The organism is Methylosinus sporium (assembly GCF_003113265.1).
GTDB classification, from domain to species: domain Bacteria; phylum Pseudomonadota; class Alphaproteobacteria; order Rhizobiales; family Beijerinckiaceae; genus Methylosinus; species Methylosinus sporium.
The window spans coordinates 226322-282100 of the sequence record NZ_PUIV01000001.1 but is presented as its reverse complement, the minus strand read 5'-3'; the positions used below and the strand labels follow the sequence as shown (position 1 = coordinate 282100).

At 66.9% G+C, this 55779-nt stretch carries 51 protein-coding genes and 1 tRNA gene (2 of these 52 only partly in view); 26 read left to right on the top strand and 26 right to left on the bottom strand.

Annotation, left to right across the window (positions count from 1 at the left end; all coding sequences use genetic code 11):
• Positions 1-1082, bottom strand: the 5' portion of a protein-coding gene (locus C5689_RS01310; protein WP_108915618.1) for a cobalt-precorrin-5B (C(1))-methyltransferase. 49 nt of this gene lie to the left of the window's left edge; the window shows 1082 of its 1131 coding nt (coding positions 1-1082); it begins with the start codon at positions 1080-1082; its stop codon lies beyond the left edge, outside the window.
• A 95-nt stretch (positions 1083-1177) separates the two neighbouring features.
• On the opposite strand from C5689_RS01310, the gene C5689_RS01305 reads away from it, so the two are divergent.
• From C5689_RS01305 to C5689_RS01295, 3 genes are all read left to right on the top strand, one after another.
• A complete protein-coding gene (locus C5689_RS01305) occupies positions 1178-1729 on the top strand; it encodes a YbhB/YbcL family Raf kinase inhibitor-like protein (RefSeq protein ID WP_174800227.1) in 552 nt (183 codons plus the stop codon).
• Positions 1730-1732: 3 nt separating this feature from the next.
• Positions 1733-2710, top strand: coding sequence for an adenosylcobinamide-phosphate synthase CbiB (cbiB, locus tag C5689_RS01300; protein WP_108915443.1), 978 nt, complete (start codon positions 1733-1735; stop codon positions 2708-2710).
• Between the two features lie 168 nt (positions 2711-2878).
• Positions 2879-4141 (top strand): polyhydroxyalkanoate depolymerase, encoded by a 1263-nt coding sequence (locus tag C5689_RS01295; RefSeq protein ID WP_108915442.1) that lies wholly within the window; start codon positions 2879-2881, stop codon positions 4139-4141.
• Between the two features lie 182 nt (positions 4142-4323).
• Here the strand turns inward: C5689_RS01295 and C5689_RS01290 are convergent, their stop codons facing one another.
• Positions 4324-5373, bottom strand: coding sequence for a WcbI family polysaccharide biosynthesis putative acetyltransferase (locus C5689_RS01290; RefSeq protein WP_108915441.1), 1050 nt, complete (start codon positions 5371-5373; stop codon positions 4324-4326).
• A gap of 217 nt (positions 5374-5590) precedes the next feature.
• On the opposite strand from C5689_RS01290, the gene C5689_RS01285 reads away from it, so the two are divergent.
• The 3 genes from C5689_RS01285 (at position 5591) to C5689_RS01275 (ending at position 7700) form a co-directional block, all read left to right on the top strand.
• Complete coding sequence (locus tag C5689_RS01285; RefSeq protein ID WP_108915440.1) at positions 5591-6652, top strand: GSCFA domain-containing protein; 1062 nt, start codon at positions 5591-5593, stop codon at positions 6650-6652.
• A 72-nt stretch (positions 6653-6724) separates the two neighbouring features.
• Positions 6725-7153, top strand: coding sequence for a DUF1772 domain-containing protein (locus tag C5689_RS01280; RefSeq protein ID WP_108915439.1), 429 nt, complete (start codon positions 6725-6727; stop codon positions 7151-7153).
• Between the two features lie 100 nt (positions 7154-7253).
• The gene (locus C5689_RS01275) at positions 7254-7700 is read left to right on the top strand and encodes a DUF2147 domain-containing protein (protein ID WP_108915438.1); all 447 of its coding nucleotides are present in this window, start codon (positions 7254-7256) and stop codon (positions 7698-7700) included.
• Between the two features lie 180 nt (positions 7701-7880).
• On the opposite strand, the gene C5689_RS01270 is transcribed toward C5689_RS01275, so the two are convergent.
• Both C5689_RS01270 and C5689_RS01265 read right to left on the bottom strand, forming a co-directional pair.
• Positions 7881-8759 carry an anti-sigma factor family protein gene (locus C5689_RS01270; protein ID WP_108915437.1) on the bottom strand — a complete coding sequence of 293 codons (879 nt, stop codon included), beginning with the start codon at positions 8757-8759 and terminating at the stop codon, positions 7881-7883.
• Between the two features lie 10 nt (positions 8760-8769).
• Positions 8770-9270, bottom strand: a complete 501-nt coding sequence (locus tag C5689_RS01265; RefSeq protein ID WP_108915436.1) for an RNA polymerase subunit sigma-24 — start codon at positions 9268-9270, stop codon at positions 8770-8772.
• Between the two features lie 300 nt (positions 9271-9570).
• On the opposite strand from C5689_RS01265, the gene fabI reads away from it, so the two are divergent.
• Together fabI and C5689_RS18750 are read left to right on the top strand one after the other, a co-directional pair.
• Positions 9571-10449 (top strand): enoyl-ACP reductase FabI, encoded by an 879-nt coding sequence (fabI, locus tag C5689_RS01260; RefSeq protein ID WP_108915435.1) that lies wholly within the window; start codon positions 9571-9573, stop codon positions 10447-10449.
• Between the two features lie 254 nt (positions 10450-10703).
• Positions 10704-10901, top strand: coding sequence for a type II toxin-antitoxin system RelE/ParE family toxin (locus C5689_RS18750; RefSeq protein WP_244594526.1), 198 nt, complete (start codon positions 10704-10706; stop codon positions 10899-10901).
• 69 nt (positions 10902-10970) lie between these two features.
• Here C5689_RS18750 and C5689_RS01250 read toward each other — a convergent pair whose 3' ends face one another.
• The gene (locus C5689_RS01250) at positions 10971-12563 is read right to left on the bottom strand and encodes a L,D-transpeptidase family protein (protein ID WP_108915434.1); all 1593 of its coding nucleotides are present in this window, start codon (positions 12561-12563) and stop codon (positions 10971-10973) included.
• 265 nt (positions 12564-12828) lie between these two features.
• On the opposite strand from C5689_RS01250, the gene C5689_RS01245 reads away from it, so the two are divergent.
• The 5 genes from C5689_RS01245 to C5689_RS01225 all read left to right on the top strand — a co-directional run bounded on the left by C5689_RS01245 (position 12829) and on the right by C5689_RS01225 (position 16640).
• Positions 12829-13932: a choloylglycine hydrolase family protein gene (locus tag C5689_RS01245; protein ID WP_108915433.1), complete on the top strand. Its 1104-nt coding sequence runs from the start codon at positions 12829-12831 to the stop codon at positions 13930-13932.
• A gap of 147 nt (positions 13933-14079) precedes the next feature.
• Positions 14080-14164: transfer RNA gene (locus tag C5689_RS01240), tRNA-Leu, on the top strand.
• A 209-nt stretch (positions 14165-14373) separates the two neighbouring features.
• Positions 14374-15198, top strand: coding sequence for a class I SAM-dependent methyltransferase (locus tag C5689_RS01235; RefSeq protein WP_108915432.1), 825 nt, complete (start codon positions 14374-14376; stop codon positions 15196-15198).
• A gap of 36 nt (positions 15199-15234) precedes the next feature.
• The gene (locus C5689_RS01230) at positions 15235-16314 is read left to right on the top strand and encodes an SGNH/GDSL hydrolase family protein (protein ID WP_108915431.1); all 1080 of its coding nucleotides are present in this window, start codon (positions 15235-15237) and stop codon (positions 16312-16314) included.
• A gap of 98 nt (positions 16315-16412) precedes the next feature.
• Positions 16413-16640: a hypothetical protein gene (locus C5689_RS01225; protein WP_108915616.1), complete on the top strand. Its 228-nt coding sequence runs from the start codon at positions 16413-16415 to the stop codon at positions 16638-16640.
• Positions 16641-16645: 5 nt separating this feature from the next.
• Here the strand turns inward: C5689_RS01225 and C5689_RS01220 are convergent, their stop codons facing one another.
• Positions 16646-16987 carry an Hpt domain-containing protein gene (locus C5689_RS01220; protein WP_108915430.1) on the bottom strand — a complete coding sequence of 114 codons (342 nt, stop codon included), beginning with the start codon at positions 16985-16987 and terminating at the stop codon, positions 16646-16648.
• A gap of 374 nt (positions 16988-17361) precedes the next feature.
• Between C5689_RS01220 and C5689_RS01215 the strand changes: the two genes are divergently transcribed.
• On the top strand, positions 17362-24723 hold the full coding sequence (locus tag C5689_RS01215; protein ID WP_108915429.1) for an apolipoprotein A-IV repeat region-like domain-containing protein: 7362 nt from the start codon (positions 17362-17364) through the stop codon (positions 24721-24723).
• A 311-nt stretch (positions 24724-25034) separates the two neighbouring features.
• A complete protein-coding gene (locus C5689_RS01210; protein WP_108915428.1) occupies positions 25035-26039 on the top strand; it encodes a TorF family putative porin in 1005 nt (334 codons plus the stop codon).
• Between the two features lie 114 nt (positions 26040-26153).
• Here the strand turns inward: C5689_RS01210 and C5689_RS01205 are convergent, their stop codons facing one another.
• From C5689_RS01205 to C5689_RS01195, 3 genes are all read right to left on the bottom strand, one after another.
• Positions 26154-27098, bottom strand: coding sequence for a hypothetical protein (locus C5689_RS01205; RefSeq protein WP_108915615.1), 945 nt, complete (start codon positions 27096-27098; stop codon positions 26154-26156).
• 70 nt (positions 27099-27168) lie between these two features.
• Complete coding sequence (locus C5689_RS01200; protein ID WP_108915614.1) at positions 27169-29634, bottom strand: YfhO family protein; 2466 nt, start codon at positions 29632-29634, stop codon at positions 27169-27171.
• A 182-nt stretch (positions 29635-29816) separates the two neighbouring features.
• Positions 29817-30551 (bottom strand): aldolase/citrate lyase family protein, encoded by a 735-nt coding sequence (locus C5689_RS01195; protein ID WP_244594525.1) that lies wholly within the window; start codon positions 30549-30551, stop codon positions 29817-29819.
• Positions 30552-30700: 149 nt separating this feature from the next.
• Between C5689_RS01195 and C5689_RS01190 the strand changes: the two genes are divergently transcribed.
• Entirely contained in the window at positions 30701-31897 is a 1197-nt protein-coding gene (locus tag C5689_RS01190; protein WP_108915426.1) for a DUF2336 domain-containing protein, read from the top strand.
• Between the two features lie 32 nt (positions 31898-31929).
• Here C5689_RS01190 and C5689_RS01185 read toward each other — a convergent pair whose 3' ends face one another.
• On the bottom strand, positions 31930-32721 hold the full coding sequence (locus tag C5689_RS01185) for an NAD kinase (protein WP_108915425.1): 792 nt from the start codon (positions 32719-32721) through the stop codon (positions 31930-31932).
• Between the two features lie 108 nt (positions 32722-32829).
• On the bottom strand, positions 32830-33144 hold the full coding sequence (locus C5689_RS01180) for a hypothetical protein (protein ID WP_108915613.1): 315 nt from the start codon (positions 33142-33144) through the stop codon (positions 32830-32832).
• A gap of 163 nt (positions 33145-33307) precedes the next feature.
• Between C5689_RS01180 and C5689_RS18450 the strand changes: the two genes are divergently transcribed.
• Positions 33308-33475, top strand: coding sequence for a hypothetical protein (locus tag C5689_RS18450; RefSeq protein WP_166141340.1), 168 nt, complete (start codon positions 33308-33310; stop codon positions 33473-33475).
• Between the two features lies 1 nt (position 33476).
• Here the strand turns inward: C5689_RS18450 and C5689_RS01175 are convergent, their stop codons facing one another.
• Entirely contained in the window at positions 33477-34682 is a 1206-nt protein-coding gene (locus C5689_RS01175; RefSeq protein WP_108915424.1) for a GNAT family N-acetyltransferase, read from the bottom strand.
• Between the two features lie 163 nt (positions 34683-34845).
• Here C5689_RS01175 and C5689_RS01170 point away from each other — a divergent pair, with 163 nt between their 5' ends.
• The 3 genes from C5689_RS01170 to C5689_RS01160 all read left to right on the top strand — a co-directional run bounded on the left by C5689_RS01170 (position 34846) and on the right by C5689_RS01160 (position 36672).
• Positions 34846-35085 carry an FmdB family zinc ribbon protein gene (locus C5689_RS01170; RefSeq protein ID WP_108915423.1) on the top strand — a complete coding sequence of 80 codons (240 nt, stop codon included), beginning with the start codon at positions 34846-34848 and terminating at the stop codon, positions 35083-35085.
• Positions 35086-35164: 79 nt separating this feature from the next.
• The gene (locus C5689_RS01165; protein WP_108915422.1) at positions 35165-36112 is read left to right on the top strand and encodes a 50S ribosomal protein L11 methyltransferase; all 948 of its coding nucleotides are present in this window, start codon (positions 35165-35167) and stop codon (positions 36110-36112) included.
• A gap of 326 nt (positions 36113-36438) precedes the next feature.
• Positions 36439-36672, top strand: coding sequence for a hypothetical protein (locus C5689_RS01160; RefSeq protein WP_108915421.1), 234 nt, complete (start codon positions 36439-36441; stop codon positions 36670-36672).
• 14 nt (positions 36673-36686) lie between these two features.
• On the opposite strand, the gene C5689_RS01155 is transcribed toward C5689_RS01160, so the two are convergent.
• The 4 genes from C5689_RS01155 to C5689_RS01140 all read right to left on the bottom strand — a co-directional run bounded on the left by C5689_RS01155 (position 36687) and on the right by C5689_RS01140 (position 39645).
• Positions 36687-37796, bottom strand: coding sequence for a M48 family metallopeptidase (locus tag C5689_RS01155; RefSeq protein ID WP_108915420.1), 1110 nt, complete (start codon positions 37794-37796; stop codon positions 36687-36689).
• Positions 37797-37819: 23 nt separating this feature from the next.
• Positions 37820-38380, bottom strand: coding sequence for a LemA family protein (locus C5689_RS01150; protein WP_108915612.1), 561 nt, complete (start codon positions 38378-38380; stop codon positions 37820-37822).
• Positions 38381-38515: 135 nt separating this feature from the next.
• Positions 38516-38935, bottom strand: coding sequence for a PIN-like domain-containing protein (locus C5689_RS01145; RefSeq protein ID WP_108915419.1), 420 nt, complete (start codon positions 38933-38935; stop codon positions 38516-38518).
• Positions 38932-39645 carry a hypothetical protein gene (locus C5689_RS01140; RefSeq protein ID WP_244594524.1) on the bottom strand — a complete coding sequence of 238 codons (714 nt, stop codon included), beginning with the start codon at positions 39643-39645 and terminating at the stop codon, positions 38932-38934. The genes C5689_RS01145 and C5689_RS01140 overlap by 4 nt, the downstream gene beginning before the upstream one ends.
• Positions 39646-39975: 330 nt before the next feature.
• Here C5689_RS01140 and def point away from each other — a divergent pair, with 330 nt between their 5' ends.
• From def to truA, 3 genes are read left to right on the top strand one after another with little or no spacing between them, the layout of a single operon-like run.
• Positions 39976-40521, top strand: a complete 546-nt coding sequence (gene def / locus C5689_RS01135) for a peptide deformylase (protein ID WP_108915418.1) — start codon at positions 39976-39978, stop codon at positions 40519-40521.
• A 7-nt stretch (positions 40522-40528) separates the two neighbouring features.
• Positions 40529-41458: a methionyl-tRNA formyltransferase gene (fmt, locus tag C5689_RS01130; RefSeq protein ID WP_108915417.1), complete on the top strand. Its 930-nt coding sequence runs from the start codon at positions 40529-40531 to the stop codon at positions 41456-41458.
• Between the two features lie 2 nt (positions 41459-41460).
• Complete coding sequence (gene truA, locus C5689_RS01125; protein ID WP_244594523.1) at positions 41461-42261, top strand: tRNA pseudouridine(38-40) synthase TruA; 801 nt, start codon at positions 41461-41463, stop codon at positions 42259-42261.
• A 10-nt stretch (positions 42262-42271) separates the two neighbouring features.
• On the opposite strand, the gene C5689_RS01120 is transcribed toward truA, so the two are convergent.
• The 4 genes from C5689_RS01120 to C5689_RS01105 all read right to left on the bottom strand — a co-directional run bounded on the left by C5689_RS01120 (position 42272) and on the right by C5689_RS01105 (position 46747).
• Positions 42272-44086, bottom strand: a complete 1815-nt coding sequence (locus tag C5689_RS01120) for an aminopeptidase P family protein (RefSeq protein WP_108915416.1) — start codon at positions 44084-44086, stop codon at positions 42272-42274.
• Positions 44087-44130: 44 nt separating this feature from the next.
• Entirely contained in the window at positions 44131-44628 is a 498-nt protein-coding gene (locus C5689_RS01115) for a GNAT family N-acetyltransferase (protein ID WP_167398670.1), read from the bottom strand.
• 325 nt (positions 44629-44953) lie between these two features.
• The gene (locus C5689_RS01110; protein WP_206605348.1) at positions 44954-45898 is read right to left on the bottom strand and encodes a peptidoglycan-binding domain-containing protein; all 945 of its coding nucleotides are present in this window, start codon (positions 45896-45898) and stop codon (positions 44954-44956) included.
• A gap of 141 nt (positions 45899-46039) precedes the next feature.
• Positions 46040-46747 (bottom strand): SOS response-associated peptidase, encoded by a 708-nt coding sequence (locus C5689_RS01105; protein ID WP_108915415.1) that lies wholly within the window; start codon positions 46745-46747, stop codon positions 46040-46042.
• A 138-nt stretch (positions 46748-46885) separates the two neighbouring features.
• On the opposite strand from C5689_RS01105, the gene C5689_RS01100 reads away from it, so the two are divergent.
• On the top strand, positions 46886-47380 hold the full coding sequence (locus C5689_RS01100; protein ID WP_108915414.1) for a hypothetical protein: 495 nt from the start codon (positions 46886-46888) through the stop codon (positions 47378-47380).
• 62 nt (positions 47381-47442) lie between these two features.
• On the opposite strand, the gene C5689_RS01095 is transcribed toward C5689_RS01100, so the two are convergent.
• Together C5689_RS01095 and C5689_RS01090 are read right to left on the bottom strand one after the other, a co-directional pair.
• Positions 47443-48204, bottom strand: a complete 762-nt coding sequence (locus C5689_RS01095; RefSeq protein ID WP_167398669.1) for an enoyl-CoA hydratase-related protein — start codon at positions 48202-48204, stop codon at positions 47443-47445.
• Between the two features lie 16 nt (positions 48205-48220).
• The gene (locus C5689_RS01090) at positions 48221-49996 is read right to left on the bottom strand and encodes an acyl-CoA dehydrogenase family protein (RefSeq protein ID WP_108915413.1); all 1776 of its coding nucleotides are present in this window, start codon (positions 49994-49996) and stop codon (positions 48221-48223) included.
• Between the two features lie 200 nt (positions 49997-50196).
• On the opposite strand from C5689_RS01090, the gene C5689_RS01085 reads away from it, so the two are divergent.
• On the top strand, positions 50197-50472 hold the full coding sequence (locus C5689_RS01085; protein ID WP_108915412.1) for a TonB-dependent receptor plug domain-containing protein: 276 nt from the start codon (positions 50197-50199) through the stop codon (positions 50470-50472).
• A gap of 115 nt (positions 50473-50587) precedes the next feature.
• Positions 50588-50884 carry a hypothetical protein gene (locus C5689_RS01080; protein WP_146188293.1) on the top strand — a complete coding sequence of 99 codons (297 nt, stop codon included), beginning with the start codon at positions 50588-50590 and terminating at the stop codon, positions 50882-50884.
• Positions 50885-50887: 3 nt separating this feature from the next.
• On the opposite strand, the gene mutS is transcribed toward C5689_RS01080, so the two are convergent.
• From mutS to C5689_RS01060, 4 genes are all read right to left on the bottom strand, one after another.
• Positions 50888-53560: a DNA mismatch repair protein MutS gene (gene mutS, locus C5689_RS01075; RefSeq protein WP_108915606.1), complete on the bottom strand. Its 2673-nt coding sequence runs from the start codon at positions 53558-53560 to the stop codon at positions 50888-50890.
• A 143-nt stretch (positions 53561-53703) separates the two neighbouring features.
• The gene (gene hisS, locus C5689_RS01070) at positions 53704-55194 is read right to left on the bottom strand and encodes a histidine--tRNA ligase (RefSeq protein WP_108915410.1); all 1491 of its coding nucleotides are present in this window, start codon (positions 55192-55194) and stop codon (positions 53704-53706) included.
• 28 nt (positions 55195-55222) lie between these two features.
• A complete protein-coding gene (locus C5689_RS01065; RefSeq protein ID WP_108915409.1) occupies positions 55223-55726 on the bottom strand; it encodes a GIY-YIG nuclease family protein in 504 nt (167 codons plus the stop codon).
• A protein-coding gene (locus C5689_RS01060) for a DUF4274 domain-containing protein (protein ID WP_158271724.1) crosses the window boundary here: on the bottom strand, positions 55677-55779 show its final stretch. The gene runs 443 nt beyond the window's last position; only the last 103 of its 546 coding nucleotides appear in the window; its start codon lies beyond the right edge, outside the window; its stop codon occupies positions 55677-55679. Before C5689_RS01060 ends, C5689_RS01065 begins: the two co-directional genes overlap by 50 nt.

Sequence of the window (55779 nt, the reverse complement as noted above, 5' to 3'; positions counted from 1 at the left end):
GCGAGTATGGCGCCGTCGCGGCCGACGACGATGATCTCGAGCGCGGTCGCCGGATTTGCGAGCGCCGCGGCGGCCGTGTCCCATGCCCGATGCGCGATCGGCGCGGCGAGGTCCACGCCCGCCGCGCGGGCCGTCGCCTGCGCCTCCAGCGCGCTATTGGCCTTTTCGATCGCCGCGCAGAGCGCCTCGCCGGCGCCGGCCGCGCGGGCGGTCGCCGCGAGTTCGGCGAGATCGACCGAGGAGCGGCTGGAATGAAGGTCGAGCCGGCCCTGCGCCAGCTTCGTCAGCTTGGCGAAGCCGCCGGCGAGGGTCACGCGCGGGACCCTATGCTTGCGCAGATATTTCAGCAGGCCGCCGGCGAAGTCGCCCATTTCGATCAGCGCCTCCTCCGGCAGGCCATAGAGCTTGCGCACGGCGTCTTCCGAAGTGGAGCCGGTGGTCGCGGCGATATGGTCGAGGCCGCAGGCGAGGGCGACGTCGACGCCGCGATGGATGCTGTCGATCCAGGCGGAGCAGGAATAGGGCACGACGATTCCCGTCGTGCCGAGAATGGAGAGCCCGCCGATTATGCCGAGCCGTCCGTTGAGGGTCGAGCGGGCGAGCTCCTCGCCATTCTCGACGGAAATCTCGATTTGCGCGTCCGGCGCCGCGCCCAATTCCGCCGCGGCTTCCGTGATCGCCTGCCGCATCATGGCGCGGGGGACGGGATTGATGGCCGGCTCTCCGGGCGGCAGCGGCAGGCCGGGGCGCGTCACCACGCCGACGCCGGGGCCGGCCGCAAAGCTCACTCCCGCGCCCGCCGGCGCGCGCCGCACCTTCGCGCGGATCAGCGCGCCATGGGTGACGTCGGGATCGTCGCCGGCGTCCTTCACCACGCCGGCCTCGGCATAGTCCGCGCCGCGCGAGAATTGTGCGAGCGCGAAGGCGACGCGCCTCCCGCCCGGCAGGCCGATCTCCACCGGATCGGGCGGCTCGCGCCCGGAGATGAGCGCGCAAAAGGCCGCCCGCGCCGCCGCAGTGGCGCAGGCGCCGGTGGTCCAGCCGCGGCGCAGCGGGGGTTTTGTCGGGTCCGCGTCTGTCATGGGCGACACATAAACCGCATTCTCTCCGCGCGACACTGCGCGCGAGTTGGACTAGAAGAATGTCCTCGTCCAGAGCAGCGAGACAGGGGGCCGAAATGACGCGCAATCTCCTCGATTTCCATATTCTCCTCGCGCCGGCGGAGGCCGGAGGCGGCGGCTTCTCGCTCTCCAGCCCGGATATCGCCGAGGGCGCGACCATCGATCGCAAATTCGTTTTCGACGATTTCGGCGGGACGGGCGACAATGTCTCGCCACAGCTGAATTGGAGCGAGCCGCCGGCCGGAACCAAGAGCTTCGCGCTCTTCTGCCATGATCCGGACGCGCCGACCGGCGGCGCCGGCTTCTGGCACTGGCTCGTCGTCGATATTCCCGCCTCCGCGCGCGCGCTGGCGCAGGGCGCCGGAGCGGCGGGCGACGCTGGTCTCCCGGCGGGCGCGAAGCCTATTCGCAACGACTATGGCTTTTCCCATTGGGGCGGTCCTTGCCCGCCGGTCGGCGATCCGCCGCATCGCTATGTCTTCACCATCTATGCGCTGAGCATCGAGAAGGTGGAGGCGCCGGAGGGCGCGACGGCCTCGCTCGTCGGCTTCATCGTCAATCAGAATGTCCTCGCCAAGGCGAGCCTCACCGGCCTCTACGGCCGCTGAGCCTTGCTCGCTGCTCTCGCGGATAATTTGGCGCTCGCCGCGCTCGGTCTGTCGATCGAGGCGGCGATCGGCTATCCGCCTCGCCTCTTCGCCGCCATCGGCCACCCGGTCACTTGGATCGGCGCGTTGATCGCGGCGCTGGATCGCTCGCTCAATCACGATGGCGCGCCGCCTCTGCTGCGCCGTCTCGCTGGCGTCGTCGCGATCCTCGCTGTCGTCGCCATCGCCTTCGCCATCGGCTGGCTGCTGCAAGCAGCCTGTCTCGCGCTTCCGTTCGGAATCGTTCCGCTCGCCGTGCTGACGTCGAGCCTCTATGCGCAGCGCAGCCTCTATTCGCATGTGAAGGAGGTGGCCGACGAGCTCGATCATTCGCTCGAGCGCGGCCGCGCCAGCGTGGGAAAAATCGTCGGCCGCGACGTCGCGCGGCTGGACGAGGCGGGCGTGAGCCGGGCGGCGATCGAAAGTCTCGCCGAGAATTTCTCGGATGGGGTGATCGGCCCGGCGCTCGCGACCATCTTGTTCGGCCTGCCCGGCGCGCTCATATACAAGGCCTCCAATACGGCCGACAGCATGATAGGCCATAGGACCATGCGACATGAAGCGTTCGGTTGGGCGAGCGCCCGGCTGGACGATCTCCTCAATCTCCCGGCCGCGCGCCTCTCTGCGGCTCTCGTCGCCACAGGCGCGGCAATGACGGGAGCCTCCCCTCGGGCCGCAGTTTCGACCTGCCTCCGCGACTCGCGCGCGCACGCCTCGCCCAACGCCGGCTGGCCGGAGGCGGCGATGGCCGGCGCGCTGGATTTGCGGCTCGGCGGACCGCGCGCCTATGGCGCCCATGAGGTCCAAGGAGCCTGGCTCGGCTCGGGCCGTACGGCGGCGACGCCGACGGATATTCGCCGCGCCTTGCGGATTTTCAGATGCGCTGCGGCGACGGCGATCTGCGCTTTTGCAGGCGCCGCTCTGACGATGCTCAGTAATTGAGCAGATTAGCTGGTGCTTAGGCGGATGCAGTGAAAAATTTTTTGGCGCCTAGCGCAAAACATCACCAGATTTCATTTCAGGAGACCTTGACTATGCTATAATTTCTTTTTTGTGCGTCGCAGCACGGCTCGAAGAGCGGCCGCTGCGCATGAAGGGGAGCGTGGAGAGATGGACCGGATATCGTACCAGTTCTATGAGATGATGCATCTGGCTTTCGCCCCGGCGCGGGCGATGTCGGACGCGACTCTCACGACCTTCAAGAATCCGTTCAATCCCTTCGCGCATACGTCGGTAGGGCGCAGCGTCGCGGCGGCGGCCGAATTGTTCGAGCGCATGACGCGCCGCTACGGCAAGCCGGTCTTCGACCTTCCCGAGACGCTCATCGACGGCGTGGCGACGCCCATCGTCGAGGAGGTGGTGTGGGAGCGGCCTTTCTGTCGGCTGCTGCATTTCCAGCGCGTCTTCCAGGGCGAGGCGCCGCGCCAATCCAAGCTGCTGATCGTCGCGCCCATGTCCGGCCATTACGCCACTCTGCTGCGCGGCACGGTCGAGGCTTTTCTGCCGAGCCATGACGTCTACATCACCGACTGGTGCGACGCCCGCGCCGTGCCGAATGAGAAAGGCGTCTTCGGCCTCGACGATTATGTCGATTATCTCGTCGACATGCTGCGCCTCTTGTCGAAGCGCGACGATGGCGTTCCGCTGCATACGCTCGGCGTCTGCCAGGCGTCCGTGCCGCTCATCTGCGCCATTGCGGCGCTGGATGGCGAGGGCGGCGTCGATGCGCCCGAATCCATGGTGCTGATGGGCGGGCCGATCGATCCGCGCCGCAGCCCGACCGCGGTCAATCGTCTCGCCGTGGAGCGCGGCGTCGATTGGTTCCACCGCAATTGCATCCATTCCGTGCCCTTTCCCCATGCCGGGTTCGGGCGCAAGGTCTATCCGGGCTTTCTGCAGCTCTCCGGCTTCATGGCGATGAATCTCGAGAAGCATGTCGCCGCGCATTTCGACATGTTCAACCATCTCGTCGAGGGCGACGGCGATTCCGCCGAGAAGCATCGCGACTTCTACGACGAATATCTCGCCGTCATGGACCTCGCCGCCGAATTCTATCTCGAGACGGTCGAGAAAGTATTCATCCGCCACGAGATTCCGCAAGGCCTGCTGCGCCATCGCGGCGAGATCATCGATCTTTCGGCCATACAGCGCACCGCTCTGCTGACGGTGGAAGGCGAGAAGGACGACATCTCCGGCGTCGGACAGACCTACGCCGCGCAAGAGCTGTGCGCGAATATTCCGGACGTTCGCAAGCAGCATTATCTGCAAGAGGGCGTCGGCCATTACGGCGTCTTCAACGGCTCGCGCTTCCGCCGCGACATCGTTCCGCGCATCCGCGAGTTTTGCGCGCGGGTGGAAACGCCGCAGGCGTGAGCGAAGCGGCGCGCGATCTTCGAGATCGGCGGAAACTCCGCGCCGCGCCCGAAGGTCGTCCTGGTCGGAACTAGCCCGGCCAGGAGGTTGTGGGCGAGTTGGAAGATATGTGAATCTGTGAGCGGCTCGCGGGATGGGGCGCCTCGCGAAGCGATCCATCGCCGCGGTTCCGCGCCGCCGCCTCACGCAGGCAGCAGCCCCTTGCGCAGATTCTCCCCCGCCAGCGTGATGATGCGGCCGACCGCCGCAGGATCGGCGAGCCAAGCCTCTATGCGCGGATGGCTGAGCTGCGCTTGCGTGCAGCGGCGATAGACCTTGTAGCATTCGGCGAGATAATAGGGCAGCGACACGAATTCGCCGACCTCGCTCGAGAGATGATAATTCTCGAGCTTGAAGGTGTAGCTGCCCTGCACGCCGAAATATTCGCCGATCGGCGGATAGATGGGGAATATCTCCGCGCGGCCGAGATCGTCGATCGCGTAATAATCGCCATTGATCGGCGCCGGAGTCGGCAGGCCGGCATGAGCGAAAAATTTCTTGGCGAGATCGAACAGCACGAATGGCCGCGGATGCACCAGCGAATACATGAACACGCCGCGGCGCGACCAATTGGCGATCTCGCTGGAGAGATCCATGTCGAATTTGCGCTTGCCGGTCTCGACCAGCTCGTTCACGGCGTCGTTCCACACGTCGAAATAGCCGAGCGCCTCGAACACATTGCGATTGAACAGCGCATGAGCCTCCTCCACCGAGAGGCCGCGGCGGAAGGCGAAGACGGCGAGCGCCGAATGATAGGGGCCGACGGGGCCGATGGTCGGCGCATGGCCGCGCGTTTCGTCCAGCAGATAGACGAGATCGGGATGGAAGGCGGAAAAGGTGATCGAGGGAATCATGATCACTTTGTCCAGCAATTCGCACAGCTCCGCCGAGCCGCCGCCGCGCACATGCCCGTGCAGAAACTCGTGACAGAACACATAGTCATAGGTGGCGAGCGTCTTGGCGAGCAGCTTTATGTCGGCGAGCGTCTTGGCGATCGCCGAGAAATGCGAGACGCGCGCGGAAGGGTCGAGCAGCTTCATCGCATAGGCGAGACCGAAAGCCTGGCAATTGCCGATGACGGCGATGCGCGGCCCGGTGAGGCGCGGACCCTTGGAATGGAAGGGCGCGAGCCGCGGCTCGACGAGGTGAGTGTACCAGGAGCGGATGATCTGTCGGTCGATCTGTGACAACATGCGCGGGTAACGCCATTTCGTCGCGGCCCGAAATCGAAGTCGGCGCCGAAGGATGACAAGCGCCCGGTCGCCGTCTATGCTCCCGGCCGCATCGATGAGGCCGCCGCATTCATCCTGTTGCGCCGCGCCGTTTCGCCTTTGCGAGAGCGGACCGCGCGTCTTAGATGAACCCTGCTCGACGAGCCCTGCGGCCGGCGGCTTTCCAGGAGACCGACAATTGGCGGAACATCCCTATAGCTCCCTACCCGACCATCGCTTCTGGCGCAAGGCGGTGACGCAGACGCCGCCCTTCGCGATCGACCCCATTCTCTCCACGCCTTTCAAAATCTCGCTGCGCGACAAGGTGGCGACGGCCGGGAGTTGTTTCGCGCAAGAAATAGCTCAGAAACTGAAGGCGAGCGGCTACCATTATTATCTCGCCGAGCAGCCGCCGGAGGGCATGTCCGCAGCCGAGGCGGAGCGGCGCAATTATTCGATGTATTCCTGCCGCTACGGCAATCTCTACACGACGACGGCGCTGCTCCAGCTGTTCGACCGCGCCTATGGGAAGTTCCAGCCGGAGCTCGTGCATTGGGTGCGCCAGGAGGACGGCCGCATCGTCGATCCGTTCCGCCCGAGCATAGAGCCGGACGGCTACGACTCGATCGAGGACATGCTCGCCGAGCGCGAGCGGCATTTCGCCGCCGTGCGCAAAATGTTCGAGACGATGGACGTCTTCATTTTCACCTTCGGCCACACGGAGTCCTGGCGCTGCCATGATGGCGCGGTGCTGCAGCAGGCGCCGGGCGTCGCCGGCGGCGTCTGGAATCCTGCGGTTTTCGACTTCCACAATATGACCGTGTCGGAAGTGGTGCGCGACTTCCTCGCCTCGGTCGATCGCATCCGCTCGGTCAATCCGAATTCGCGCATCATTCTCAGCGTCTCGCCGGTCGGCATCATCGCCACTTACGAGAATCGCCATGTGCTCGAATCCAATTCGGCGATCAAGGCGATATTGCGCGCCGCGGCCGACGAGGTGGTGCGCTCGCGGCCCAATATCGCTTATTTCCCGTCCTACGACGTCGCGACGGCGCCGCCCAATGTCGCGCGCTTCTATCGGGACGACGTGCGGCGCATAAATTCCTTCGGCATCGGCCAGACGATGCGCCTGTTCTTCGACCATTTCACCGAGCGCGAGGCGCAGACGGCCAAGATCGAGCCGCTGAAATTCGACGTGGCGGCGGAGGCGGAGAGCAATTCCCGCATCGTCTGCGACGAAGAGGCGATCGAAACCGCGTGAGGCCGTGATCTACGTTTCGCGAAACTAGAGCTTATATATCCTCTGTCGCCGTTCGAACGGAGGATTCGCCTCATGGTCACGGGCTCGCTCGCTCTCGCTGTCGCCGGCGCTTTCACGGGGGCGTCTCTCTATGTCAATTTCGTCGAGCAGCCCGCGCGGCTGAAGCTCGACGACGCTGCGCTCATGAAGGAGTGGGAGACTTCCGATCATCGCGGTTTCGCGCTGCTCGCCGGGCTCTCGCTCCTCTCCGCGCTTCTCGGCTTCGTCGATTACAAGACCTCGGACGATGTGCGCTGGCTCGCGGGCGCGGCGGCGATCATCGCCGCCTGGCCTTTCATGTTCTATGCGGTGTCGCCGCTCGACAATCGCATTCTCGCCCTGATTTCCGCCGAGGACGGCGTCGACGCGCGCAAAGCGATCGTGCTGTGGGGTGAGCTCGAGTTCGCGCTCACCGCGCTCGGCGCATTGGCGACGGCGCTTTTCGTCTTTGCGAATGGCTGATGTGATTTTCCGGCCGAGTCGTTCCGCTTTGTTTCTCCCGGCCGAAGATTCGACACGATGCTCGTCGATCCTCCGTCTTCACAGCAGAAGGAGGATCGACATGACGCGCTCTTTCGCCCGCGAATTTCTGGCGCCTTCCGCGGGGGCGCTGCTCGCCGCCGCAATGGCCGCGAGCCCTGCGACAGGCGCCTCGTCCCATGATCCGCGCGGCGTCTGGCTGCGGCCGGAAGGCGGCGTGCAGTTCAGCTTCTATGATTGCGAGAACGGCAAGCTCTGCGCCAAGGTCGTAGCGGCGCAGAGCGCCGAGGACCGCTCCGCGATCGGCGCGGTGATCCTGCGCGGCGCCCGGCAGACGGGACCCAATGAATGGTCGGGCCGGCTGTTCAATGTCGACGACGGCAAGACCTATGATGGCTTCATCACTGTCGAGAGCGCGACGCGATTGACGCTGAAAGGGTGCCTCTGGGGCATGTTGTGCAGCGACGAGACATGGACGCGCGTCTCCGCGCCGCCGGCGGCGCACGCAATGGTCGACGATCTGCGATAGGTCTTCGATTCATCGGCGGATCGATTTGATCTCGAAGCGCGCCGGCAGCGCGCCTTTGTCGACGAGAAGATGCGCGGCGACGGAGAGGCGTCGGCGTCGCATCCAACACGAAATAGAAATAAATCTCGTAGTTCAGCGTCCAGCTCAGCTTGAAGAAGGGGCGTTGTAATTGGGAGATTTTTAGCGAATGGCTTGAGCGGCGGCGCTTTCGGAGGCGGCGCGGGCGACCTCGGCCGCGAGCGGGCCGATGAGGACGAAGGCGAAGCCCGCCGCGCGCCATTCCACCGCGGCGAGGCCGGGCGCCGTCTTGGGTGGGGCTGCCGGAGGACGCTCGCCGCCGGCGCGCTCGAAATAGAGCGCGGCCGGTCCGCTGGCGGCGGAACGGTAGATCAGCAGGCCGGCGGGCGCGAGCACGCCCGGCACGAGCCGTCCGCCGACGAGCTCGAGCCCGGCGGCGGAAAGATCGGGCAGACGGGCGAAGCCGACGCGCTCGCCGAGCCATGTCGAAAGCTCGGCCTTGTGATCCGCGCCGATCTCCACCGGGCGCATATCCTGCGCATAGGTTTGATAGGCGAGCTGGGCGTGGGCGAGGAGGCCGGGCGGCTCGATGACGACGCGCTGCGGGGCGGCGGGCGGCGAGGCCGGGCCGGTGAAGGCGAGCAGCGCCGCTCCCGCCACCACCGCGCCGGCGAGCAGCGTCACCAGCGACATGACGATGGCGGGCCGGCGCGGCGGCCTGCGGCTGGTGTCCGAACGCCGCATGGCCCGCAGCGAGGCGCCTTTGCTGGGGCTGAAGCGCGCCCAATTGACGCCGGAGCCGAAGCTGCGCGTCAGGCTCGTGACCGAGGCCGTGCGCAATCCTGAGGGCAGCGGCTCCTTCACTGTCTGGGCGAAGGCTGCGCGCAGCGCCGCATTCTGCCGGCGCCAGCCCTCCACCAGCGCGGCGTCCTCGGCGTGATTGTGAAGATGGTCCTCTATGCGACGGCGATTTTCTGCGTCGAGCTCGCCATCGACGAAACCATGCAGATCGGATTCGTCGACATGCTCCCCGGGGCTCATCGTCGGCTCGTTATTTCACGACGCGCAAATGCGGCCCGGATCGCCGGCCGGCGTCGGCGCCCGGCGACGGATGGCGATCCAGCGCCGTCAGCGCCGAGCGCGCGCGCATCAGCCGCATCAGCGCCACGGGCCGATCGGTGCGGGCGATGCGCGCCACTTCTTCGTAGGTGAAGCCCTCGAGCGCCACGAGCAGAAGCGTCTCCCGCTCCTCGAAGGGGAGATCGGCGAGTCGATGCATGATCGCGGGCTGGCGCAGCGACGGCCGATGCGGGGCGGCGGACCGCAGCCGCCGTTGCGCGGCATGGGTCAAGGATGCGTAGAGATCGACGCGAATGTCGAGAACGGCGCCGGGAGCATCGTGCCGCGCCTCGTCCGCCGTGGTCTGCAGTGCGGTCTGCACGAGCTCGTCGGCGAGGTCATTGGCCGCGCCGCAGAGCAGCGCGCGGGCATAGCGGCGCAGGCCCGGCGTGAGCCTCTCCAGAGTCTCCTCGAAATCCTCCGCCTGTCCCATCGCTCGGCCCGTTTCGCGCGGCCCACGACGCCTCGTCCGCGCGGCGCTGGTTCGGTTTGCTGGACACAGATATTATGCCAGTCCGGCGTGATTGACTATCTCCGCGCCCTGAGATTTATGTGTTTTTGTAAGGGGCCGGGGGACGCTTCCGGTGGGTCGGCCCGCGCCGATGTCCCGAGCCCGTGTCCCGAGCCCAAAGTCCCAAGCCCGCGCGCATCTCGCGTAGCCCTCCAACGGCGTTGCCGACAGGCGGCGGAACACCCCGCCTCTCGATCGCAGATTTATGGAAACTTTGCTCCCATGTCGCAACCGGAACCGACGTCGAACGGCAATATTTTCAGCGGCGTTCTCGCCGGCAAGCGTGGCCTCGTGCTCGGCGTCGCCAATAATAAATCGATCGCCTGGGGCATAGCCAAGGCCGCGGCCGACGCCGGCGCCGAGCTCGCCCTCACCTATCAGGTCGAGGCGTTGGAGAAGCGCGTGCGTCCGCTCGCGGCGGAGATCGGCGCGACCGTCGTCGGCCGCTGCGACGTCTCCGAGCCGGAGACGATCGACGCCGTCTTCGCCGAGGTCGAGAAGCTGTGGGGCAGAATCGATTTCGTCGTCCATTGTCTCGCCTTCTCGGACAAGGATCAGCTCGACGGCCGCTATGTCGACACGACGGCGGAGAATTTCACGCAGTCGCTGATGATCTCCTGCTTTTCCTTCACGGCCGTCGCGCAGCGCGCCGAGAAGCTGATGAAAGACGGCGGCTCGCTGCTCACCCTCACCTATTACGGCGCCGAGAAATGGATGCCGCACTACAATGTGATGGGCGTCGCCAAGGCTGCGCTGGAGGCCTCGGTGCGCTATCTCGCCGCCGATCTCGGCGAGAAGAACATTCGCGTCAACGCCATCTCCGCCGGGCCGATCAAGACTCTGGCGGCCTCCGGCATCGGCGACTTCCGCTATATTCTGCGCTGGAACGAATATAACGCCCCGCTGCGCCGCGTGGTGACGATCGAGGAAGTGGGCGAGACGGCGGTCTATCTGCTCTCGCCCATGGCGCGCGGCGTCACCGGCGAGGTGCTGCATGTCGACGCCGGCTATCATGTCGTCGGCATGATGAATCCGGGCGCCGCGCCGAAAATGGCCTCGCTGCTGGCCCTGCTGCCGCAGCATACGACCGAGGCGAAATAGTCTTCATTCGGTCACGGCCGTCATTCCCGTCGCGCGCGAAACGGCGTGATCGGGAATGCGCTCGCTAGCGTATCGCCCGGACTCGCCGCGGCCGTTTTGCGACTGCCGGCGAACTGTTTGCCGACCTTGAAAAAGCCCGCGGCGAGTAAGCGAGCGCAACTGCCTCGCGCCGCAGATTACGCAAAATCGTTCCTGAAAGACTGGGAACGACTGTCGCGTTCCGGTCGGTTCGACATGAACCGACTCAAAGAGCCATGTTGCTGCTCGTCGCCAACAGCGCCCCACTCCGACCGGAGTGGCGCGACCATCCGTTGAAAGGCGAATGGAATGGCTACCGAGAACGCCATTTCGGCGGCGATTTCCTGCTGGCCTATAAGGTAGACGACAGCGACGAGGCGGGCCTCGTCGTTTTCATTCGCGCTGGCGCTCACGCCGACCTTTTCGACGAGTAGGCGCAATTCTGGCGTCCATCGACGCTTCGTGGGCGTCGCGATAAACGCACCGGGAATGTAGCGACGCCTTCAGCGGAACTTCACCGTGAGATCCGTGCCGACGGCGCTGGTCTCCGAGCTCGGCCCCTGATCGGAAATGATCATCGAGCCGCCGAGCCAAAGGCGATCGGCGATTTTCTGGCGCACCTCGTCGGAGAGCTCGATGCGATCCAGAGCGTCGGCGGCGCTGGAGGCCGCGCCGAGTGGAGCTGCGCTGCGCTGCTCTTCCACCATGCCCCTTTTCTTATGCGAGGCGCGCGCCTCGGCGATGCGCGGCGGCATGGAGAGAACCGACCATTTCAGCGCGCCGTCGCCGCCGGCCGCGGTGGCGATATAAAGATGCGAGCCGAGCGGGCGCTCCGGCTCGCGGACAGTCGCCGGCGCCTCGAAGATCGGCGTCAGCCCTTGGCGCACGTAGATGCGCTGATTCTTCTTGCTCACCAGAATGGAGATCGGCGCGGTCCGCAATTGCGCGTCCTTCTCCGCCTTGGCGGCGGCGGCGGCGGCTTCGGCCGCCTCGCGCGAGCGGCGGACGGCCTCGACATGTTCCGCGTCGCTGGCGTTGTAGGCGGTCCTGGCGGCCTCGAGCCGCGTCCTGGCCTCGGCGAGGGTGGCGTCCGCCTTGGCCCTGGCCGCTTCGGCGGGGCTGGCGCCGTCGCTGGTGGACAGCTCCGGCTTGGCGGTCGCCACTTCCTGCCGCTTGGCGGCGACGCTGTCGGCGGCCTTGGCGGCGGCTTCGGCCTTGGCGCGGGCTGTGGCTTCGGCGGCTTCGGCGGCTTTCAGCTCCGCCGAGGCGCGCACGGCCTCCAGTCGCTTGGCGTTCAGCGCAGCGGCGGCTTCGGTCGCGGCCTTGGCGGCGGCGGCCGCCTCCGCCGCGGATTTTACTCTCAGCTGCTCGGCGTAGCGGCGCGGATCGATCAGCGCAGCGGCGCCGCCGTCGGCGAAGCCGTCGCGCAGACCGGCGTCGGCGAGCGCCGCGGCCGAGGCTTCCGTCGCCGAGCGCATTTTGGGCGTCGGCAGCGCCGGATGCGCGATTTCCGTCGGTGAAAGATCATAAGGAGCGATGACGACGCGCTCGCCGATGCGGGTCATGCCCCACAGCTTCTGCGCGAAGGCGCCCGGCAGGCGAATGCAGCCATGTGAGGCCGGGTGGCCGGTCACATGGCCCGTATGCATGGCGACGCCGGACCAGGTGATGCGCTGCATGAAGGGCATGGGCGCGCCGGCGTAGAGATTGGAGCGATGGAAACGCTCGCGCCCGAGAATGGTGAACATGCCTTCCGGCGTCGGATGGCCGGGCACGCCGGTGGAGATGACCGAGCGGTCGACGAGGCCATTGTGATTATAGATCGAAATATGCTGCCCGCCGAGCGACACGACCGCGAACAGCGGCCGCGCGAGGCTCACGGTCTCGGCGGCCGGCTTGGCTTCGGCGGATTTCGCGCGTTTGCCGCGCTTGCGCGGCGCCGGGGCCTCGGCGTCGGAATTGGCGGAATAGCCGATAGCGGCGGCGGGTCTCGCCTCGAGGGCGAGGACAGTGGCGGCGACGCTCGCGGCGCAGACCGCGGAAAAAGCGCGAGCGCAGACCCTGCGGCTGCGGGCGACAGCTGCGACTTCCGACATGACGCGAAAACTCCTGACACACACGAACACATTGCTCGAGCAAATAACGCTCTGTCTCGAAGTGGACAGAGCCTCGCCCTGCATTGCTCTTATTGGTTAACGATCGGCTGAAATCTATGCGCTCGCGCACTTTACGAAGAATTGCGGGGAATTTTCCTTTTCGCCGCCATAATGTCTCGAGGCCGTTCGCCGCTTTCCTCCGCCGCGCGCTCGGGAGCGTGAGGCGCGCGCCTTATCTGTCGCCGCAGAGACATCGGAGAGAAAAATGGCGGCGACCAAATTTCGAAATGCGCTGGAGCGGCTCGCGACGCTGCCGCTCGTTCTCGCTCTCTCGCTCGCGCCGGCTCGCGCCTGCACCAGCTTTCTGTTGAGAGCCGCGGATGGCTCGGCGGTCTATGGGCGGACGCTGGAATTCGGCTTTCCGCTCGAATCGGAGGCGATCGTCATTCCGCGCCATCACGCCGCGCGGGCGAGCGGGCCGGAGGGCAAGCAGACCTGGGGTTGGAAGTCCCGTTATGCGATCGCCGGGCTCAACGCCTTCGGCCTGCCGGTCGTCGTCGACGGGATGAACGAAAAGGGCCTCGCCGGCGGCATACTCTATTTTCCGGGCTTCGCCTCCTACGCCGACTCGAAGACCGCGGACCCCGGCCATGCGCTCGCCCCTTGGGATTTCCTCACCTGGGCGCTGGGCAATTTCGCCAGCGTCGCGGAGCTGCGCGAGGCGCTGGACACGATCGCCATCGTCGATGTCGTCCAGCCGACGCTCGGCATTGTGCCGCCTTTCCACTACACGCTGCACGACGCCGGCGGCGCCTCGCTGGTCGTCGAGCCGAGCGGCGGAAAGCTGAAAATCTATGAGAATCCGCTCGGCGTCGTCACCAACGCCCCGTCCTTCGACTGGCATCTCACCAATCTGCGCAATTATGTGAAGCTCTCGCCGGTCGATGCGCCGTCGCTGAAGATCGGCGACGAGAGCTTCGCCCCGCTCGGCGCCGGCTCCGGCCTGCTGGGCGTTCCGGGCGATCCGACGCCGCCGTCCCGATTCGTCCGCGCGGTGGGGCTCGTCCTCTCCGCCGAACCGCAGAAGGACGTCGCCGGCGAAGTGCGCCTCGCCGAGCACATCCTCAATAATTTCGACATTCCGATGGGGCTGGTGCGCGTGTCGCCCAAGGAGACGTCGCGCTTCGAATATACGCAATGGTCGTCGATCGCCGATCTCTCGGGGCGCGTCTATTATGTGAAGAGCTATGACAATCAGGCGCTGCGCAGCATAGATCTGACCAAATTGGAGCTCGAAGGGCGCAGCGTGCGGGCGGCCCCTCTGCGGCCCTCGCTGCGGGCGGCTCCGGTGGAATTCCCCAAGCGGTGACGCCTCCGGCCGGGCGCGGACGAAGGCCGGCCGGCAGCCCTTTTCTCGAAATCCCGCTCGCGATGTCGAGAACGCCTTGTCATGGGGGAGGCTTTTTGTTAGACGGGCCGCCTGCCGGCGCTTTGGTTTCGACCAAGGAGCCCCGGCGCGGTCGTGGCGGAATTGGTAGACGCGCTAGCTTGAGGTGCTAGTTGGGCAACCAGTGGAGGTTCGAGTCCTCTCGACCGCACCAAGCCTCTCGTTGCGGAGGCTTCTCATCGATCGGCTTTCGACGCGAGGCTCCGGCCGCGCATCGCCCTGGACCGAGCGAGAGCCTCCTTTTTCCAGAAAAAGACCGGCGCGCCATGGCGACGGGATAGACATGTCCGCGCGCTGCTGGAGCAGCGCCTGCGGCGCCGTTCGGCCGAAAGCGGCCTCGAAAAATCCGGTTGGGATCGAAAAATGTCGGGTCGCGTATTTGGTTTTGACAGATTGCTGAAAATTTTCGGCCGCAAGACGCAGACATTCGATCGTTATGTCGACGCGCTCCCGACGCATCAGAACGCCATAGACGCCATTCCGGGGTGGAGCACCGCTTTCCCCGAGGCTTTCGGCGTGACGGCGGGAATCGTGCCGACCTATTACGACCAGCGGATTTTCTGGGCGATCGACTGTTTCGGCGCGCTCGAGGGGCGCGAGGTGCTGGAGCTCGGTCCGCTCGAGGCCGGCCACACCTATATGTTGGAGAATGCGGGCGCGCATGTGGACGCCGTGGAGGCCAATCAGCTCGCCTTCATGCGCTGCCTCGTCGCCAAGGAGATTTTGGGCCTGCGGAAGGCGCGCTTCTGGCTCGGCGATTTCGTCAAATGGCTCGAGCAGACCGACAAGAGCTATGATCTCATCGTCGCCTCCGGCGTGCTCTATCATCAGCACGATCCGCTGCGGCTGCTGGAGCTGATCGCGCAGCGCGCCTCGGCGGTCTTCATCTGGACCCACGTCGTCTCGGAGGCGATGCCGGTCTCCGATCCGCGTCGCAGCGTGATGGCCGATGTCCCCGAGGAGCATTCCTTTCATGGCGTCACCGTGCGCGCCTATCCGCGAAGCTATGTGAAGACGCAGTCCAATCCGGCCTTTTGCGGCGGGATGCGCGACGATCATCGCTGGCTCGACAAGGACGATCTCATCGCCGCTCTGCGGGCGCTCGGCTTCGACGACATTCGCACCAACCACGATGATCCCGACCATGTCTACGGCCCGGCCATCTCGATCTTCGCGCGCAGGTCATAGTATGAGGCGGGCGGATCGGCGAGGCGGGATGGCGAGATGAGAGTGCTGCTGCTCGGCGGGTCCAACGCCGGCGTCTATTTCGGTTGGGCCGCCCAATTGCAGGGCCTCATGCCGGCACATGAGATCGTCAACCGCTTTCTCGGCGCCGTCGGCTCGCTCTATGGGCTCTCGCGTCTTCAGGACGCGGAGCGCCGCGGCGAGCCCGCGCCCGATCTCATCGTCTTCGAATATGCGCTCAACGACATGATCCTGCTGGATGCGGGCTTCGTCACCACGGCGCTGATTCACGACGCGCTCGCCGGCGTCGCGCAGTTTTGCGCGCTGCGCGGCGTGCCGCTGCTGTTCTTGTGCCTGCATCCGCGCCCGAGCGGACGCGCGCGCGTCGCGTCCAATGTTCGGCGCGTCGAGCGCATCTATCAGCGCGTCGCCGAGGCCCATGGCATGGCGCGCTGCCCGACGCTGGAGACGATCCTCGGGCGCGTGCGTCCCGAGGATTTCGTCGATCCGCATCATCTGACCGCGGAGGCGTCGCTGCGCTGCGCGAAAGTCGTGGCCGACGCCGTCTCCGGCGGCCGCATTCGCGTTCCACGCGCCAGCCGCCTTCATCCGCCCTCCTTCGATTACGTCCCGGCGAGCGCGGCCGAGTCCTCGGGCCGCTGCCGCCGCATCGAGATCGCATCGACGGTTTTCTCCGGGAGCTTTCTCGAGCTCGCCCGGCCCGGCGTGAGCCGCTGGCCCGGTCGCGGCCGGCTCGCCGGGCTGCTGCTGCGCTCCACGCAGGACAGCGGCGTCTATCGCGTCGCGGCCGGCGGGCGGGCCTATGCGCGGACCGCGCAATCGGACATGCGCGAAATCGTGCCCAATCTCATTCTTCTCCATTACTCCCGCCGACGCCCCTGGGCCGAAAGCGATCTCGAGGTCGCCATGCCCGACGACGAGAGCGCCCTCGCGGCTCTGCCCCAGGAACCGACGCTGCTGCCGGCGGAGCCGGGCGCGCCCTTCGGCGATCAGACGCTCCAGATCGCCGGAGCCGTTTTCTGGCGTCCGTCCTTCTGGCGGCGCTGGCTGGCTTTTCTCTTGCTCCGTCTGAGTTTTACAAAGCAAAGCTCAAGATAGGCCAGGTATTTCCGTCCTTCTCGGCCAAGCCGCGACCACAATTGGGCGGCAGTGTCCGCCGCGCCGATGCGACGAACCAGAGAGAGGCGCCGCCATTCATGTCCGACGAGACGAGTGACCATACTGTCGATCTGAGCGACCCTTCCGAATATGAGGATATCGTCTCTCAGCGCGCTATCGCCTTCTGCCACCTCGCCAAAGTCGCCGATTCCGTCCGCGACGAGCAGGTCAAGGAGCAATGCCTCATCATGCTGCGCAAGCTCAACGCCAGCATTAGGGCGCCCTCCACCGCCGAAGTGCGCGCCATCGACGGCGGCCAGTTCTGAACGCCTCAGCGCTTCAGGCGGGACGCGATCGCCTGCTGCGCCTCGGCGAGGCGCGCCTCCAACGCCCGCAGCCGCGGGGGCTCCGCAATGGCGGATTCATAGTCTTCCGCCGCATCGCCGAGCGGGAAGGCGCCGATGGCGCGCGACGCGCCTTTGAGCGTATGGGCGAGATCGAGCCGAGCCTTGTCGGAGGCGGCGGCGGCGAGCTTGCCGCTGAATTCGGCGGCCTGGGTCGCGAACAGCGCCAGCAACTCGGCTTCGAGCGCGACGTCGCCCATGGTCTGGCGGGAAAGATGCGCCCAGTCGATCGCCGCTCTCGAATTCTCCGGGCCGGCGCCATCCGTCATTCTACGTCTCCGATCGGTCTCTGCGGGAAAAGCCATGCTTTTCCTGTGGATTGCGCCGCGCCCGCGCAACGGGCCGCGGCGAATGCGCTCGCCGGGTCCGATGGGGCGTCGTATTCTCATACGAATCAATTCAATGTAAGCATTGCTTCGGTTTTCCGGCCAGGCTCCAGATCGCCGGTTGTGCTCCGCTCCAGGCCGGAGCCGAAGCATCTTCCTCCAATCGCGTTAACGACGATTTCGTTTGGCCGCCGGCGCCCGTTTCATTTGCGGGCTGACGGCGGTAATATTTGGTTAATCTTTTCTGCTCGATGTGAACGGCAAAGTAAGGTGAGCGGCGTCATAAAGCGGAACCATGACCGCTCGGAGAGGTGACGATGGCGAAATCGGGCAAGCCCCAGGACGCGGCTATCGCTGCGCTGTCGGCGGTCGAAGAGGCGTTGAATCTGGGCTTGGAGTCCAGCGCCGAGGCCGTGACGGAGGCGGGCGAGAAAGCCGCGTCGCAGGCCGACAAGGGCGCCGAGCCCGCGGACAAGGGCGTGGCGAAGGGCAAGGGCCAAAGCCAGGGCGAAGGCAAGACCGCGCCCGGCTTCAATTTCAGCTTGCCGTCGCGTCGCCAGGACGGGCGCGAGGCCGCGTCTCGCCCGGCGGAAGGCGCCGCGCCGGCGGCCGCTCGCGGCTCGGCCAAGCCTCCGGTCGCCCCGGCCGGCGCGCCGGCCAATGACGATCGCCAGACGATCGGCGAGCTGCGCGCCGCGTTGCAGGTCCGTCCCAACACCGCCATTCTGGGCTACACTTTCCTTTCCATCGCCGCCTGGGCGGCGCTGTGGACTCTCTTCGTCTATTTCAATCAGGGCGAGATTCTCGATCGCGAGAACGGCTCCTTCCTCGCGCCCAAGCCGGTGCTGACGCTGCTGGCGCTTCTGGCGCCGATCGTTTTCATCTTCGTGACCGGCGTGATGGCGCGCCGCGCCCATGAGATGAAGCAGGTCGCCAATTCCATGGCCGAGGTGGCGATTAGGCTGATCGAGCCGGAGACCATCGCCACCGAGCAGATGGTGACGCTCTCGCAGGCGATCCGCCGCGAAGCCGCCTCCATGGGCGACGGCATAGAGCGCGCGCTGGCGCGGGCCAGCGAGCTCGAGATCATCGTGCGCACCGAGGTGTCCAATCTCGAGCGCTCCTATTCCGAGAACGAGCGCCGCATTCGCGTGCTCATCGACGAGTTGACCCGCGAGCGCGAGGCGATTCTCGTCAACGCCGACAACGCCCGCACGGCCTTGCTCGGCGCGCGCGAATCGCTGTCGGCGGAGCTGCAATCGACCTCCTCCCATCTCGCCGAGACGGTGAGCGAGGCCGGCGGCCGCGTGACCGCCGCGCTCGGCTCCAAGGGCGAGGAGATTCGTCTGGCGCTGGAGCATGTCGGCGACGGCTTCAATTCCACGCTGTCGACGCGCGGCGAGGATATGGTTCTGCGTCTCTCCACCGCCGGGGAGACGATCGCCGCCAGCCTCAATCTGGCCTCCGAGGAGGTCACGCGGCGCTTCTCCGACGGCATAGCCGAGGCCGACCGCAAGCTCCAGGAGCGCGGCGAGGCGCTGGCGAGCGATTTCGAGAGCCGCGGCGCCTTCGTCGTCGAGCGGCTCGACTCCATCGGCGGCCATCTCGTGCAGGCGGTGGGCGAGCGCGGCGAGAGCTTCGTCGATCGTCTCGCCGAGACGAGCGGGCGCGTCGACGAGGCGATCGAGACGCATGGCGGCGCGATCGAGCGTTCGCTCGTCGCCGCCTCCGAAAATCTCGCCGCCCAGCTCGCCGATAAAGTGGCGGCGACGGAGACGGCGTTCAAGACCGCCGGCTACCGCCTCGCCGAATTGCTGGAGGAAACGCGCGAGCGCGCCAGTGGCGAGCTCGCGGCGCATGGGGCCGGCCTCAACGAGCGTTTCGCGCAGTCTCTGGCCGACAGCGCCGGCGCTTTCACCGAGCAGGCCGAGGCTTTGCACGAGCGTTTCGCCGCCGTGGCCGGAGAGGCGATCGCCGCCATCGCTTCGCATGGCGACCGCGTCACCGAGACTTTGGCCGATCGTCTCGGGGCCTTCGAGGAGAATGTCGTTGTCCAAGGCGGCGAGATCGCGACGCGCCTCGTTGAGCAGAGCGAGCGCATCGGCGCGGCGCTGACGCAGGGCGTCACGGAATTCGAGCAGAGCGTGGCGCTGCGCAGCGCCGAAGCGACGGCGCGTCTCGCCGAAGAAGGCGCGCGTCTCGGCCAGACGGTGGCGGAAGGCCTCGCCGTCTTCGAGGAGCGCGTCGCGGGCCAAAGCGAGGATGCCGTCTCGCGGCTCGCCGCCCATGGCGAGGTGATCGGCGCCGCAGTGGCGGAGGGCCTCGCGGCTTTCGAGGAGCGGGTCATCGGCCACAGCGAGGAAGTGGCGACGCGTCTTTCCACCCGGGGCGAGGAGATCGGCACGGCGGTCGCCGCCGGCCTCGCCGCTTTCGAGGAGCGCGTGGCGGGTCGCAGCGAGGAAGCGGCCGAGCGTCTTTCGACGCGGGGCGAGACCATCGGCGCCGCCGTCGCGGCGGGCGTCGCGGCCTTCGAGGAGCGCGTCACCGGCCACAGCGAGGATGTGGCGGCGCGGCTCGTTCTCCATGGCGACGCCGTCGGCGCCGCAGTGGCGGAAGGCCTCGCCGCTTTCGAGGAGCGCGTCGTCGGCCATAGCGAGGATGTCGCCAATCGTCTGGCGTCGCATGGCGATACGATCGGCGCCGCCGTCACCGAAGGTCTCGCGGCCTTCGAGGAGCGCGTCGCCGGCCAGAGCGAGGATGTCGCGGCGCGGCTCGCGGCCCATGCGGACGCCATAGGGACGGCCGTCACCGAGGGGCTCGCCGCTTTCGAGGAGCGCATTTCCGGCCAGAGCCTCTCGGCCGCCGAACGTCTCATCGAGGAAGGCGCGCGCATCGGCCTTTCGGTCTCGGAGGGGGTCGCGGCTTTCGAGGCGCGGGTCATCGGCCACAGCGAGGCGGTCGCCGATCGTCTCGTCGGCCATGGCGACGGCATCGTCGCGGCGGTGACGGAAGGTCTCGCGGCTTTCGAGGCGCGAGTCGTCGGCCAGAGCGCCGAAGCGACGGAACGTCTCGCCGCCCATGCGGAGGCGATCGGCTCGACCCTCTCCGAGAGCCTCGCCGTTTTCGAAGAGCGCGTCCTCGGCCAGAGCGAGCAGGCGGCCGAGCGCATCGTCGTCCAGGGTGAGGCGATCGGAGCCGCCGTCGCCGAAGGTCTCGCGGCCTTCGAGGCGCATATCGCCGGCCAGGGCGAGGATATCGCACAGCGTCTCGTCGCTCACGGCGATTCGATCGGCGGCATCGTCACCGAAGGGCTCGCCAAATTCGAGACGCGCGTGCTCGGCCAGAGCGAGGAGGCCGCGGCGCGGCTCACCGCTCATGGCGACGCCATCGGCCTCGCCGTGGCGGAAGGCATCGCCGCATTCGAGGATCGGCTCTCGCAGCAGCACGAGGCGACTCTCTCCACGCTCGAGGAGCAGAGCGAGCGCGCGACCGCCGCCGTCGCCGGCGGGCTCGAGGCCTTCCGCGATGCGGTCGTCCAGCAGAGCGAGGAGACCGCGACGCGCTTCCTCGATCAGGGCGAGAAGATCGGCCATGCCGTCGCCGAAGGGCTCGCCGCTTTCGAGGAGCGCATCGCCGGCCGCAGCGACGAGACCGTCTCCCGGCTGGTCGAGCGCGGCGACGAGATCGGCGCCTTTCTCTCCCAGGGCCTCGCCGCCTTCGAGGAGACGGTGGTGCGCCATGGCGACGAGGTCGCCGCCCGCGTCGCCGAAAATTCGGATCGCATCGCCACTGTCCTCTCCGAGCGGCTCACCGCTTTCGAGGACCAGGTCGTGCGGCAGAGCGGCGACGTCGTCGCCCGCGTCACCGAGCAGGCGGAATGGGTCGACGGCGTGCTGGTCGGACGGCTGGACGCGCTGGAGGAGGCGACCGCGCAGGTTTCGCGCACGCTGGACGAGACGCGGAGCCGCGCCGAGGCGGCCTTCGCCGATGGCGGCGCCGCGCTCGAGGCCGGCCTCGCCCAGGGCGTCGCCGATGTGGCGACGACGCTCGCCGAGCAATCGGCCGCGCTGCAGGAGCGTTTCGCCGCCACGGCGAGCGAGGCGGCTCTCGCCATCGCCACACAGGGCGAGCGCATAGAGGAAGCGCTGACCGCGCGCATCGCCGCTTTCGAGGCGATGGCGATCGATCAGGGCGGCGCGCTGGCCGCGGCTCTCGCGGCCGGCGGCGAAGGGCTCTCGCGCGATGTGGCCGAGCGCCTCGTCGCGCTCGACGAGACTTTGCGCGGCCATTCCGAGCGGCTGGCGGAGCAGATCGGCGAGCATTCCCAGCTTCTGGCGGCGGAGCTCACCGAGCGTCTCACTGCGGTCGATTCCACCATCGTCAACGAAGGCGCGGCGCTGGTGGCGGCCATCGCCGCCAATGGCGAGGGCTTCACCCGCGACGTCGGCGAGCAATTGGCCGCCTTCGACGAGGCGCTGCGCAATCGCGGCGGCGAGCTCAGCGCGCAGATCGGCGAGCATTCGCAGCTTCTGGCGGCGGAGCTCACCGAGCGTCTCACCGCGGTCGATTCCGCCATCGTCAACGAGGGCGCGGCGCTGGTGGCGGCCATCGCCGCCAATGGCGAGGGCTTCACCCGCGACGTCGGCGAGCAATTGGCCGCTTTCGACGAGGCGCTGCGCAATCGCGGCAATCTGTTGGCCGAGCAGATCGGCGAGCATTCCGATCAGCTCGCGGCGGCGCTGGCCGAGCGGCTGTCGGCGGTGGACACCACCATCATCGATCAAGGCGGCGCGCTGGTCGCGGCGTTGGCGGCGAGCGGCGACGGCGTCGCCCGCGGTGTGGAGGAACAGCTCGCGGCCTTCGACGAGCGGCTGCGCCATCAGGGCGGCGAGCTCGCCGCGCAAATCGGCGAGCGCTCGCAACAGCTCGCCTCGGCGCTGGCCGAAGGGCTTTCGGCGGTGGACACCACCATCGTCGATCGCGGCGGCGCGCTGGTCGCGGCGCTGGCGGCGAGCGGCGACGGCGTCACGCGCGGGGTGGAGGAGCAGCTCGCGGCTTTCGACGAGCGGCTGCGCCATCAGGGCGGCGAGATCGCGGCGCAGATCGGCGAGCATTCGCAGCAGCTCGCGGCGGCTCTGTCGGAGCGGCTGGCGGCGATCGACGCCGCCATCGTGCAGGAAGGCGGCGCGCTGGCCGATCGGCTGGCGGAACGCGCCGAAGAGATCGCGGCGCGCATCGGCGATCAGTCGCAGCGACTGTCGGAGGATGTCGGCCAGCGGCTCGCGGCCATAGACAAGACGATTTCCGGCGACGGCACGGCGCTGGTCGAATTGCTCGGCGCCCGCGCCGAGGAGATCGCCGCGGTCATGTCGTCGAAGATCGAGAGCTTCGAGACCGTCTCCAACTCCCGCACGCGGCAGGCCGCGGACCGCATAGACGCGCTGGTCGGGCGCGTCGATTCCGGCCTCGACTCGGCTGGCAAGGCCTTTCAGGAAACGCTCGCCCGTCACGCCGTCGAGGTGGCGCGCGCCATGGGCGAGGGCGGCCGCGAGGTCATTCGCTCGCTCGACGAGAAGGTCAAGGACATCGACGCGGTGCTGCTCGCCCGCTCGACCCAGCTCACCGAGACGCTCTCCTCCAAGGCGGAAGAGATCAATTCCACGCTCGGCGGCCGCGCGGAAGAAATCGCCGGCACGCTGGACGGACGCATCGGCGTCTTCGAGAACAATGTCGTCGGCCGTCTGGACGCGGTCTCCGGCGAGATCGGCGAGCGCAGCCGCGTCGTCGTCGAGACGATCAACGCCCGAATCGAGGAGATCAACGCGACCCTCGCCTCGGCGCGGCGCGATCTCGACACCACTCTGCACGCCCGCACCGGCGATCTCGGCCAGGCGCTGACCGAGCGCGTCGGCGAGATCAGCTCGACGCTGGAGCAGCGCCTCACGCAGATCCAGACGACGCTCGGCGATCGCGGCGGCGAGGTGACGCGCGAATTGGCCAATGTCGGCGAGCTGGTCGCCCATGCGATCGAGAGCCGCGGCTCCGCCATCGTGCAGCATCTCGGCGAGAAGCGCGTCGAGCTGGCGGCGGCGATCGACCAATCGGCGGAAGAGCTGAAGAAAGCTCTCGCCGACGGCGCCGGGGGTTCGGTGCGCGCGCTGCTCGACGTCAATGAGAAGCTGCGCGCCGAGCTGCCCGAAGTGCTCGACCGGCTCGGCGAGACCAATTCCTCGCTGCAGACGATCATCTCGACGGCCGGCGGCAATCTCGCCAATCTCGACAGGGAGCTCGGCGGCAAGCTGCGCGAGTTCCAGGGCGCGATCGAGACGGTCGGACAGCATATCGCGCAGATCGGCGAAGTGTCCGGCGGCGTCATGCGCGACGCCGGCTCGGTCGTCGGCGCGATGGAGACGCATCAGCAGAGCCTGACGCAGAGCGCCGAACGGCTGGCGCAGAGCCAGTCCGAGCTCGACGCAGCGCTCGACGCGCGCCGCCTCTCGCTGGAAAATCTCGTGCTGCTGGTCGAGGACAAGCGCAGGGATTTCGAGGAGACGGTCGCCAATTTCTCCAGCCTGGTCGAGGAGAATTTCCGCCGCGTCGAGGAGCGCGCCCGCGACGTCGGCGGCTTCATCGCCCAATCGACGCAGGAGACGGCCGATCTCGTCGACGAGCGCTTTTCCGCCGTGCGCGACGCCGCTTCTCGCGAGCGCGAGGAGACCACTGCGGCGCTGCGCTCGGCCTATGAGCAGGCCAATGACGAGCTGGCCGATATCTTCGGCCGGGCGACGGAGAAATTCGCCGCCGCGGCCAATGAGATCCGCGGCATGTCCGCGCAGATTCAGAGCGAGCTGGAGCAGACCCGCGCCGAGCTGCGACGCGGCGCACAGGAATTGCCGCGCGAGACGGCCGAGCAGGCCGCCGCGCTGCGCCGCGTCGTCGGCGAGCAGGTCAAGGCGCTCAACGAGCTGACCGACATCGTCGCGCGCTCGGGCCGCGCCTATGACATCGCCGAGCCGGCTCCGGCGCCCGCCGCTCCGGCGCGGCGCGGCTTCGAAGCGCCGGCTCCGGCCGCCGTCGCGCCGGTTCCGCCTGCGCCCCCGGCTGCGCCGGTCGCGGCTCCCGCCCCGCGCGCGCCCGAGCCGAGCTGGGCCAGCCGCGCCCCGCGCGAGGAGGCGCCGCGTAGCGCGAGGGCCATTCAGCCCGCGCCGCCGCCCGCTCCCGCGGTGCGGCCCGCGGCCTCCGCCACGGAGGACGGCTGGCTCTCCGATCTCTTGGCGCGCGCCTCGCGCGACGAAGCGCCCGCGCCGCGCGTGAGCGCCGCCCCCGGGAGAGCCAAAGCCTCCGGCGCGCTGGACAATCTGACGCTCGATATCGCCCGTATGGTCGATCACGCCGCGGTGGGCGAATTCTGGGACCGTTTCCAGCGCGGCGAAAAAGGCCTGTTCACCCGCCGGCTCTACACGGCGCAAGGGCAGCAGACCTATGAGGAAATCCGCCGCCGCTATCGCGTCGACGCGGATTTCCACGCCACCGTCGATCATTACGTCCAGGAGTTCGAGCGGCTCGTCGCCGAGACCAGCCGCAACGATCGCGACGGCGCGCTGACGCGCGGCTATCTCACCTCCGACGCCGGCAAGGTCTACACCATGCTCGGCCATGCGGCGGGTCGTTTCGAGTAGCGAATCTTCGCCGCCGGCGCCCAAGAGTTAGGCGCCGGCGATATTTCGTCCTATAGCGGATCTCGTGTCTCGTCGGTCGGCGAGACGCGCGGCCGGCGCAAACGCGCCATTTCTTGTTCCATTTCGACAAAATTTGTCGTCTTCCAGACCAGCTATGTGACATTTTCGCCACTCTCGTCACAGAAAACGCGTCGATTCTCCCGATTTGCTCGAGGCGTAGGCAATTGCTTCCCTGTTCCGCTTGAGTGCCTAAGGGCTTTGTCGCAACAATCGCAACCGAGGATGATTCCAGTATCGGGGAGCCTAAGACGATGAAATCAATTCTACTCGCCGGCGTGGCAGCCTTCGCGCTCGCAGCGCCCGCCTTTGCCGCCGAGCCGGCCAAGCCGGAGGCGAAGCCTCTGATCGCCCTGCCCGAGCCCAATGTCGATTTTCTCGGGGCCGGTTTCGACTACGCCTATGGCGCGAAATTCATGTCGGACTATATCGTCCGCGGCATTTCCAATAGCGCTCACCGCCCCGCGGGCAGCGTCTATGGCGAATTGCGTTATGGCTGGTTCTACACGGGCCTCGCCGCCACCAATGTGACGCTGGCCACCAGCCCGCTGGCCGAGGTCGACATCTCCGCCGGCATTCGTCCGACCTGGGGTCCGCTGACGCTGGACTTCGGCGCCGTCTATTACGCCTATCCGAGCAACCATCAGCAGTGGTTCATCGGCGGCGCGATTCCGGTGACGACCTTCAAGAATTCCTACACCGCTCTGCCCACCACGGCTTTCGATCCGAGCTATATCGAGATCTACTTCAAGCCGAGCTGGGCGCTGAACGACTATCTGACGCTCGGCGGTCAGCTGGCCTATGCTCCGAATTGGAACCGCTATAACGCGCATTCGCTCTATTCGGAGATCAATGCGAAGGTCACTCCCTTCGCCAATACCGATTATTCGGGCCTGTCGATCTCCGGCGCCTTCGGCCATTACTATCTCGGCATGTCCGACGCGAGCTATGGCGGCAGCTATATCGACCCCGACTACGCCTTCCTGTCGACTGGCATTCTCGGCACCAAGGGCTTCAAATTCGCCAGCTACAACACCTGGAACGTCGGCGCTTCCTATAATTGGAACGTGGTGACGCTCGACCTGCGCTACTATGACTCGAACCTCACCCGCGCGGGCTGCTTCCTCAACACCTCCGACCCGTCGGGCAATTTGGTGGCTTCGCTGAACACTCTCACCGGCCAGAGCTCCTCGAGCTGGTGCGGCTCGCGCTTCGTCGCGTCGCTGTCGGTCGATTTCAGCTCGGCGACCTTCAAGTAAGACTGCGCCGACGCCTTGCAACGAAACGGACCCGCTACCCGCGGGTCCGTTTTTTTTTTGCGTGGGCGGCGCCGCAGCCTCGAAGAGTCGAATAAGGTTGGGGCCGATCGCGTCTCACTGCGCCGATATTTCGACGTCGTGATCCTGCGTCGAGGTCACTTTGAAAGTGGTCTGAAAGGTTTTGCCCTCGCGGCGCGCGATGGCGACATATTCGCCTTCCGCCAGCGCCAGCGACGGAAACGCGCCGATCAATTCGCGAATGACGTCGCCGCCCGGCGTCAGCACCGAGAAAAAAGTGTTGGCGAGCGCCTCGCCGCCCGGCGTCTTGACCAGCTTCAAGGTCATTGTCGCGGCGCGGTGACGCAGCGTGGCCTCGATGACCTTGCCGGCCGGCACGCGCAGATCGGCGGTGACGACGGAATTGGTCGTATTATTGTCGCCCTGCGATCCTTGGCTCACATCGAGCAGCGTCGAGACGATATGATAGGCGCCCTCGGGCAGAGAGATGATCTCGCCCGAACGGGCGTTGGCGAGCACCAGCTTCGCCTCGGAATTTCCCCGCTCCGGGACATAGATCGAAATGGCGAGCCGCTGCGCCGGAAGCTGCGTGTCGCCCAGAAGGTCGATGAGCTTCAGCCCGCCGGCGTTGAGCGTCAGCCGCTCGCTGACATTGCGGCCGTCGATCACGATGCGGCGCGTCGCCCCGGCGAGGCCGAAAGCGGCGTGGACGATATAGGCGCCATCCGGCAATTGCCCGGTATAATTCGCCTCGCGCGATTCCGCGACGAGCTTGCGGGCGCCGTCCGGCTGCGACGAATCTTCGAAAATGCGCCAGACGACGCCGCTGCGAATCGCAAAGGAGTCGTTTTGCGTCAGCGCGGCCGAGAGGCGCAGCGTCGCGCCGGCGGCGGGCTTTTCCTCCTCGGTCGGCGCGGGCGCCGGCGCGGGGATGGCCGGCTTGACGGAGCGGCCTTTCTGCTGGGCGGGCGGGGCCAGGGTCTGCGCCGCCGCGCCGCCGGCGAGGAGCATTGCGAGAGTGACGAGAATTGGTGACTTCATGCGCCGCATCTGAGGGGCGGGCGCGAGCGCCCGATTTCGACGTCCATTGTGACGCCCGCCGTCCGCCCTGTCACTCCTCCCGGTGGTCGAGCAGGGTGGAGGCGGCGGAGCCGAGATTGGCGAGCGAAAACGGCCGAAATAGGAATTCCACCTTATGGCGGCCCTTGGCCATCGGCACGCCGCGGAACAGAATATTGGCCTTGACGATCGGCGCCGGCGCGCCGTCCACGCGCGCCTCCCAGCCGGGATAATAGAGATCATGGAGGACGAGCAGCCCATCTTGCTCCGATTCGACATCGATCAGAATGCGGTCGTTCTCATAGGAGACGATCGTCGCTCGTCCGTCCGGCGCGCCGGCCGCGACCGCGCCGGCGAGGGCGGGATCGAGCCGCGGCAGATCGGCCAGATCGACCAGCGCCTCGCGGGCGCCGTCGAAATCGGGGATGTCGTCCTCGGCGATGGCCGCGTCGGAATCGACGCCGGCCACATGCGTGGCCAAATAGGCGCGCGGCGCGGCGCGGCCGAGCTTGTAGACATAGATCTGGTCGGAGACGAAGATCGGCGAGGCGCTGGGGCGCGGCATATGCCGCGGCATACGCGCGAGCGGGCGGCCGAGCACCAGATAATCGAGGCCGAGCAGCCGCGCGAGCTTGCATTTATAGCCGCGGAACGTGCCCGGATAATGCCGCAGATTGGGGTCGACGGCGTTGTCGCCCGGCCCGACGGCGCGCTCATAATCGGCGATGCGCAGCGGATTATAGCCGAGCGTGTCCTCGAGGCCGAGAATCATAGAGGCGTTCTGCCAGCCGCCGGGCAGGCCCAGAATTTCGATGCGCGGACGCTCGCCCTTGGCGGCGCGCTCGGAAATGTCCTTGCGCAGCGCGGCGATGGCTCCGCGCTCGGCGGCCGAGGCGTCGTCGAGAATGGAATAGCGCGTCGCCGGCTCTGCGTTCAGCGGATCGGCGGCGTTGCGCCACAGCAGCTCGCCCCCGGTGGCGGCGACGAGCAGAAACGCGACGAGGCCGCGCATCGCGAATCTGTCGCCGAGAACGAGAGCCGCGGCCACCGCGCCGGCGACGAGGAGAGATGCGGCCACGGCGACGAGCGACTCCACGCCATGGCCATGGGCGAAGGAGAAGGCCAGCCCGCCGAGGATCAGCGCGAGGGCGGCGCCGACGGCCGCCGCAGAAAGCCCATGGGCGAGCGCGCGCGGCATTTTCTGAAACGGCCGCGGCGCGCCGTGAGCGACATAGCGATGCAGCAGATAGGCGGCGCTGAGCGCGAAGCCGGCGTTGAGCACGAAGGCCGCGTCGGCCGGCCGGCGATAGAGCGACACGCCGGGAAAGAAATCATAAATGGCGGAAAACACCGGCGTCCAGCGGCCGAGCGTATAGATCAGCGCGGCGGCGAGCATGTAATGAAAAAAGCGCATCTCCTTGGCGAAGATACGCCCGCCGGCGAGCCCGTGCCAGAAGCCCAGAACGACGGGCGCGGCGCCGATGAAGAGATAGTCTATGGCGCGGTCGGTCCAGTCCGGCGCGGCCATGGTGTCATAGCCGGGGCCCCAATAATCATAGCTCTTGTTCAGCGAGCCGAAGATGTCGGGCGCGAGCAGAGTGGCGAGATTGACGGGCGCCAGCGAGCCCGCCGCAGCGACGCCGAAGGCGATGCCCGGCCGGTTGGAGGCCGCGAGAAATTGCAGAGTCAGCAGCACGGGAACGGCGAGGATCGCGCCGCCCGTCGCGCCAGCGGCCAGCAGCGCCGGCCAGCGGCCGAGCAGATAATCCAGCGGCCGGGAGGAGACGGCCGCCGCATAGAGCAGTCGAGCGATCAGCACGAGGCAGAAGAGAAAGGCGACCTGATCGCGACCGAGCGCCATCAGGCTGGCGAGAATTCCGAAACCGACGCCATAGAGCAGGCGCGGCTTCTCCAGCATGATCTCCAGCGTCAGCAGGGCGAGCGGGAAGAAGCTGTAGGAGATGATCATCCCTGTATGCTGGAGCCGCGAGGCCGCGACCCCGCCCAGCATGAAGATCATCCCCGCCAGAACGGCGGCCGTGGGGACGAAGCCGCGCCGCGCGCAGAGCGCCAATATTCCGGCGCCGCCCATCAGAAGATGCGCCAGCACGAAGACATCGAACTCCTGCATCGTCGCAGCCGGACGCAGCAGCGCGAAGAGGAAGAAGGTCGGCGCGAAAATCAGTGATTGCGGATCGGCGACAGAGGGATGTCCAGCGAAATGATAGGGATTCCAGAGCGGCACGTCGCCCCGGCGCAGCGCCTCGCCGAGAAAGCGGAACATGGGATAGAAATGGTTTTTCGAATCCCAGGGCACCACCGCGCCGCTCGCCAGCCACAGGCCCGCCGCCAGAGCGATGAACAGCATGAGGCCGGCGAGGGCGGCGAAGGCGTCGCGGCGTGCCCATATATGGGCGTGGAGGGCGTCCGGTCCGGCGAGCGCCCGGCGCGTTTCGCTGAGCGCGAGCGGGGAGTCCTCGGCGCCCGATAGGCCGAGCGGGCGGTCGCTGATCGACATGTTCGAACCTGTCTGAACCATCGCGAGCCGGCCGTTGGCGGCGTCGCGCGACGGCAATTCGCTCTCGAGAGCGGGATGTCCGGGCGGGAGCGCGTCGCTCGGCGACGACGCTGCGCTCGAATTCCCGCTCAGATTGATTTCCTTTTCATGAACTCATGATGAATGCGTTCGGGCGCGGCCTTCTATAGCGCAGGCGGGGCCTTGCCGAAAGTCTGGTTTATCGCTGGGATTTGTGCGGCGTCCAAAGCGAGCTTGGCGCCGAATCCGTCGCGCCGCGCGGCGCGGCATTGCGCGACGAGGCCCTCCGCATCGCCGATGGCCGCGAAAGGCGCGTCGATCGCCGCGACGCCGGCCGCCGCCGCGCCGAGCAGCAGCAGCGCGCGCGCGACCGAGAAGGGCGAGGCCGGATCATTCGCCGCCACGCTGTGCGGCTCCACGCCCAGCGCGCGGCGCAGCGGCTCGACATCGAAGGCGAGCGCCTCGAGGCGGGCGGAGGCGCCGGCGTAGCTGGACAGAGCGAAGATCGCCGCCGGCGTCTGCGTGGCGAGAGCGACGATGCGGGTCGCGCCGTCGGCGCGGCCGCATTCGGCCTCCTGCACGGCGAGCTTGGCGGACACATGCTGCACGCTCGCTCCGCCGCAGGCCTGCGGCAGAAAGATCCCATCCGCGCCCGCGCCGACGACGGAAGCGAGATCGGCGTCGATGGCCGCGCTGTCGAGCGCCGCGATGCGCGCGTAGAGCCGCAGCCCGGGCGGGCGCGGACGTCGGATCAGCGCCGCAGCGCCGCTCCGCGAAGCTTCGCGAGAGTCGCAAAGATCGAGGACGATGGCGTCGGCGCCGCTGGCGAGCGCGGCGGCGAAGGCCTCCTCGCGCGGCGCGACGAGAAAAAACGAGCGCATCTTCGATACATCCGCCATTCGCCGCCGTGATCTTAAGCGGGCATTTACCATAAGTCGCGATTCTCGACGGGAACGCGTCAAGTCCGGTCGAGCACATAGAGCGCTTCCCGCCGAAGCGGACCCCGGTTCGGCATTGGAAGCGCCGTCGAGAAAAGCCCAGAGCGCCGATGATCGTAAGAAATTTTCTGCAATGGGCGCAAACCGCGCCGACGGCCCTCAGAGTGGAAGGCGCAGCCGCCTTGGCGCGCGCCTATCTCGTCAGCGATCTCGACGCGCCGATGAAGCGCGAGGCGGAGACGGTCCTCGCCGCTCTGCTCGACGATCCGTCGCCGCTGGTGCGCCGCGCGCTGGCCAAGGTCTTCGCCAGCGCGCCCGACGCGCCGCATTGCATCGTCTCGGCGCTGGCCAATGATCAGTCGGACATTGCGGCCATGGTGCTGTCGCGCTCGCCGCTGCTCGGCGAGAGCGAGCTCATCGATTGCGCGGCTGTCGGCGACGTCTTTTCGCAGAGCGCCATTGCGCTGCGCGCCCATGTGCCCACCGGCCTCGCCTCGGCCATCGCCGAAATCGGCGCCTGCGAGGCGTTGATTTCGCTCGCCGTCAATCCGGGGGCCGAGCTGCCGGCCTTCGCCATGCGCCGCATGATCGAGCGGTTCGGCGATGATGCGCAATTGCGCGAGGCGCTGCTCTCCCGCCCCTTTCTGCCGGCGGCGGTGCGCGTCGATCTCGTCGAGGCGACGGCCGCGAGCCTCGCCTCCTTCGTGCTCGATCGCGATTGGCTGTCGCCGGAGCGAACGCGTCGCATCATGCAGGAGGCGCGCGACAAGGCCAATATCGTCATCGCCGCCACGGCGAACGATAGCGAGGGCCGCAGAGGCGTGCGAATGCTGGTCGGCCATTTGCGGCGCAAGGCGCGGCTGACGCCGAGCCTCGCTCTGCGCGCGCTGCTCTCGGGCAATCGCGCGTTGTTCGAGGCGACGCTCGCCGAATTGTCCGGCCTCGACGAGGAGAAAGTCGCCGGCCTGACGCGCGATTTCGACGGCGCCGGCTTCGCGGCGCTCTATGCGCGCGCGGGAATGCCTGCCAATCTTCTGCCGGCCTATCGCGCCGCATTGGAGTCGCAGAGGGCGTTCGGCTATGCGGGGGCGCCGTCCGGCGCGCGTCTGTCGCTGGCGATGGTGCAGCGTGTGCTGACCTCTTGCGACGGGATCAAGGGCGGCGAGCTGGACCGGCTGATGGCGCTGCTGCGCCGCTTCGAGGCCGAGGCGCTGCGCGAAGACGCCCGCGAGGCGGCTGCGGCGCTGACGAGCGCTTCGCTCGTCGACATGGCGGCGCTGGAGGCGCAACTGCTCGTCGCGGCGTGAGGGTGGGGTGGCGATGTCCTCGCCGCCGCGTCTCAATAGCCGAACTGCTCGCGCAATATTCTCTCTTCCAGCGAGTGCCCCGCGTCGTGCAGGAGAATGAGATCGGTCCGGTGATCCATCTCGACGTCGACCTGTAGCGCATCGCGAAATTCGTCGTGATCGGCGACGACGGAGACCGGGCGCTTGTCCGCCTCCAAGACTTCCAGCCGCACTTTGGCGGCGTCCGGCAGCAGCGCGCCGCGCCAGCGCCGCGGGCGAAAGGCGGAGATGGGCGTCAGCGCCATCAAAGGCGCGTCGAGCGGCAATATGGGGCCATTGGCGGAGAGATTGTAGGCGGTGGAGCCGGCCGGCGTCGCCACCAATACGCCATCGGTGATGAGCTCGGGCAGGCGCTCCTGGCCATTCACCAATATGCGCAGCTTGGCGATCTGCGAGCTCTGGCGCAGCAGCGAGACCTCGTTGATCGCATGGGCGGCGAATTCGTCGCCATGCGTGTTGGTCGCGCGCATCAGCAGCGGATGGATGATCGAGGGCTTGGATTCGGCGATGCGCTTGCGCAGCGCGCTCTCGCGATACTCGTTCATCAGAAAGCCGACGGAGCCGCGATTCATTCCGTAGATCGGCTTGCCGGCGCCCATGAAGCGATGCAGCGTGCGCAGCATCAAGCCATCGCCGCCGAGCGCGACGATGCAATCGGCCTCCTCCGGCGCAACCTCGCCATATTTGGCGACGAGCCGCGCCCGCGCTCCATCGGCCTCCGACGTGCCGGAGGAGAGGAAGGCGAGCTTTTTATAATTGTTCGGCGTTTCGCCGGACTCGGACATGGGGGGACCTGGCTCGGCGGGGGCCGCGCTCGCGGCGGCGTGGGCCGAATTCCATACACCCGGCGAAGTCGGAAGGAAACGGGAGGCGATCCCTCGAGACGAGCGAGATTATTCTATGCCCGCCTCGCGGTTGCGCGCATTGATGGCGTTGCGGAGCTGCTCGTTGATCGCGACCGGATCGGTCGGCGAGGGCTTGGCCTGCAGCAGCGCGCCGCGGACAAGGGATGCTTCCTCGGCCGTCAGCACCACAGGGCCGGCCATGAAGGCGGCGTTGGGCAGCGTGTGCAGAATCCGCAAGCGATTGGGATGGTCCTTGACCTCGACGACGCGATCGGCGACCGGCTTGCCGTCCACACAGACATAAGGACCGATGACTTCGACTTTATGGCCATCGTCGGTATTTCTGATGAAAGTCGTTTGCATTGTCGTCGTCACTCGTGCTGGATTGAACTTCGCGACGAAAGTCAGCAAGTTTTGTGCCGGCTGGCGCCCGTCGCCGTAGAACAGAGACAGAGCCATTCCGCCGCGCCCATCAGCGCGAGGAAGAGGCAGAAGCCGACAAAGAGCCGCAAGATCGAGCCCCGCTATGACCGAGGAAGGAAAGAAAAGCCGCCAGCCGCCACCGCCGCCCAAGAAGAACGCCGCGGCGCTGGCCGCCGCGCTCAGGGCCAATCTGCGCCGACGCAAGGCGGCCGCGCAATCGTCCGGCGCGCCCGAGAGCGAACCGGAGGCGAAGACGCCGGATTCGCGCTGATTCACGATTCGGCGTCGCCCGCCTCGTCGCGGCGGAAGGGCAGGCTCGCCTCATAATCGGCGATCGCCTCGTCCACGGCCACTTTCTCGCGCGAGAGAAACTCGACCACCGCGGTTCGCAGCCGCGCGTCGGCGAAATCATGCGCCGAATGGGTGGCGACGGGCCGATAGCCGCGCGCCAGCTTGTGCTCGCCCTGCGCGCCGGCCTCCACGCGTTTGTAGCCATGGCGAATGGCGTATTCGATCGCCTGATAATAGCAGACCTCGAAATGCAGGAAGGGCCGCTCCTCCAGCGCGCCCCAATTGCGGCCGTAAATCGCATCGTCGCCCAGAAAATTGATCGCCCCGGCGATGTAATGCCCATCGCGCCGCGCCATCACCAGGAGGATGCGGTCCGCCATCGTCTCGCCGATGCGATCGAAGAAATCGCGCGTCAGATAGGGCCGTCCCCATTTGCGCGCGCCCGTGTCCATATAGAAGGCGTAGAATTTCTCCCAATGCGCGGGCTGTATGTCCGCCCCGGTCAGAAGATCGATCGAGACGTCGTCGCCCAGCGCGTCTCGGCGCTCGCGCTTGATCGTCTTGCGTTTGCGCGAGGAGAGCGCGGCTAGGAAATCGTCGAAATCGCGATAGTTTTCGTTGAAGAAATGGAACTGCTCGCCGGCGCGCGGGGCGAAGCCCTCGGCCGCCAGCGCGCCGACCTCGCCCTCTGTCGCGAAGGTGACATGGATCGAGGAGGCCTCCGCCGCTTGGCGCAGCGCGCGCAGCGCATGGATCAGGCCCGGCAGCGCGCCCTCCGGCGCGTCGCGGGCGACGAGCAGCCGCCGCCCCGTGGCCGGGGTGAAGGGAACCGCCACCTGCACCTTGGGATAATAGCGCCCGCCAGCGTTCTCATAGGCCTGAGCCCAGCCGAAATCGAAGACATATTCGCCCATGCTGTGCATCTTCATATAGGAAGGCGCGGCCGCGACGAGGCGGCCTTCGGCGTCTTCGAGAATCGTGTAGAGCGGCGTCCAGCCGCTGCGCCCGCCGACCGATTTGGAGCGCTCCAGCGCCAGCAGGAAGGCGCTGGAGATAAAGGGATTGTGCCGCTCGCCCCCGGCCTCCTCGGCGGTGAGGCCGGGCGGATTGGCGAGCGCGTCCCAGGCCGCGGCGTCGATCTGCTCGAGCGAGGGGACGAAGCGGGCCGTCAGACGAGTGGAAGACATCCTATGATCTGAACACATGGCGCCCGCGATTTTGCAGAGAGCTGCACACTCTACGCGAAGCGAAAGACGTTCCAATCGGCTTTTTGTCCGCCCTGCTCCGGTACGGTTATTGCTTCAAAAATAGGCGCCTATCCGCCGATGAGAGGAATGGACGAGGGAACTAATGCCGCTCTACTCCTATGAATGCCGAGACTGCCATGCGGAGTTCGAACTGCTGGTCCGCGCTTCGGACACGCCCGTCTGTCCGTCTTGCGGAAGCGAGAAGCTGGAGCAGCAGGTCGCCAAAATCTGCGTCGAGATCAAATATCCCGCCATCGCCAAATCCTGGCGCAAGGCGGCCGCCGCCGAGGGCGAGCTGTCCAATTTCAGCAAGAAGGAAATTCAGGCGAAGCCGAAGAGCTGACAGCGCCCGCCGAGCGGAGCCTCCGGCGCTCCGCCAGAGGGCGGGATGACGCCGCCGTGTGGGCGTGCTAAGCGCGCTCATGCTCGAAGGACTTCCCCCCAATTGCGCCAGCCACGGCCTGCGCCTCGTCTGCGACCAAACATCCGCGCGCGCCATCGCCGATCTCGTGGTCGAGACCTTCGACCCGGCCGAGACCGCGGCCACGGCTTTCGAGGAGCCGGACGAGAAAAGCTGGGCCGTCGAAGTCTATTTCGGCGATCCGCCCGACGAAGCGCAGATCCGCGCGCTGATCGAGGCCGCCGCGGGCCCGGAGGCGGCCGCGGCCGCGCAATTTTTCGAGATTTCGCAGAAGGACTGGGTCGGCGCCTCGCTCGAGGGGCTGCGGCCGGTGCGCGCCGGGCGATTCCTGGTCCATGGCTCGCATGATCGCGGCCGTGTGCGCTCTAGCGACATCGGCATAGAGATAGAGGCGGCGCTGGCCTTCGGCACCGGCCATCACGGCACCACGCTCGGCTGCCTGCTGACGCTGGCGGAAATCTGCAAGCAGCGGCGCCCGCAGAATGTGCTGGATGTGGGGACCGGCACCGGCGTGCTCGCCATCGCCGCCGCGCGCCTGCTGCGACAGCCCATCGCCTGCGGCGATATCGATCCGGTGGCGGTGGAGACGGCGGGCGTCAACGCGCGCTTCAACGGCGTCGGCGATCTGGTGCGTCCGGTCGTCGCCGTGGGCGTGCGCCATCCGGCGCTGGCGCCCGCGCGATATGATCTGATCTTCGCCAATATTCTCGCCAAGCCGCTGCGCCTGCTCGCGCCCAAGATCGCCGCCGTCGCCGCGCCTGTGGCCGAGCTCGTGCTCTCCGGCCTGCTGGCGCGCGATGTGCCGGGCGTGCTCTCGGCCTATCGCGCGCAGGGCTTTTCGCTGGCGAAGCGCCGCGACATAGACGGCTGGGCGACCCTGCTGCTGCGCAGCGGCGGCGCCGCGCCCCGGCCGGATTGGCGCCTGCCCGATGACGAAGACGACGACTGAGACGAAGGGGCCCCCCGCCGCCTTGGTCTCGACGACCTTGCCGAGCGCAACGAGCAGCGCCATGCCGAGCGGAACGAAAGGCAGAAAATTGGCGATCGGCGCGCCCGATTCGAAGAGGTCCTGATAAAGGCTCCAGGCCGTGACGGGCCGAGAGAAAAGGTTTTTGCATAGCGCCGTTCGGGAGCGTGTTTATTCTTTTGGAAGTGTTCTATTAAAAGAACATACTATTTGACATAGCGAACAATCCGCAGGAGCCTATGTGCTCGGAAAGCAGCGAAGCCCGCAATGATTTTCGAGGGCGCGCGCCGCGGAGAAGGAGGCCGAAAATGTCCGACGCCTATATTATCGAGCTCGGCGAGGAGGCCGTCGGCGTCATCGCCCGTGACGCGAACGGCTATCGTTTCTATGCGGCGAAGCAATCGTTTCGGCCGCTGGAAGGGCGCTTGTTCCAATCGGCGGAGACGGCGCGCAATGCGGCGCTGGAACTGCGGCGCGACGCGCCGCCGCGCGTCTCGGCGCTGACCTCGCTCGCCCTCGTCGCCGAGCAGGGATGCGGCTGACGCCTATCCGCCGTTCAGCCCCAAGGTCCGTTCGAGGCGGAAGGCGGATCGAGCGGGCTGCGGCCGTCGCGCGGCAGAAAGCCCGGCGCGTCGGGCGCCGGCTGCGCGTCCCATGGCCCGTGATTCTCGATCGGCGGCGGCGGCTCCAGTTTCGGCATGTCGCGCCCGCCGGCGTAGCGCACCAGAGCGGCGACGCGGTCGTCGACGGAAGGATGCGTCGAAAACAGCGCGCGCGCCTTGCGCGGGCTCTCGATGAAGAAGGCGCCCATGCGCGAGGGCATGTCGGGGATGAGGGCGTTCGCCTCGATCTTGCGCAGCGCCGAGATCATCGCATCGGGATTTTTGGTGAGCTCCACAGAGCCCGCGTCGGCGAGAAATTCGCGCGAGCGCGAGATGGCGAAGCGAATCAGCACCGAGAGGCCCCAGCTCAGCGCGATGATGGCGAGAGCGATGATTATCGCGAGGCCGGCGCCGCTCGCGCCGCCGCGATCGCGGCCTTCCTCGGCCGTGCGTCTGGGCGAGAAACCAAAGCCCCAATTGCGAATGACGAGATCGCCGACGAAGGCGAATATGCCGACGAAAACCGCGGCCACCACCATCAGCTGAACGTCGCGATTGCGAATATGGGTCAGCTCATGGCCGATCACCGCCTCGATCTCGACGTCGTCCAAATGGTCGAGAAGGCCGCGCGTGACGGTGACGGCGTAATGGCCCTCGCTCACGCCGGAGGCATAGGCGTTGAGCGCCCCATCCTCGATGATCTTCAACGCCGGCGTCGCAATGCCGCGCGAGATGCAGAGATTTTCCAAGAGATTATAGAGGCGCGGAGCGTCCTCGCGCGTCACATCGGCGGCGCCGGTCGCCATGTCGATGAGTTTTTGATGAAAGACATAGGCGATGGCGAACCACAGCCCGGCGGCGCCGAAAGCGATCGGCCAGCCCTGCTCGAGATCGCGCAGCGCGCGCGCCATGATCTGCGGCAGCGTTGTATCCTCCGACGCCTCGAAGAGAAGCGCCACGGCGAACATCAGCGCCAGCAGCAGGACGACGAATCCCGCGAGCAGCAGCAGCGAGCGCAGCCGATTGGCTCGGATATGAGTGTAGAGGCCATAAGCGTGGAACATGGGCCCAGCGTGTTGAGGGAGGTTCAGAACTGCACTTTGGGAATCTCTCGGACGGCCTTGCGCTCGCCATCCTCGAGATTGAAGAACTCCTGCGGCGCAAAGCCGAAGGACGCGGCGTAGAAGGCGGCGGGGACGCTCTCGCGGGCCGCATTATATTCGGCGGAGGCATTGTTGAAGAAGCGCCGCGACGCGGCGATCTTGTTCTCCACGTCGGACAGCTCGCTCTGCAGCTGCTGAAAGTTCTGATTGGCTTTCAGATCTGGATAATTCTCGGCGAGGGCGAACAGCCGGCCGAGCACGCCATTGAGCGCGCTCTCGGCGGCGGCCTGCGCCTGCGGCCCCTGCGCGGCGACAGCCTCGTTGCGGGCGGCGACGAGCTCCTCGAGCGTGCCGCGCTCATGGGCGGCGTAGCCCTTCACCGTCTCCACCAGATTGGGGATGAGATCGTGACGCTGCTTGAGCTGCACGTCTATGTCCGAGAAAGCCTGGCGGCAGCGCTGCCGCAACGTCACCAGGCTATTGTAGGAGCCGACGAGCCAGAGGACGGCGAGGGCCAATACGCCGAGAAGGACGAGAGCGGTCATTTGGGGCTCCTTGATCTTCCCGCCGCACGCCAGCGGCGGAATGCGCAAGTCGTATCCGGCTTTCACGACCCGCGAAAGTGCGCCGACGCACAATGGAGCGGGACCCACCTGTCGAGCGTAAATCTGGCGAACGCCTCAAAGGGGCAAAGATCGAAGCCTGACATTCTTGCCGATCGGAATCTCATGCATGGAAGGCGGTGCGATCAATTTTGTGACCGCCTCGATTTCAGGCCATTTCCAGACGATCGTGGCCGCGACCTGATGCAGCGGCGTCTTCTGATATGCGGGCGCGAGAACGAAGCCGTGAAGACCGGCCGAGCGAAGCGCAGCGCGTTCGGCCGCATTTTTCAGGATGCGGCCGTCTCCCGATACGAACATCCATGCGTCGGGACTTTTCCGCAGATAGTCGATCCATTCGAAATCGGAGGCATGGCGGCCATTGGGCAACCCCGGCGCGTCTTTCATATGAAATGCGCGATGTCCAAATGATGAAACAAAGCCGTCTAAAGTCGACGCCATGACCGGCGCTGTACAGTTGTCGAACAGCACCTTCACGCGGCGAGCCGCCGCTCTAGCTCGGCCTCGAACTCGACGGCGCGTCTGACCGAGGTCTCGGGGACGTCAAACGCCGAGGCGGCCGTCTCGACCCCCTCTCGATTTGCCGCGACGGCCAAGACTGCGGTCGGCACGCTCGTCGAAGCATCGATCGGCTGGCCGAACGACCTCCCTGGATCGACGACGATGCTCGTACGACGCCCGGCCGGCCACCATTGGAAAGGCGCCCCTTTATCATCGAAATCGACCGACTTCAGCAATGGCTCGATGATCTGCTTGAACTCGTATTGACGCCGGAACAGGTTCAACAATCCTTCGCGCTCTTCCCCATGCTCGTCGGTTTCGGCGACGCGCAGAAAAATGTCTCGACCGTCTGTCCGAAATCGATCGGTCGACAGCGGCCGCTCATCGCCGATGATTTCGCGCGCGATCTGGATCGCCGCGCGCACGCGTCGGGACGAGACTCCGCAACGCATGAACTTGTCGGCAATTCGTGCTTCCATGAGATCGCGAAATCCCAAATAGACGTGGCCATTGTCGAGGTCGATTTGCGATTTCCAAAGCGGAGCATATTCATGCTCGCCGACGCGATGGCCGCGCAGCCACCGCGCCAGCTTTCCAGGAGCGATCGCGAGGAGCCGGCCCGCCTCCGCCGGGGTGTACAACCCCACGCCTATGAGATTTTCCATGAGCGCCTCCTGCGCCGTCATAGATTCAGCGCGATGACGCGCTGTCAACAAAATCCTCGGCTAGAGCGCTCATCAAAGAGGATCGTTCGGTCGATAAGAGGACCGGGTTCCGACGACCCTATCTGCAACCCTCGAGAAAACGAGGAAATTCAGCCGCCTAGTGGAGCAGAACACGGCGCCTCCAGGCTCTGCCGCTCGGCTGTCGGCGCTCCGCCCGATCGCGCTTACATTGCGGAGCGAAGCGGAATATAATCTGCGACAAAGCCGCGCCGGCGTCCATTTGACGGAGACGGCGCGCATCCCTATTTCGACCGAGAAACCCTCGACCGCGAGACTTCAGGCGCGACAGCAATGGCCATTCGTCCCATCATCACCCTGCCCGATCCGCGGCTGCGGCTCGTTTCCGAGCCGGTCGCGACCTTCGACGGCGAGCTTCAGCTTCTGCTCGACGACATGCTCGAGACGATGTACGAGGCCCCTGGCGTGGGCTTGGCGGCGATCCAGATCGCCGTGCCCAAGCGCATCGTGGTCGCCGACGCGACGCGCGGCGACGAGCCGAAGAATCCCATGTTCTTCATCAATCCCGAGATCGTCTGGGCCTCCGAGGAGCTGTTCGTCTATCAGGAGGGCTGCCTCTCGGTCCCCGATTATTTCGAGGATGTGCAGCGCCCGGCGCGCGTGCGCGTGCGCTATCTCGACCGCATGGGCGCGACGCAGGAGATCGAGGCCGACGGGCTGCTCGCCACCGTGCTCCAGCACGAGATCGACCATCTCGAGGGCGGGCTCTTCATCGACCATCTCTCCCGGCTGAAGCGCGAGCGCGTGGTGAAGAAATTCGCCAAGGCCGCCGCGCGCGCTGCTCCCGTCGCTCCCGTCGCCGACAAGGTCGAGGCGTAACGCCCTCATGCGCGTCGTCTTCATGGGCACGCCCGATTTCGCCGCGCCTCTGCTCCAGAGAATCGTCGCCGACGGCCATGAGGTCGCGGCCGTCTACACGCGCGCGCCGGCCCCGGCCGGCCGCGGCATGGAGCTGAAGCTCTCGCCCGTGCATCGGCTGGCCGAGACGCTCGCCATCCCCGTCTTCACGCCCAAGAGCTTCAAGAACGCCGAGACCATCGGCGCTTTCGCCGATCTTCGCGTCGATGTGGCGGTGGTCGCCGCCTATGGGCTCATTCTGCCGCAGGCGGCGCTGGACGCGCCGCGTTTCGGCTGCCTCAATCTGCATGGCTCCCTGCTGCCGCGCTGGCGCGGAGCGGCGCCGATCCAGCGCGCGGTGATGGCCGGAGACGCCGAGACGGGCGTGATGGTGATGAAGATGGAGGCCGGGCTCGACACCGGCCCCGTCGCCGCGACGGCGCGCATCGCCATCGGCGAGGATATGACGACGGGCGAATTGCATGACGCCCTCGCCGCCGCCGGCGCCGAGCTGATGGCCAAATCGCTGCGTGATCTCTCGGAGGACGGCCTCTCCTTCGCGCCCCAGGCCGAAGAAGGCGTGACCTATGCGCAAAAGATCGACAAGAGCGAGAGCCGCATCGACTGGCGGCGCCCGGCGCGTGAGATTCACAATCTCGTGCGCGGGCTCTCGCCCTTTCCGGGCGCTTTCTTCGAGAGCGATCTCGGCCATGGCGTCGAGCGCGTGAAAGTGCTGCGGACCAAGCTCGAGACAGGCGAAGGCGCGCCCGGCGCGGCGCTCGACGACAAGGGCCTCATCGCCTGTGGGGAGGGCGCCGTTCGGCTCGTCGAGGTGCAGCGCGGCGGCAAGGCGCCCATGGCCATAGGCGAATTTCTGCGCGGCCGCCCGCTCGCGCCGGGCATGACGCTGGCGACGTAACAATGACGGCCACAATAGAGGCGGGTTCCCCACCTCCCCCTGAAGGGGAGGGTGAACGCGCGACATTCCGCTACGCTCTCACTATAGAATATGACGGCTCGCCCTTCGTCGGCTGGCAGCGGCAGGAGAATGGCGTCTCCGTGCAGCAGCGGCTCGAGGAGGCGGTTTCGGCGCTGGAGGCCGGCGCACGGCGTGTGGTGCATGGGGCGGGGCGCACCGACGCCGGCGTTCATGCGCTGGGGCAGGTCGGCCATGTCGATCTTTCGCGCGAATGGCGCGAGGATCGGCTGCGCGACGCGCTCAATGCGCATCTGCGGCCGTCGCCGATCGCCGTGCTGGAAACGCGCCGTGTCGCGCAGACTTTCGAGGCGCGCTTCTCGGCGATCCGCCGGCATTATCGCTATGTGATCGACAATCGCCGCGCGCCGCTGACCTTGCAGCGCGGCCGCGCCTGGCATGTGAAGCGGCCGATCGATGCGGAGGCCATGCACGCGGCGGCGCAGGCGCTGGTCGGCCGGCATGATTTCACGACATTCCGCTCGACCGAATGTCAGGCCAATTCGCCGGTGCGGACGCTGGAGCGGCTCGATGTGCGTCGCGACGGCGACATCATCGAAATCGTCACTTGCGCGCGGTCGTTCCTGCACAATCAGGTGCGCTCGCTGGCTGGCTCGCTGGAGCATGTCGGCTCCGGCAAATGGAGCGCCGACGATTTGCGCGCGGCGCTCGAGGCGCGGGACAGGACCCGCTGCGGACAGGTCGCCCCGCCGCATGGGCTCTATCTCGTCGCCGTCGATTATTGACGGCGGACGCTCACAATCGTCTCGTCGCCTGCGCCAGCCATTTGCGCGTCTTTGCGTCGAGATGCGGCGACAATTCCGCGCGCACCCGCGCGTGATAGGCGTTGAGCCAGCGCGTCTCCTCGAGGCTCAAAAGCTTCGGCTCGACGAGGGCGAGATCGAAAGGCGCGAGGGTGAGCGTCTCGAAGCCGAGCATCTCGCGCTCGGCGCCTTCGATCTCCCGCTTCTCGACGACGATCAGATTCTCGAGGCGAATGCCATATTCGCCGGCGCGATAATATCCCGGCTCGTCGGAGAGGATCATGCCCGGCTGCAAGGGCGTCGAGCCGAGTTTCGATATGCGCTGCGGCCCCTCGTGCACCGAGAGATAGGCGCCGACGCCATGGCCGGTGCCATGGTCGAAATCGAGCCCCGCCTCCCACAGGCTGCGGCGCGCGAAAGCGTCGAGCTGCGCGCCGCTGACGCCCGCGGGAAACACCGCGCGGGCGACGCCGATATGGCCTTGCAGCACGCGGGTGAAATGCTCGCGCAATTGCTTCGACGGCCGGCCGACGCCGATGGTGCGCGTCACATCGGTGGTGCCGTCGAGATATTGCGCGCCGGAATCGACGAGATAGCAGCCGCGCGAGATGCGCAGATCGCTCGCTTCGGTCACGCGATAATGCGGAATGGCGGCGTGCGGACCGAAGGCGGAGATGGTGGGAAAGGAGAGATCGCGCAGCTCGCCGCTCTCGCGACGGAAGGTCTCGAGCGCCTGGGCGGCGGAGATTTCCGTGAGCTTTCCTTTGGGCGCCGTCTCCGCGAACCAGGAGAGAAAGCGCGTCAGCGCGACGCCGTCGCGCAAATGGGCGGCGCGCGCGCCATCGAGCTCTATGTCGTTCTTGACCGCTTTGAGCAGCGCGATCGGATCCTCGCCGAGCTTGGGCTTGCCGCCTTGGGCGCGGAAGAGCTCGACGAGCTTCGCCGGCGCGGTGGCGGAGTCGAACAGGATCGTCATGCCGCGCGCGCCGGCGTCGGAGATATCCTCGACGACATCGGCCGGCTCATAAATATCTGCGAGGCCTTCGAGGCTGCTCCTCGTCTTGGCCGAGAGCTTGGCGGGATCGACATAGAGTAGCGGCTTGCCCTCCTTGGGAAGGACGGCGAAAGCGAGCGCGATCGGCGTATGCGCGACATCGGCGCCGCGCAGATTGAACAGCCATGCGAGCGCATGGGGATCGGAGATCAGCAGCGCATCGGCCTCGCCGAGCGCCTTGCGCACGCGCGCGATCTTCGTCTTGGCCGCGACGCCGGCGAGGCGCGGCGGATAGAGCGTTACGGCGCCTCGCGGCGGCTCCGGCCGATCGGTCCAAACAGCGTCGATCGGATTGCTGTCGAGCGGAACGAGCGTGACGTCCTTGCTCTCCAATGCTTTGGCGTAGCGTTCGATCTGCGCCGGCGTGTGCACCCAGGGATCATAGCCGATGCGCGCGCCCTGCTTCGCCGTCTCGGCGAGCCAGCGCGCGGGCGCCTTTTGCGAAATGTCGAAGACGGCGACGCGTTTCGTATCGACCTGCTCGGGCGCTTGCAGCGTATAGCGCCCGTCGACGAAGAGCGCCGCTTTGTCGGCCAGCACGACGACGACGCCGGCCGAGCCGGTGAAGCCGGTCAGCCAGGCGAGCCGCTCCGCCGATTTCGGCACATATTCGTTCTGATGCTCGTCGGCGCGGGGGGCGATGAAGCCGTCGATGCGGCGGCGCGCGAGCTCTGCGCGCAAGGCCGCGAGTCGCTCCGCGCTGTCCTGCCCGCAGGCGTCGTCGGCGAAGCTCTGGAATCTGCTCTCGAACATGTCTCGAACCTATGCCCTTCCCCGCTCTGCGGCAATATGCCGGCTCAATCGAACCGCAACGCCATCAGCGCTTCATCGAGATAGGCGCCCTCCGCCGTCTTCACCGACGCCGGCTCGACGCCATAGATCGCAAATCCCCAACGCTCGTAGAAGCGCCGCGCTCTTTCATTGTCGCGCATCACGGTCAGCGTGACGATCTCATAGGTTCCGCGCGCATGTTCCATCAGCGCGGCCATGAGCGCGTCGGCGCCGCCTGCGCCTCTGTGGCGCGCGCGCAGATACATGCCCCAGAGCAGCGCCTTGTGCTTCGTCTTGACGCCGGCGAAGCCCGCGAGCCCGGCGACGCCCTCGAGGCTTTCGCCCTCGAAAGCGCCGACGGCGAAATCGCGCGCCAGCCGCGCCGCGACCTCCGCGAGCGTAAGATGCGCCTCATCCTCGGGCGCGAAGCGAAACTCCCGCTCGTGCAGGCGAAATCCCTCCTGTCGCAGAGCGTGGAACTCGGCGGCGTCGGCGGTCGTGAGTCGTCGGATCGTCAGCGCCATGGTCGCGGTCGCATCCTCCTTCGTCGTATCTCGCGTAGCAAGGCGCGCGCCGATGTGCGAATTGAAGCCGCTTCCTGCGCTTCGGCTTTCTTTCGTTGGAGCGAATTCTGATCGATCGAACGATTCCGTTCGATCGGAATGCGCGCTAGACTTTCCGTGTTCCAACGCCGAACCGGCGTCCACTTCGGCTGGAAACGCTCGTAAAGGGGAGGGTCGGCCGGCGATAGCCGCACGGGGTGGGGTTTCGCGGCGAAGACCAGCGATCTGCCGACGGAACCGAAGCGTTTCCAAAGAGCGAGCCCGAAAGCTCGCTCTTTTTCGTCCGTCAATCGCCTTTGCCGGCGAGGCGCGGCGTCATGATCTTGCTCACGAGACAGTGCGTGCCGTCGGTCGGATCCTCGGTGCGGCGCGGGCGCTTGGCCTTGCATTCCGCCTTGTCGGCCGGATTCGTCACGCCATAGAAGGCGTTGATGATCGCCTGCTCCTGCTCGTGATCGAAAGCGTGGGTCTGGCCGAACATCACATATTGGAAGACCAGCGGCTGCGTCTTCGGCACGAAGGCGATGAAATCGGCGGCTTCCTTCAGCGTGCCCGCCGCGCAGCCGCGATAGGCCGCAGGACGCTGATATTTGAGGCCCGCGGGCGTCGATCTGCCGGACAGCGCATATGTGTAGCAGGCGCGCGGCTTGGACATTTGGCAATAATAATGGATCGTTATATCCGACCAGTCGGTCGGCGCGTAATTGGTCTTGAGACAGTCGGCCGTATATTGATAGCCCTGGTCCGTATGCTTGGGCTCGCCGGCGCGGCGGCTGCCGTAGATGTCGGCGCTCTGATTCATCGCCGCGAGGATCGCCGCGCCCGGCAGCGAGAGGCCGGCCGCCGCGGCGTTGGGCTGATAATTGCTGTAGGCCCGCGCCGGATCATTCTTGGCGGAAACGAGCTTGTCGATCTCCTCCTGCGTCGGAACGGCGATCCAATCGGCGACGGGCTTCGATGCGGAGACGCCGATCCCGAGCTTCTCCAGCGTCGCCGGATCGAGCGCGCCGCTCTGCGGCAGGCCGGACTTCTGCTGAAAGGCGGCGATCGCGGCGGTGGTCTTGGTCCCGACGACGCCGTCCAGCGTTCCCGGATCGAAGCCCTGGGCGGCGAGTTTCGACTGCGCCGCCTGGGCGACGGGATTATAGGGGCCGGCGAGGCTCGCAGAGCCGATGGACGAAGTCAGGACGATCCCGAGCGCCGCGAAGGCGGCGCGCATACCGATGCGCATTTACAAACTCCCTTCGAGAAAATCTCATGTCGAAACAGCGACGGCGAAGAGTCTTATCATTCACCGCCGCGCCGCCAAGGTTTTTTCCTGTCGCCTTTTTTCTCGCGGCTGCCTCCGCCCGCTTGTCCCGGCTCGCCTCTGTCAGGCGAGTAGGTCGGCGCGCGGCGCTTGAATCCAGGGCCCGTCATTGGAGGCCTTGTTGACGTCCGGGCCGATCTCGAAAAATTCGAGCGCGTCTTCCGGCGCCGGGACCAGCAGGCGCCAGGCCGCCTCGGCCGCATATTCGTCGAGGCCGAGCCAGAGATCGAAGTCCTTCGGCGCGAGAATGGCCGGCATACGGTCGTGAATGGCGACTGTCGCGCCATTGGCGGAGACGGTGAGAATGCAGGCGGTGTCGAGCTCGCTGCCGTCCTTGCCGATCCATGTCTCATAGAGGCCGGCGAGCGCCAGCGGCGTTCCATCGGCGTGGCGAAAGAGATAGGGCCGGCTCGCGCGGGCGCGTCCTTTCGCTCCCTCGCGCCGCCATTCGTAATAGGCGTCGGCGATGAAGAGACAGCGGCGCCGTTTCATCGCGGCGCGAAAGCTGGGCTTTTCCGGCGCGCTCTCGGCGCGGGCGTTGACGATGAGCGGAAAGCTCGCCGGGTCTTTCACGAAGCCCGGCAGAAAGCCCCAGCGAACGAGCTGAAAGCGTCGCGCCTCGCCGCCGCGCAGGTCGCGCTCCTGCCGCACAATGGGGACGGGCTGCGTCGGCGCGATATTGTAGCGCGGCGGAAAATTCGGCTGATCGACATAGCCGAAGTAATCGCGCGCCGCCTGCGGCGGCAGGGTGATGGCGTATCGCCCGCACATGACGTCCTCGCGCTCCCTTGTTGTGCGGCGCCGCGAAACTGCGGAAATCGCGCGCATTCTCCCTATCGCGTCGGCGATCTGGAAAGAGATTCTTATCAATTCGGGCTCATATTGAGCGCCAACATATCGGGATTTCCTATGACGGCTGACGCGCAATTCGCGACGCTCGATCAAGTCGACGGCTCTCGGGCGCCGAATCACTTTTCCGCCACCAAGCCGCTGATCAGCCCGGTCTCCGGGCTGGCCAACGACTATCTCAACCTGTTCAACGAGCTGGTCATGATGCTCGAGCAGCTTCCGCACATGCCCGAGCTCATCGACGATCTGCTGGCCTGGCGGCCGGTGACTTACAAGGAATATTTCGAGCGCTCGCAGCTGCCCGGCCGTCATTCGGCGCTCGCAGCCTATGAGAAAGTGAGCCCGGACTTCAAGCGTCGCTTCGAAGCCTATGTCGCCGAGCTCGACACGATCGCCGTCGCCAGCGTCGCCGCCGTGCGCCTGCAATATCGCTCCGGCGCGCCGCAGAATTTGGATCGGCTGGCCGGAACCTGCGCCCGCGCCGGCGAGAAGATGCGCGCCATATTGTTCAAGGCGTCGCGTCTCGTGAACTACGCCAGATTGTCGGACGACTGAGCCTGTCGCTCGGTCGCGTGCTTTCTTCACGCGAGCCGGGCCCCGCTTCGCTCGAAAGCGCTCTATAGCTCGCCGTCCTTCACGCCGGCGAAAAAGGCCTCGAGCCGGGCGCGGGTTTCCCGCGTCGTCAACGCCGCCGCGAACAGAGCGGCCTCCTCCTCTATGCGGGCGGCGATCGTCGCCGCATCGCCGCGCAGCAGCCGCCTCGTCGCGGCGAGCGCCGCGCGCGGCTTGGCGGCGAGCCGGCGGGCGGCGTCGAGCGCCATCTCCTCCACCTCGTCGAAGCCGGCGACCGCATTGACGACGCCGAGACGCAGCGCCTCGCTCGCTCCGAAGCTCTCGCACAGCAGCATGAATTCCGTGGCCTTGACGTGGCCGATGCGCTGCGGGACCAGCAGGGTCGACGCCGCTTCCGGGATCACGCCGAGATCGACGAAAGGCATTTTGAAGCGCGCGCCATGCGAGGCGTAGACGAGATCGCAATGGAACAGCATGGTGACGCCGACGCCGACCGCGTCGCCGACCACTGCGGCGACGATGGGCGTCTGCAACGCCGCGAGCGCGCGGACGAAACGCAGCGCCGAGAATTCCTGCACATTGTCCAGCGGGCGCCGGAAATCCTCGAGATCATTGCCGGCGGTGAAATCATCGCCCGCGCTCGACAGCACGATGGCGCGAATCTCCTCATCCGCATCGGCCTTGGCGAAGGCCGCGATCATCGCCTCGTACATGGGCCGGCTGAGCGCGTTGCGCTTGGCCGGCCGGTCGATGACGATCCGCATCAGCGGGCCGTCCCGGCTCACGATCAGCTCGCGGTTCTGCATGAACGTCTCTCTCGTCTCAATCGCCGCCGGACGACAGCAGCGCCAGCCCGGCGCCGACGGAGTCGCCGCCGTCGATGATGGCGCGCTCCAGCCCCTCCGCCGCCACGGCGAGATTATCGGCGAAGAAGCGCGCCGTGACGATCCGGTTCTGCGCTGCGGTGTCGCCGGCGCGCCGCGCGGCGAGCGCTCCGGCCCCGAGCAGGGTGACGCCGCGCGCGAGCGCGAAGAGCCGCAGATAGGGGGTCGCTCCGGCGAGCGTCTCCGGCCCGCGCGGATCGGGCGTCGCCGACAGAAAGTCGGTCGCCCGCTCGAAAGCGTCGACCGCCGCCGCGGCGCGCCGGGACATTGCGACGAAGAGCGCGTCATTGCTCGCCGCCATCGCGTCTATGTCGTCGCGCATATCGTCGATCTCCCGCCAGACGGCGGCGCCTTTGGAGAGGCGCAGCTTGCGGGTGACGAGATCGATCGCCTGAATCCCGTTGGTCCCCTCATAGATAGGCGTGATGCGCGCGTCGCGCAGCAATTGCGCGGCGCCGGTCTCCTCTATGAAGCCCATGCCGCCGTGGATCTGAATGCCGAGCGAGGCGACCTCGCAGCCTATGTCGGTGGAATAGGCCTTGGCGAGCGGCGTCAGCAGGCCGGCGCGCTCCTGCGCCGCCTGCGCCTGCGCCCCTTCGAGCCGCCGGGCGCGATCCAGCGAGGCGGCCGTGAGATAGCAGATCCCCCGCGCCGCGGCGGTCTGCGCCTTCATCGTCAGCAGCATTCGGACGACGTCCGGATGCTCGACGATGGGCGCCGGATCACCGGAGGGGCCGCGGCCCTGGCGGCGCTCGCGCGCATAGGCCAGCGCCGTCTGCGTCGCCCGCTCGGCGAGGCCGACGCCCTGCAGGCCGACCGAGAGCCGCGCATTGTTCATCATGGCGAACATGCAGGCGAGGCCCTCATTCTCGCGGCCGACGAGAAAAGCGATCGCGCCGCCAGTGTCGCCATAGGACATCGTGCAGGTCGGCGAGCCGTGAATGCCGAGCTTGCGCTCGATCCCGACGCAGCGGACATCGTTGCGCGCGCCGGGACGCCCATCCGGCCCCGGCAGGAATTTGGGCGCTAAAAACAAGGAAATTCCGCGCGTGCCGGCGGGCGCGTCGGGCAGCCGCGCCAGAACCAGATGAATGATGTTCTCGGACAGGTCGTGCTCGCCATAGGTGATGAAAATCTTCTGGCCGAACAGACGATAGGAGCCATCCCCGGCGCGCTCGGCGCGCGTGCGCAAATGGGCGAGATCGGAGCCCGCCTGGGGCTCGGTGAGATTCATCGTCGCCGGCCATTCGCCCGAGATCATCTTCGGCAGATAGGCGGATTTCAGCGCCTCGCTCGCATGAATCTCCATCGCCTCTATCGCGCCCTGGCCGAGCAGCGGGCAGAGCGCGAAGGAAATATTGGCGGCGTTCCAAATCTCCGTGCAGGCGGCGGCGAGCAGCAGCGGCAGCCCCATGCCGCCATGACCGGGCGGCGCGGAAAGCGCGTTCCAGCCGCCTTCCACCCAGAGCGAATAGGCCTCGCGCCAGCCGGGCGCGGTCGTCACCGTTCCGACCGAAAAGTTCACCCCGTCGCGGTCGCCGACGTGATCGAGCGGCGCCAGCGCATTCTCGGCGAATTTGGCGGCCTCCTCGAGCGTCGCCGCGGCGGTCGCCGCGTCGAGATCGGCATAGAGCCCGCCGGGCGCGAAGGCGGCCTCGCCCGCCGCCCGCCGCATGGCGAAGAGCAGATCGTCGATTGGCGCGCGATACGGCATGGGCGGGCTCCCAAAGAGAATCGTTCCGTCATTCTAGCGCCGCCGCCGCGCTATTCCACCAAGGCGCGCGATTTCGAAAATCCCATGTCGGAGGAGCTTCGGCGCGCTGCGCGGGCGTGCTGAAAACTCTTGTTCGCCACGCCGAACCGGCGTCTACTCGTTATGTGAGCTGCAGGCTCGCTCGAGCGCGGAGAAGCGTCTTGACTCATGTTCGAATTCTCGCCGCCGTCGCATCGGCGCTGATCGCGACCGCCGCGCAGGCCGGCTCCGCTCCGAAGGCGAAAGCGCCCGCACGGCCCGCGGAAGACGGCTATTACGTCCCTCATGTCACGGGTCCCGGCGGCGAGAAGCGCCCTGTGATGGAAATTCCCGGCAGCGTCACCGTCGTGTCGCGCAAATTCATGGACGATATTCAGGCGACGACGATCGGCGAGGCGCTGCGCTTCGTCCCCGGCGTTCAGTCGATGGGGCGCTGAGCGGCGGCCGCGCCTCGGCATGGTGAACGAAGGCTTTACGGCGCACATCGATTTGCGCGCGCTTCCCGGCGCTCGGGTTAAAACAATCGCGGTAGGACTGGCTCACGAGAACATCGTGATCGAGGACAATACCGTGTCATTGGCGCTTTCCAGCATCTCCTCCTACAGCCTGCCGACCGTGCCCACCGTGCCGAGCGTCGAGCGCCGGCCGTCGACCCCCGATGTCGCGGCGGTCGACGCGCAGCGCGCGCAGAATTCGTCGCGCGCCGACGCCGAGGCCGGCTCCGACCCTTATGCGCAGATCGACGCTCTGCTCGCGAGCTTGCGCGATCTCACGCTCGGCGGCGCGAAGCTCGACAGCGCCTCGACGACCTCTCAGGCCAATGCGGCCTACGCAGCCTATTCGAATTGACCTTCACGCGCGCGCGGCCTTCGCCTTCAGCTCATAGAGCGCGGCGAGCGCCTCGCGCGGCGTCAGCGCATCGGGATCGATCGCCGCCAGCGTCTCGCGCAGCGCGTCCTTCGGCGGAGCCGCCTGCGCCGCGCGCGCGAAGAGCGGCAGATCGTCGATGAGCTTTTCGACCGGCGCGCGCCGATCGGCCGCCTCCAGCTCGGCGAGAATGGCGTGCGCGCGCGCCACCACGCTCGCCGGAAGCCCGGCCAGCTCGGCGACATGCACGCCGTAAGAACGATCGGCCGCGCCTTTCGCCACTTCGTGCAGGAAGACCACCTCGCCGGCGTGATCTTTCACCTTCATGGTGAGATTGACGAGCCGCCCCATGCGCTTCGTCAATTGCGTCAGCTCGTGGAAATGCGTCGCGAACAGCGCGCGCGCGCGATTGATCTCGTGCAGATGCTCGATCGTCGCCCAGGCGATGGAGAGGCCGTCGAATGTCGCCGTCCCGCGGCCGATCTCGTCGAGAATGACCAGCGAGCGCGGGCCGGCGCAATTCAATATGGCCGCCGTCTCCACCATCTCCACCATGAAGGTGGAGCGCCCGCGCGCGAGATCATCCGCCGCGCCGACGCGCGAGAACAAGCGATCGACCGCGCCGAGCCGCGCGCTCTTGGCCGGCACGAAGGAGCCCGCCTGCGCGAGAATGGCGATCAGCGCGTTTTGGCGCAGATAGGTGGATTTGCCGGCCATGTTCGGCCCGGTGACGACGGCGATTTTTCCGGCGCGCGCGTCGCCGAGATCGCAATCATTGGCGGCGAAGATTTTTCCCTGCGCTTCCAGCGAGGCTTCGACGACGGGATGACGCCCGCCGATAATCTCGAAATCGAGCGAAGAATCGACATGCGGGCGCGTCCAATCGCGTTTTGTCGCCAGCTCGCCGAGCGCCGCGAAGACGTCGAGCGCGGCGAAGCCCTGCGCGAGACGTTGCAGCTCTTGCGCGCGTGCGAGAACCGCGCCCGCGAGTTCCTCGAACAGCGCCAGCTCGCGCTCTTGCGCGCGATCGGCGGCGGAGGCGATCTTCGCCTCCAGCTCGGCGAGCTCGCGCGTCGAGAAGCGCATGGCGTCCTGCATCGTCTGGCGATGGGTGAACACCGCGTCGAAAGGCGGACGCAGCAGCCTCTCGCCCTGCGCCTGCGGAACCTCGATGAAGAAGCCGAGAAAGTTGTTGTGCTTGATCTTGAGCTGCTTGGTCTCGGCCAGCTCGACATAGCGCTGCTGCAGGCTCGCGATGACGCGGCGGCTCTCGTCGCGCAGCGCGCGCGCTTCGTCCAGCTCGGCGTCGAAGCCCTGCGCGATGAAGTTTCCCGCGCGCTTGTCGAGCGGCGGATCGTCGGCGAGGCGCGTCGCAATGGCGCGCTCCAATTCGCCGTCCGAGACGGCCAGCTCGGCGATCTCCTGCGCGACCAGCGACGCCGCTTCCTGCGCGGAAAAGAGCGCGACGATCTCGCGCGCGGCGGCGAGCGCCGCGCGAATATTGCCGAGATCGCGCGGGCCGCCGCGCTGCAAGGACAGACGCGAGAGCGCCCGCGCCACATCCGGCGCGCGGGCGAGAATGGCGCGCAGCCGCGCGCGCAGCTCCGGCGCGGTGACAAAGAAGGAGACGGCGTCGAGCCGCTGCGCGATCAGTTCCGGCTCGGTGGAGGGCGCGGCGATGCGCTCGGCGAGCAGGCGCGCGCCGGCGGGCGTCGCGGTCATGTCGATCGTCGCCAGCAGCGAGCCGTCGCGCTCGCCCTTCAGCGTGCGCGTCAGCTCGAGATTGACGCGCGTCGCCGCGTCTATCTCCAGAGTCGCGCTGCGGCGCAGGCTCGAGGGACGGCGTAATGCGGGGCGCTTTCCCTTTTGCGTGCGCTCGACATAGAGAATGGCCGCGGCCGCCGCCGCGATCTCCGCCTCACCGAGCGCGCCGAAACCCTCTAACGTCGCGACGCCGAAGAAATCGAGCAATCGCCGCGTGGCGCTCTCGCCGCCGACATCGCGTCCGAGCGCGGTCAGCGGCGCGTCGAGATGCGCGAGCTGCGATGTGAGCCGCGCATCGGCGCAGATCGCTTCCGCCGCGACGATCTCGCGCGGCTCCAGCCGCGCCAATTCGCCGGCCAGCTCCGCCTCGCCGACCTCCGCGACATCGAAGGCGCCGGTGGAAATATCGACGCAGGCGAGCCCATAGCGCCAGCCTCCATCGCAGGCGCGCAGCCGCGAAAGCGCCGCGAAGGCGTTGGGGCGCGCTGGATCGAGCAGTTGCTCCTCGGTGATGGTGCCGGGCGTGACGAGCCGCACGACGTCGCGTCTGACGACGGATTTATTGCCGCGCTTGCGCGCCTCGGCGGGGTCTTCCATCTGCTCGCAGACGGCGACGCGATGGCCGAGCGAGATGAGCTTTTGCAGATAATCATCGGCGCGCTCCACCGGCACGCCGCACATGGGGATATCGGCGCCCTGATGCTTGCCGCGTTTGGTGAGCATGATGCCGAGCGCGCGCGAGGCGGTCTCGGCGTCCTCGAAGAACAGCTCGTAGAAATCGCCCATGCGATAGAAGAGCAGGCAATCGGGATTGGCCGATTTGATCTCTATATATTGCGCCATCATCGGCGTCGGCCGGGCGGCCTTGTCGTCGGATCGCGGTTTCTCGTCCATGAGACGCTTCATGCTCTTTTTCGGTTCGCGTCTCACTAAGACACAAAGGGCAGGAAGTTCAAAGGGAGCGCGCGGCGCTGGGCGGGGCGTTCGGGTGAACGCCCGAGCGCCTTCGGCGTTTCCGGGCGAGAGAAAGAAGCGCGCTATCCCTGGCGCGCCAGCAGCGCTTTGATCTCTCCCACCAGCTCGCTCTCCGGCGCGGAGAATTGCGCCGGCCGGGCGGATTTCCATTCCTCATTGGTTGAGATTGCGGCGCTCGCGCGCGCGCCCTCGATCAAATCCTTGATCTGCACCTCGCCCTTGGCGCGCTCGTCCGAGCCTTGGATCACCACGGCCGGGCTGTTGCGCTTATCGGCGTATTTCATCTGCGCCTTCATGCCGGAGGAGCCGAGATAGAGCTCCGCCGAAACGCCGGCGTTGCGCAGAGCGGCGACCATGCGCTGATAATCGGCGATATGGTCGCGGTCGAGCGCCAGCACGACGACCGGGCCGAGCCGCGTCACGGCCGAGACGACCGGGCTGCCGACCAGCTTCAGCGCCGCATAGAGGCGCGAGACGCCGATGGAAAATCCGGTCGCCGGCGTGCTCTCCGAACGGAAACGGCCGATGAGCCCGTCATAGCGCCCGCCGCCGCCGACCGAGCCGAAGCGCACCGGATGGCCCTTCTCGTCCTTGGTCTCGAAAGTGAGGTCGGCCTCGAACACCGGCCCCGTGTAATATTCGAGCCCGCGCACGATGGAGGGATCGATGCGGATGCGGTCCGGGCCGAAGCCGGCGTCACGGACGAGATCCTCAATCTCGAGCAATTCCTCGGCGCCTTCCGCGCCGACGTTGCTGCGGCCGAGCAGCTCGAACAGGCCGAAGCGCGGCTCGCCGTCTTTATATTGCCCGCCGAGCGTGAAGGAGAGGATCGTCGCCACGGCGTCATCGGCGAGGCCGGCGCCTTTGGTGAAGTCGCCGCTCTCGTCCTTGCGGCCGGGGCCGAGCAGCAGGCGGACGCCCTCGGGGCCGAGGCGGTCCATCTTGTCGATGGCGCGCAGCACGGTGAGGCGGCGGCCGGCATTCTCGTCGCCCTCGAGGCCGATGGCCTTCATCACCCCGTCCAGCACCTTGCGGCTGTTGATCTTGATGACGTAATCGCCGCGCGGAATGCCCAGCCGCTCCAGCGTGTCGGCGGCCATCATGCAGATTTCGGCGTCGGCGGCCGGCGAGGCCGCGCCCACCGTATCGGCGTCGAATTGCATGAATTGGCGGAAGCGCCCCGGCCCCGGCTTCTCGTTTCGATAGACATTGCCGAAGCGATAGGACCGGAACGGCTTCGGAAGCCGATCGAAATTCTGCGCGACATAGCGGGCCAGCGGCGCGGTGAGGTCGTAGCGCAGCGACAGCCATTGCTCGTCGTCGTCCTGAAAGGAGAACACGCCCTCATTGGGGCGGTCCTGGTCCGGCAGGAATTTTCCCAGCGCGTCGGTATATTCGATCGCCGGGGTTTCCAGCGCCTCGAAGCCGTAGAGCTCATAGACGGAGCGGATGACGTCGATCATGCGGCCGGTCGCGGCCAGCTCGGCGGCGTCGCGGTCGGCGAGGCCGCGCGGGGAACGCGCCTCTATCTTGGATTTTTTTTCGTCTGACATTGGTTGATGCGCCTTTTCGGCGCTCTTCCTAGCATTTTTGCGCGGCGAGGAAAGCCGGGGCTTCGCCCATGGGCCAGAACAGCAGATGGCTGCGGCAATGCGGGCAGTCCGAGCTGCCGAATCCTTCGAGCGGAACCGGCAGCGCAGCGAGCGCCGCGACGAGATCGCATTCGCCCTTCGCCTCAGTGATCCAGGCGCCGAGCGATTCGCCCGCCTCGGTCAGCTGGTCGATATGCCAGCGGCGCCGCTTGCCCTGCCGCATATGCCGGCCGAGCCGGGCGCGGAGCCCGCCCGGCCCTTTGGCGGAGCCGCAATAGAGGTAGAGCCCCGGCGCGAGCGTCGCCGCGCGGCGTCCTGCGTTGGCCTCGAGCGGATGCGTCAGCCCGATGAGCAGCGCATAGGCCCCGGGCGCGGCCGGCGCCTTCGATGCGGCGCGGATGAAAGCGAGCGCGGAAAACGAATCGTCGGGAGCCGGCGGGCGCTCAGCGCGCCCCGAGCGGGCCGTCTCGAAGAAAAGCGTTTCTGACGCCATAATGCAGGCCGAGCTTTCGTCCGACGATCGAGATGCGCATTTCCGGCGGGATG

Bases quoted from the DNA above. Each gene is read 5' to 3' on its own strand.
- C5689_RS01270 (WP_108915437.1), bottom strand. From the start codon at position 8,759: ATGAGCCCCGGGGAGCATGTCGACGAATCCGATCTGCATGGTTTCGTC.
- C5689_RS01115 (WP_167398670.1), bottom strand. From the start codon at position 44,628: ATGGCGCTGACGATCCGACGACTCACGACCGCCGACGCCGCCGAGTTC.
- C5689_RS01210 (WP_108915428.1), top strand. From the start codon at position 25,035: ATGAAATCAATTCTACTCGCCGGCGTGGCAGCCTTCGCGCTCGCAGCG.
- C5689_RS01160 (WP_108915421.1), top strand. From the start codon at position 36,439: ATGTCCGACGCCTATATTATCGAGCTCGGCGAGGAGGCCGTCGGCGTC.
- C5689_RS01280 (WP_108915439.1), top strand. From the start codon at position 6,725: ATGGTCACGGGCTCGCTCGCTCTCGCTGTCGCCGGCGCTTTCACGGGG.
- hisS (WP_108915410.1), bottom strand. From the start codon at position 55,194: ATGTCAGACGAAAAAAAATCCAAGATAGAGGCGCGTTCCCCGCGCGGC.
- C5689_RS01095 (WP_167398669.1), bottom strand. From the start codon at position 48,204: ATGCAGAACCGCGAGCTGATCGTGAGCCGGGACGGCCCGCTGATGCGG.
- C5689_RS01215 (WP_108915429.1), top strand. From the start codon at position 17,362: ATGGCGAAATCGGGCAAGCCCCAGGACGCGGCTATCGCTGCGCTGTCG.
- C5689_RS01245 (WP_108915433.1), top strand. From the start codon at position 12,829: ATGGCGGCGACCAAATTTCGAAATGCGCTGGAGCGGCTCGCGACGCTG.
- C5689_RS01170 (WP_108915423.1), top strand. From the start codon at position 34,846: ATGCCGCTCTACTCCTATGAATGCCGAGACTGCCATGCGGAGTTCGAA.
- C5689_RS01275 (WP_108915438.1), top strand. From the start codon at position 7,254: ATGACGCGCTCTTTCGCCCGCGAATTTCTGGCGCCTTCCGCGGGGGCG.
- C5689_RS01110 (WP_206605348.1), bottom strand. From the start codon at position 45,898: ATGCGCATCGGTATGCGCGCCGCCTTCGCGGCGCTCGGGATCGTCCTG.
- C5689_RS01090 (WP_108915413.1), bottom strand. From the start codon at position 49,996: ATGCCGTATCGCGCGCCAATCGACGATCTGCTCTTCGCCATGCGGCGG.
- C5689_RS01220 (WP_108915430.1), bottom strand. From the start codon at position 16,987: ATGACGGATGGCGCCGGCCCGGAGAATTCGAGAGCGGCGATCGACTGG.
- C5689_RS01225 (WP_108915616.1), top strand. From the start codon at position 16,413: ATGTCCGACGAGACGAGTGACCATACTGTCGATCTGAGCGACCCTTCC.
- C5689_RS01105 (WP_108915415.1), bottom strand. From the start codon at position 46,747: ATGTGCGGGCGATACGCCATCACCCTGCCGCCGCAGGCGGCGCGCGAT.
- C5689_RS01065 (WP_108915409.1), bottom strand. From the start codon at position 55,726: ATGGCGTCAGAAACGCTTTTCTTCGAGACGGCCCGCTCGGGGCGCGCT.
- C5689_RS01185 (WP_108915425.1), bottom strand. From the start codon at position 32,721: ATGTCCGAGTCCGGCGAAACGCCGAACAATTATAAAAAGCTCGCCTTC.
- C5689_RS01195 (WP_244594525.1), bottom strand. From the start codon at position 30,551: ATGGCGGATGTATCGAAGATGCGCTCGTTTTTTCTCGTCGCGCCGCGC.
- def (WP_108915418.1), top strand. From the start codon at position 39,976: ATGGCCATTCGTCCCATCATCACCCTGCCCGATCCGCGGCTGCGGCTC.
- C5689_RS01295 (WP_108915442.1), top strand. From the start codon at position 2,879: ATGGACCGGATATCGTACCAGTTCTATGAGATGATGCATCTGGCTTTC.
- C5689_RS01120 (WP_108915416.1), bottom strand. From the start codon at position 44,086: ATGTTCGAGAGCAGATTCCAGAGCTTCGCCGACGACGCCTGCGGGCAG.
- C5689_RS01250 (WP_108915434.1), bottom strand. From the start codon at position 12,563: ATGTCGGAAGTCGCAGCTGTCGCCCGCAGCCGCAGGGTCTGCGCTCGC.
- C5689_RS01305 (WP_174800227.1), top strand. From the start codon at position 1,178: ATGACGCGCAATCTCCTCGATTTCCATATTCTCCTCGCGCCGGCGGAG.
- C5689_RS01165 (WP_108915422.1), top strand. From the start codon at position 35,165: ATGCTCGAAGGACTTCCCCCCAATTGCGCCAGCCACGGCCTGCGCCTC.
- fmt (WP_108915417.1), top strand. From the start codon at position 40,529: ATGCGCGTCGTCTTCATGGGCACGCCCGATTTCGCCGCGCCTCTGCTC.
- fabI (WP_108915435.1), top strand. From the start codon at position 9,571: ATGTCGCAACCGGAACCGACGTCGAACGGCAATATTTTCAGCGGCGTT.
- C5689_RS01175 (WP_108915424.1), bottom strand. From the start codon at position 34,682: ATGTCTTCCACTCGTCTGACGGCCCGCTTCGTCCCCTCGCTCGAGCAG.
- C5689_RS01150 (WP_108915612.1), bottom strand. From the start codon at position 38,380: ATGACCGCTCTCGTCCTTCTCGGCGTATTGGCCCTCGCCGTCCTCTGG.
- C5689_RS18450 (WP_166141340.1), top strand. From the start codon at position 33,308: ATGACCGAGGAAGGAAAGAAAAGCCGCCAGCCGCCACCGCCGCCCAAG.
- C5689_RS01155 (WP_108915420.1), bottom strand. From the start codon at position 37,796: ATGTTCCACGCTTATGGCCTCTACACTCATATCCGAGCCAATCGGCTG.
- C5689_RS01205 (WP_108915615.1), bottom strand. From the start codon at position 27,098: ATGAAGTCACCAATTCTCGTCACTCTCGCAATGCTCCTCGCCGGCGGC.
- C5689_RS01290 (WP_108915441.1), bottom strand. From the start codon at position 5,373: ATGTTGTCACAGATCGACCGACAGATCATCCGCTCCTGGTACACTCAC.
- truA (WP_244594523.1), top strand. From the start codon at position 41,461: ATGACGGCCACAATAGAGGCGGGTTCCCCACCTCCCCCTGAAGGGGAG.
- C5689_RS18750 (WP_244594526.1), top strand. From the start codon at position 10,704: ATGTTGCTGCTCGTCGCCAACAGCGCCCCACTCCGACCGGAGTGGCGC.
- C5689_RS01235 (WP_108915432.1), top strand. From the start codon at position 14,374: ATGTCGGGTCGCGTATTTGGTTTTGACAGATTGCTGAAAATTTTCGGC.
- C5689_RS01180 (WP_108915613.1), bottom strand. From the start codon at position 33,144: ATGCAAACGACTTTCATCAGAAATACCGACGATGGCCATAAAGTCGAA.
- C5689_RS01140 (WP_244594524.1), bottom strand. From the start codon at position 39,645: ATGACGGCGCAGGAGGCGCTCATGGAAAATCTCATAGGCGTGGGGTTG.
- mutS (WP_108915606.1), bottom strand. From the start codon at position 53,560: ATGGACGAGAAACCGCGATCCGACGACAAGGCCGCCCGGCCGACGCCG.
- C5689_RS01230 (WP_108915431.1), top strand. From the start codon at position 15,235: ATGAGAGTGCTGCTGCTCGGCGGGTCCAACGCCGGCGTCTATTTCGGT.
- C5689_RS01200 (WP_108915614.1), bottom strand. From the start codon at position 29,634: ATGTCGATCAGCGACCGCCCGCTCGGCCTATCGGGCGCCGAGGACTCC.
- C5689_RS01265 (WP_108915436.1), bottom strand. From the start codon at position 9,270: ATGGGACAGGCGGAGGATTTCGAGGAGACTCTGGAGAGGCTCACGCCG.
- C5689_RS01190 (WP_108915426.1), top strand. From the start codon at position 30,701: ATGATCGTAAGAAATTTTCTGCAATGGGCGCAAACCGCGCCGACGGCC.
- C5689_RS01100 (WP_108915414.1), top strand. From the start codon at position 46,886: ATGACGGCTGACGCGCAATTCGCGACGCTCGATCAAGTCGACGGCTCT.